At 67.9% G+C, this 44,305-nt stretch carries 33 protein-coding genes and 1 tRNA gene (1 of these 34 cut by a window edge); 12 read left to right on the forward strand and 22 right to left on the reverse strand.

All coding sequences use genetic code 11. The features are described 5' to 3' along the window. The 5 genes from tal to pgl form a co-directional block, all read left to right on the forward strand. Positions 1-726: the 3' portion of a transaldolase gene (gene tal / locus C5C17_RS08395; RefSeq protein WP_104252903.1), read on the forward strand. Its footprint begins 393 nt before the window's first position; the window shows 726 of its 1,119 coding nt (coding positions 394-1,119); its start codon lies off the left edge, out of view; the stop codon is at positions 724-726. Positions 727-736: 10 nt separating this feature from the next. Continuing rightward, entirely contained in the window at positions 737-2,323 is a 1,587-nt protein-coding gene (locus C5C17_RS08400) for a glucose-6-phosphate isomerase (RefSeq protein ID WP_104252904.1), read from the forward strand. 108 nt (positions 2,324-2,431) lie between these two features. Then, positions 2,432-3,973, forward strand: coding sequence for a glucose-6-phosphate dehydrogenase (gene zwf / locus C5C17_RS08405; protein WP_104311910.1), 1,542 nt, complete (start codon positions 2,432-2,434; stop codon positions 3,971-3,973). After that, entirely contained in the window at positions 3,970-4,938 is a 969-nt protein-coding gene (locus tag C5C17_RS08410; protein WP_104252906.1) for a glucose-6-phosphate dehydrogenase assembly protein OpcA, read from the forward strand. Before zwf ends, C5C17_RS08410 begins: the two co-directional genes overlap by 4 nt. Continuing rightward, entirely contained in the window at positions 4,935-5,690 is a 756-nt protein-coding gene (gene pgl / locus C5C17_RS08415) for a 6-phosphogluconolactonase (protein ID WP_104252907.1), read from the forward strand. Before C5C17_RS08410 ends, pgl begins: the two co-directional genes overlap by 4 nt. Positions 5,691-5,796: 106 nt before the next feature. Here the strand turns inward: pgl and C5C17_RS08420 are convergent, their stop codons facing one another. The 11 genes from C5C17_RS08420 to C5C17_RS08470 form a co-directional block, all read right to left on the reverse strand. Then, positions 5,797-6,165, reverse strand: coding sequence for an RNA polymerase-binding protein RbpA (locus tag C5C17_RS08420; protein ID WP_104252908.1), 369 nt, complete (start codon positions 6,163-6,165; stop codon positions 5,797-5,799). Further along, positions 6,166-6,423 (reverse strand): preprotein translocase subunit SecG, encoded by a 258-nt coding sequence (gene secG, locus C5C17_RS08425; RefSeq protein ID WP_104241218.1) that lies wholly within the window; start codon positions 6,421-6,423, stop codon positions 6,166-6,168. An 81-nt stretch (positions 6,424-6,504) separates the two neighbouring features. Then, on the reverse strand, positions 6,505-7,293 hold the full coding sequence (gene tpiA / locus C5C17_RS08430; RefSeq protein WP_104252909.1) for a triose-phosphate isomerase: 789 nt from the start codon (positions 7,291-7,293) through the stop codon (positions 6,505-6,507). After that, complete coding sequence (locus C5C17_RS08435; protein WP_104252910.1) at positions 7,287-8,498, reverse strand: phosphoglycerate kinase; 1,212 nt, start codon at positions 8,496-8,498, stop codon at positions 7,287-7,289. The genes tpiA and C5C17_RS08435 overlap by 7 nt, the downstream gene beginning before the upstream one ends. 31 nt (positions 8,499-8,529) lie before the next feature. Continuing rightward, the gene (gene gap / locus C5C17_RS08440) at positions 8,530-9,531 is read right to left on the reverse strand and encodes a type I glyceraldehyde-3-phosphate dehydrogenase (protein WP_244296085.1); all 1,002 of its coding nucleotides are present in this window, start codon (positions 9,529-9,531) and stop codon (positions 8,530-8,532) included. Positions 9,532-9,715: 184 nt separating this feature from the next. Beyond that, positions 9,716-10,693, reverse strand: a complete 978-nt coding sequence (gene whiA / locus C5C17_RS08445) for a DNA-binding protein WhiA (protein WP_068481866.1) — start codon at positions 10,691-10,693, stop codon at positions 9,716-9,718. 71 nt (positions 10,694-10,764) lie between these two features. After that, on the reverse strand, positions 10,765-11,652 hold the full coding sequence (gene rapZ, locus C5C17_RS08450) for an RNase adapter RapZ (RefSeq protein ID WP_068481863.1): 888 nt from the start codon (positions 11,650-11,652) through the stop codon (positions 10,765-10,767). Between the two features lie 58 nt (positions 11,653-11,710). After that, positions 11,711-13,633: an excinuclease ABC subunit UvrC gene (gene uvrC, locus C5C17_RS08455; RefSeq protein WP_104252912.1), complete on the reverse strand. Its 1,923-nt coding sequence runs from the start codon at positions 13,631-13,633 to the stop codon at positions 11,711-11,713. Then, positions 13,633-16,506, reverse strand: a complete 2,874-nt coding sequence (gene uvrA, locus C5C17_RS08460) for an excinuclease ABC subunit UvrA (RefSeq protein ID WP_104252913.1) — start codon at positions 16,504-16,506, stop codon at positions 13,633-13,635. Before uvrA ends, uvrC begins: the two co-directional genes overlap by 1 nt. A gap of 62 nt (positions 16,507-16,568) precedes the next feature. Then, a complete protein-coding gene (uvrB, locus tag C5C17_RS08465) occupies positions 16,569-18,647 on the reverse strand; it encodes an excinuclease ABC subunit UvrB (RefSeq protein WP_104252914.1) in 2,079 nt (692 codons plus the stop codon). A gap of 91 nt (positions 18,648-18,738) precedes the next feature. After that, complete coding sequence (locus tag C5C17_RS08470; protein ID WP_104252915.1) at positions 18,739-19,275, reverse strand: Dps family protein; 537 nt, start codon at positions 19,273-19,275, stop codon at positions 18,739-18,741. A 145-nt stretch (positions 19,276-19,420) separates the two neighbouring features. Between C5C17_RS08470 and C5C17_RS08475 the strand changes: the two genes are divergently transcribed. Further along, the gene (locus C5C17_RS08475) at positions 19,421-20,173 is read left to right on the forward strand and encodes a YigZ family protein (protein ID WP_104252916.1); all 753 of its coding nucleotides are present in this window, start codon (positions 19,421-19,423) and stop codon (positions 20,171-20,173) included. 488 nt (positions 20,174-20,661) lie between these two features. Here the strand turns inward: C5C17_RS08475 and coaE are convergent, their stop codons facing one another. Continuing rightward, positions 20,662-21,297 carry a dephospho-CoA kinase gene (gene coaE, locus C5C17_RS08480; RefSeq protein WP_104252917.1) on the reverse strand — a complete coding sequence of 212 codons (636 nt, stop codon included), beginning with the start codon at positions 21,295-21,297 and terminating at the stop codon, positions 20,662-20,664. 157 nt (positions 21,298-21,454) lie between these two features. On the opposite strand from coaE, the gene C5C17_RS08485 reads away from it, so the two are divergent. Further along, positions 21,455-22,099: a DUF4126 domain-containing protein gene (locus C5C17_RS08485; protein ID WP_104252918.1), complete on the forward strand. Its 645-nt coding sequence runs from the start codon at positions 21,455-21,457 to the stop codon at positions 22,097-22,099. 274 nt (positions 22,100-22,373) lie between these two features. Here the strand turns inward: C5C17_RS08485 and rpsA are convergent, their stop codons facing one another. The 6 genes from rpsA to polA all read right to left on the reverse strand — a co-directional run bounded on the left by rpsA (position 22,374) and on the right by polA (position 32,121). Next, positions 22,374-23,831 carry a 30S ribosomal protein S1 gene (gene rpsA, locus C5C17_RS08490; protein ID WP_104252919.1) on the reverse strand — a complete coding sequence of 486 codons (1,458 nt, stop codon included), beginning with the start codon at positions 23,829-23,831 and terminating at the stop codon, positions 22,374-22,376. A gap of 220 nt (positions 23,832-24,051) precedes the next feature. Next, positions 24,052-24,513: a DUF779 domain-containing protein gene (locus C5C17_RS08495; protein ID WP_104252920.1), complete on the reverse strand. Its 462-nt coding sequence runs from the start codon at positions 24,511-24,513 to the stop codon at positions 24,052-24,054. A gap of 138 nt (positions 24,514-24,651) precedes the next feature. Then, positions 24,652-26,175 (reverse strand): aldehyde dehydrogenase family protein, encoded by a 1,524-nt coding sequence (locus tag C5C17_RS08500; protein WP_104252921.1) that lies wholly within the window; start codon positions 26,173-26,175, stop codon positions 24,652-24,654. A 97-nt stretch (positions 26,176-26,272) separates the two neighbouring features. Beyond that, complete coding sequence (locus tag C5C17_RS08505) at positions 26,273-27,592, reverse strand: GAF domain-containing protein (protein ID WP_104252922.1); 1,320 nt, start codon at positions 27,590-27,592, stop codon at positions 26,273-26,275. A gap of 131 nt (positions 27,593-27,723) precedes the next feature. Further along, a complete protein-coding gene (locus C5C17_RS08510; protein ID WP_104252923.1) occupies positions 27,724-29,421 on the reverse strand; it encodes a DUF885 domain-containing protein in 1,698 nt (565 codons plus the stop codon). Between the two features lie 69 nt (positions 29,422-29,490). Next, positions 29,491-32,121 (reverse strand): DNA polymerase I, encoded by a 2,631-nt coding sequence (polA, locus tag C5C17_RS08515; protein WP_104252924.1) that lies wholly within the window; start codon positions 32,119-32,121, stop codon positions 29,491-29,493. A gap of 149 nt (positions 32,122-32,270) precedes the next feature. On the opposite strand from polA, the gene C5C17_RS08520 reads away from it, so the two are divergent. Further along, positions 32,271-32,675 (forward strand): PaaI family thioesterase, encoded by a 405-nt coding sequence (locus C5C17_RS08520; RefSeq protein WP_258066090.1) that lies wholly within the window; start codon positions 32,271-32,273, stop codon positions 32,673-32,675. A gap of 68 nt (positions 32,676-32,743) precedes the next feature. On the opposite strand, the gene C5C17_RS08525 is transcribed toward C5C17_RS08520, so the two are convergent. Further along, entirely contained in the window at positions 32,744-33,346 is a 603-nt protein-coding gene (locus tag C5C17_RS08525; protein WP_104241240.1) for an ANTAR domain-containing response regulator, read from the reverse strand. Between the two features lie 35 nt (positions 33,347-33,381). Here C5C17_RS08525 and C5C17_RS08530 point away from each other — a divergent pair. Beyond that, positions 33,382-33,467: transfer RNA gene (locus tag C5C17_RS08530), tRNA-Leu, on the forward strand. Between the two features lie 77 nt (positions 33,468-33,544). Here the strand turns inward: C5C17_RS08530 and C5C17_RS08535 are convergent. Together C5C17_RS08535 and C5C17_RS08540 are read right to left on the reverse strand one after the other, a co-directional pair. Further along, entirely contained in the window at positions 33,545-33,805 is a 261-nt protein-coding gene (locus C5C17_RS08535) for a hypothetical protein (RefSeq protein ID WP_104252925.1), read from the reverse strand. 30 nt (positions 33,806-33,835) lie between these two features. Further along, on the reverse strand, positions 33,836-34,642 hold the full coding sequence (locus tag C5C17_RS08540; protein WP_104252926.1) for an SDR family oxidoreductase: 807 nt from the start codon (positions 34,640-34,642) through the stop codon (positions 33,836-33,838). Positions 34,643-34,900: 258 nt separating this feature from the next. Between C5C17_RS08540 and C5C17_RS08545 the strand changes: the two genes are divergently transcribed. The 3 genes from C5C17_RS08545 to C5C17_RS18355 all read left to right on the forward strand — a co-directional run bounded on the left by C5C17_RS08545 (position 34,901) and on the right by C5C17_RS18355 (position 43,358). Continuing rightward, on the forward strand, positions 34,901-40,507 hold the full coding sequence (locus C5C17_RS08545; RefSeq protein WP_219820488.1) for a glutamate synthase-related protein: 5,607 nt from the start codon (positions 34,901-34,903) through the stop codon (positions 40,505-40,507). Continuing rightward, the gene (locus C5C17_RS08550) at positions 40,504-42,240 is read left to right on the forward strand and encodes a sulfite reductase flavoprotein subunit alpha (protein ID WP_104252927.1); all 1,737 of its coding nucleotides are present in this window, start codon (positions 40,504-40,506) and stop codon (positions 42,238-42,240) included. The genes C5C17_RS08545 and C5C17_RS08550 overlap by 4 nt, the downstream gene beginning before the upstream one ends. Positions 42,241-42,395: 155 nt before the next feature. Further along, the gene (locus tag C5C17_RS18355) at positions 42,396-43,358 is read left to right on the forward strand and encodes a hypothetical protein (RefSeq protein WP_146079114.1); all 963 of its coding nucleotides are present in this window, start codon (positions 42,396-42,398) and stop codon (positions 43,356-43,358) included. 31 nt (positions 43,359-43,389) lie between these two features. Here the strand turns inward: C5C17_RS18355 and C5C17_RS08565 are convergent. Beyond that, a partial coding sequence (locus C5C17_RS08565) for an HNH endonuclease signature motif containing protein (protein ID WP_219820489.1) occupies positions 43,390-44,305 on the reverse strand: 916 nt, incomplete at its 5' end.

Consider the following 44,305-nt stretch of genomic DNA (forward strand, 5'->3'; position numbering starts at 1 on the left):
ACCGTCGACCGCAAGAACGCCATGATCAAGATCCCGGCGACCGTCGAAGGCCTACCCGCCATCACGGAGGCCATCGCTTCCGGCATCAGCGTCAACGTCACGCTGATCTTCAGCCTCAGCCGCTACCGCGAGGTCGTGAACGCGTACCTGTCCGGCCTCGAGCAGGCCAGGGAACGTGGGCACGACCTGTCGACGATCCGTTCCGTCGCTTCCTTCTTCGTCTCGCGCGTCGACGCCGAGATCGACAAGCGACTCGTGGCCGCGGGCAGCGACGAGGCGACCGCGCTCAAGAGCCGTGCAGCTCTCGCGAACGCCCGCCTCGCCTACGCAGCCTTCGAAGAGGAGTTCTCGAGCGAGCGCGCGAAGCTGCTGCTCGCCGAGGGCGCGCACGTGCAGCGCCCGCTCTGGGCCTCGACAGGCGTCAAGGACCCAGCACTGCCCGACACGCTCTACGTGACCGAGCTCGTCGCGCCCAACACGGTCAACACGATGCCGGAGAAGACGCTCGAAGCCGTCGCCGACCACGGGGTCATCACCGGCAACACCATCGCGGGAACCGCCCACGCCGCCAACACGACGCTGGACGAACTCGAGGCGCTCGGCGTGAGCTACGTCGAGGTCACAGAGCAGCTCGAGACCGAAGGCGTCGACAAGTTCATCGTGTCCTGGCAGGAGCTCAAGGAAACCGTCGACTCGCAGCTCAAGGCTGCCGCGGCGAAGGCCTAGGGGAATCGCCATGAGCATCAAGGTCAGCGCCGCAGGTGCCGCGAACGCGGCGGCAGCCGCGAAGGTCGGCGAGCTCGTCGCCGAGCGATTCGCCTCGCGCCTCTTCGCGCAGGACGCCACGCTCTGGGGTCCGGAGGCCGAAGCCGAGTCGGCAATCCGACTCGGCTGGACGCGCGCGCACGAGATCTCACGTGAACTCGTCGACGGCATCGTCGCGCTCCGGGACGAGTTCGCATCGGCCGGCATCACTCGATTCGTGCTCTGCGGGATGGGCGGATCATCCCTGGCCCCCGAGGTCATCACGCGCACCGCGGGCGTCGAGCTCGTCGTGCTCGACTCCACCGACCCCGCACAGGTTCGCGCGGCAGTCGAAGAGGACCTCGAGCACACGGCGATCGTCGTGTCGTCCAAGTCCGGTTCCACGGTCGAGACCGACTCGCAGCGCCGAGCATTCGTGAGCGCGTTCGAAGCGGCCGGCATCGACCCGGCCAGTCGAGTCGTCATCGTCACCGATCCCGGCTCCCCCATGGAGGAAGCCTCGCGGGCGGCCGGCTACCGCGTGTTCCTGGCCGACCCGCACGTCGGAGGGCGCTTCTCTGCGCTGACCGCGTTCGGGCTCGTGCCATCCGGACTGGCCGGCGTCGACATCGCCGACCTCCTCGATGACGCCGGCGTAGCCGCGACGGCCGTGGCCATCGACGACGAGAGCAACCCTGCCCTCGTCCTCGGCGCCGCGATCGCCGCGAAGCGATTCCTCGGCATCGTCGACGACGGCACATCCATCGTCGGCTTCGGCGACTGGGTCGAGCAGCTCATCGCCGAGTCGACCGGAAAAGACGACCTCGGGATCCTGCCCGTCGTCCTCACCCCTGGTGCTCCGGAGATCGACGCGCGCCCGGCTGACCTGCAGCTCGTTCGCGTGGCAGCCGACGCCGAGGCGACCCCGGCAGGGGGCGACGACATCACCGTCTCCGGTTCGCTCGGGGGCCAGTTCGTGCTCTGGGAGACCGCCGTCGCTGTCGCGGGAGCCGTCATCGGCATCAACCCATACGACCAGCCCGACGTCGAGTCGGCAAAGGTCGCCGCACGCGGACTCCTGGAGGCGACGCCGGAGCCAACGCCGGCCGCCTTCGTCTCGGAGGGCGTCGAGGTGCGCGGCAGCGAGACCGTCGTCGCCGGCCAGAGCACGCTCGCAGGCGCCATCGACGCCCTCGTGGCGCTCATCCCAGCGGACGGCTACCTCTCGGTGCAGGCATACGTCGACCGGAACCGCTTCAGTGCCCTCGAAGCTCTTCGTGACGAGCTCGCGAAGCGGTCAGGACGACCCGTCACCTTCGGGTGGGGGCCTCGCTTCCTGCACTCCACCGGGCAGTTCCACAAGGGCGGACCGAAGGTCGGCGCGTTCCTGCAGATCACATCCGCTGAGAAGAACGACCTCGAGATCCCCGAGCGTCCCTTCACCTTCGGCACGCTCATCTCGGCGCAGGCTGCCGGTGATGCCTCCGTGCTCGAGTCGCACGGGCAGCCAGTGCTGCGCATCGACCTCGGCGAATCCGGCAGCGGACTCGACGCACTCCTCGGCGCCATCTCGCGCTGACCGATCAGCGAGGCGGGGATGCGAGCACCATCGCATCCCCGCGCTCGTGTCTGCAGGACACACACGGGAGCACGCAACCCCGTGCCTAGAAAACAAGGAGGCGACGCTGTGACGCCAGTCGACATCAGCGCGGACAACAACCCCCTCAGGTCCATCGACGATGGGCGCCTGCGCCGCATCGCGGGACCGTCAAGCCTCGTCATCTTCGGAGTCACGGGAGACCTCTCCAGGAAGAAGCTGCTCCCCGCGGTCTACGACCTCGCCAACCGCGGTCTGCTCTCCCCGTCGTTCGGTCTCGTCGGGTTCGCTCGACGTCCGTGGTCCGACGACGAGTTCCGGGCGTTCGTGAAGGAGAACGTCGAACAGCACGCGAGGACGCCCTTCAACGAGGACGTCTGGACGCAGCTCGCCAAGGGCATCCGCTTCGTCTCCGGCGAGTTCGACAACGACGCCTCGTTCGACTCCCTCAAGGTCGTCCTCGACGAGCTCGACAACGAACAGGGCACGCGGGGCAATCACGCCTTCTACCTCTCGATCCCGCCGCGTTCCTTCCCCGAGGTGACAACACAGCTGCGCCGATCCGGGCTCGCCGAGGAACGTCAGGATTCGTGGCGGCGCGTCATCATCGAGAAGCCGTTCGGCCATGACCTGGCCTCGGCGCGAGAGCTGAACAGCATCGTCGAGTCCGTCTTCGCGAGCGACGCGATCTTCCGCATCGACCACTACCTCGGCAAGGAGACGGTGCAGAACATCCTCGCGCTGCGCTTCGCGAACTCCATGTTCGAGCCGCTGTGGAACGCCAACACGGTCGACCACGTCCAGATCACGATGGCCGAGGACATCGGCGTATCCGGCCGCGCCGGCTACTACGACGGCGTCGGCGCCGCACGCGACGTCATCCAGAACCACCTCCTGCAGCTGCTCGCCCTCACCGCCATGGAGGAACCCCTCTCGTTCAACGCGAAGGACCTCCGCCAGGAGAAGGAGAAGGCCCTCGCGGCCGTTCGCCTCCCCCACGACCTGTCGCTCGCGTCGGCTCGCGGCCAGTACGGCTCCGGCTGGCAGGGCGGCGAGTTCGTGCGTGGCTTCCTCGAAGAGGACGGCATGAACCCCAAGTCGACCACCGAGACCTACGCGGCGCTCCGAGTCGAGCTCGACTCCCGTCGCTGGGCCGGCGTGCCGTTCTACCTGCGCACAGGCAAGCGGCTCGGTCGTCGCGTGACCGAGATCGCCGTCACGTTCAAGCAGGGCCCCCTGTACCTCTTCGACGAAGCCCAGCGCACCTCGCTCGGTCCGAACGCGCTGGTCATCCGGGTCCAACCGGACGAGGGCGTCACGATCCGCTTCGGCTCGAAGATCCCCGGCTCCGGCATGCACGTGCGGGACGTGACCATGGACTTCGGCTACGGGCACGCATTCACCGAGTCGAGCCCAGAGGCCTACGAGCGCCTCATCCTCGACGTGCTGCTCGGCGACCCTCCCCTGTTCCCCCGCCACGAGGAGGTCGAGCTCTCCTGGAAGATCCTCGATCCCGTCGAGGAGTACTGGGCCACGCAGGGACAACCCGAACTCTACAAACCCGGCAGCTGGGGCCCGGCCTCGGCCACGGCCCTGCTCGCCCGCGATGGCCGCACCTGGAGGCGCCCGTGATCATCGAACTCGGCAATACGACGACCTCGGCCGTCTCGAAGCGACTCGTCTCCATGCGAGAGGAAGGCGGAGCAGTCGCGCTCGGGCGCGTGCTCACGCTCGTCATCTCGACGGGTGAGCGGCGAGGCGAGGCGGCGATCGCAGCCGCGAACTCGGCATCCGGCGAGCACCCGATGCGCGTCATCGTCATCCACGTCGTCGACCGTGACGCGAAGGTCTCGAACATGGACGCGGAGATCAGGGTCGGCGGTGACGCCGGAGCGAGCGAGGTCATCGTCCTCCACGTCTCCGGGCCCGCCTCTGACGACCCTGAGACCCTCGTCCAGGCCCTCCTCCTGCCCGATGCTCCCGTGGTGGCCTGGTGGCCCGACTCAGCTCTCGGCGCACCGAGCGCGTCGTCGCTCGGCCGCATTGCACAGCTCCGCATCGTCGACTCGGGGAGCTCACCGAACGGTGAGGAAACCGTGGCGAAGCTCGCGGCGGGGTTCTGTGACGGAGACAGCGACCTCGCATGGACGAGACTGACCAGCTGGCGCGCGCAGATCGCGGCCGTCCTGGATCAGCCGCCGTACGAGCCCATCCAGGAGGTGGAGGTCATCGGCCGCCCCTCGCAGACCTCGACGCTCCTCATGGCTGCGTGGTTGCAGCTCGCACTGCAGGTTCCCGTTCACGTCGCGCAGGCGACGGACCGGGAACTCGGACGCGCGCAGCTGCGCGCGATCAAGCTCACCCGTCCGAGCGGCGTCGTCACGTTCGAGCGTGTGAGCGACTCGGCGGTCGTGCTGACACAGCCAGGCCAGCCGGAGCAGAAGATCCCGATGCCGGTTCGAGACCTCCCCGACGTGCTTGCCGAAGAGCTGCGCTCCCTTGGACCCGACCGGGTGTTCGGAGAGGTGCTTGCTGCGGCCGCCGCAGCGGAAGCACGTGCTCACGTGGCTGAGGAGACCGGCGAGGAAAGCCAATGACGCAGGCGACACGGGTCCGCCACGTCGAGCCGTCCGTCGCAGCGGTTGCAGACGACGCTGCACGCCGGTTCGTCGAGCTCGTCGCCTCGACCACGGCAGAATTGCATGTCGCGGTGAGCGGTGGATCCGTCGCGACGAAAGTGCTCCCCGCCTTCGTCGTCGAGATGGCGCGCGCCGGGCTAGACTGGACACGCGTGCATGTGTGGTTCGCCGATGAGCGCTTCGTCCCGACGGGTCACGACGACCGAAATGTCGTCGCCGTCGCGGATGCGCTGAAAGGCGCGGCCGGCTTCGAGCAGGCACGGCTGCACGCGACGCTCGCGAGCGACAGCGGTGAGACGCTCGATGATGCTGCCGTCGCATACGAGGCTGAGCTGCGAGCGCTCGTTCCTCCAGCCGATGGAGTACCAGGAGGCATCCCGTCCCTGGACCTCGTGCTTCTCGGCGCGGGAGGCGACGGTCACACCGCCTCCCTGTTCCCCGGCACGGCCGGGCTCGAAACCGCGGCTGCGCTCGTCGAGAGCATCCGCGACTCGCCGAAGCCCCCACCTGAGCGGGTGACGCTCACACTGCCCGCCATTCGTGAGGCGGCTCGCGTCTGGGCGGTCGTCACGGGTGCCGAGAAGGCGGCGGCGGTGCGATTGGCCTCCACGGAAGGGGTCACGGCTGAGGAATCGCCCCTCGGCGCTGCGACCGGCCGCCTCGAAACGCTCCTGCTGCTCGATGCAGGCGCTGCAGAAGCCCTCGGCTGACGCCACCTCGGATGAGACGACGATGGCTCCGGCCGAGAGGAACACTCTCGGCCGGAGCCATGTTTCACCGTGCTTGCCACACCGGCCTCTCGGGACCGCGGGCGCGTCAGCTCTTGGTGGTCGTCTTCCCGCGACGCTCGCGCAGCTTCGAGAGCGCCTCGTCGAGGAGTCGTTCTGCTTCCTCGTTCGTCCGTCGTTCCTTGACGTACGCGAGGTGCGTCTTGTACGGCGCGACCTTCGTCGCCGCGGGCGGGTTGTCCCTGTCGCGGCCAGCCGGAAGGCCGGAGATCGGGCAGTCGATGAGCTCGGGGATGTCGTCCTCTGCGATTTCCGCAGAGTAGTGCCTCACGGTCTCATTGCCGAGCGCATCCCAGTAGGAGATGGACACGCGCGCAGCGTGCACTCCGTGGTCCATCTCCCCCATGGGTCCGGCACCAACACGCGACCCTCGAATTGCTGAGCCCCCCTGTGCCACCTAGCTCACCACGACCGTCTGGATACGGGTGATGATCCCCATGGCGACGATGGCGAGCAGCCAGATGACCGCGAGGGTGACCGTGATGCGGTTCAGGTTCTTCTCGGCGACACCGGAGGCGCCGAGGTTCGACCCCATGCCCCCGCCGAACATGTCGGAGAGTCCGCCGCCTCGTCCGCGGTGCAACAGGATGAACAGGATCAGCAGGACGCTGGTGATGGCCAACACGACCTGCAGGATGACGAGGAGAATATCCACGGAATCCCTCTCAGATGAACGGACTCGGACGTGACCTGAGTGAACAGGCCACGTCCGAGTATAGATGGTTGCGGTTTGCGACTAGGAACCGACGTGCTGACGGAACCGCGCGATGGCGCTGAACTCGTCGACCTTCAGGCTCGCGCCGCCGATGAGTGCACCGTCGACATCGGGCTCGCGCATGAAGCCCGCGATGTTGTCCGACTTCACGGAACCGCCGTAGAGGATGCGCGTCGCCGCGGCCACCGATTCGCCCAGAAGCTCCTCGAGTGCATCGCGGAGCGCCTTGGCGACGGTCTGCGCCTGCTCGGGGGTCGCGGCCTGTCCTGAGCCGATAGCCCAGACCGGCTCGTAGGCGACAACGAGGTTCGGGGTGCCTTCGACGCCCTCGAGCGCAGCCTTCAGCTGAGCGACGGGGACGGCGCTTGCGCCGAACTTCTCGAGGTCTTCCGAGGTCTCGCCGACGCAGATGACTGGCACAAGGCCGTGCTTGAGCGCGGCCTTGACCTTGCTTCCCACGACCTCGTCGGTCTCGGCGTGCAACGTGCGCCGCTCGGAGTGGCCGAGGATGACGTACGTGCAGGCCAGCGCGCTCAGGAACGCGCCCGAGATCTCACCCGTGTACGCGCCCGAGTCGTGTGCAGAGACGTCCTGGGCGCCGTAGCTCAGCGAGAGCTTGTCGGCGTCCACGAGCGTCTGCACGCTCCGCAGGTCGGTGTAGGGAGGGAACACCGCCACCTCGACGTCGTCGAAGTCGTGCTTCGCGTCCTTGAGTGCCCACGCGAGCTTCTGCGTGAACGCGATGGCCTGGAGGTGATCCAGGTTCATCTTCCAGTTGCCCGCCATGAGCGGGGTGCGAGTCGTTACCATCCGAGAACCTGCAATCCGGGCAGCTGCTTGCCTTCGAGGAACTCGAGGCTGGCACCGCCACCAGTAGAGATGTGGCCAAATCTGTCATCCGCGAAGCCGAGCGTGCGCACGGCTGCTGCGGAGTCGCCGCCACCGACAACCGAGAGGCCGTCGACGTCGGTCAGCGCGTCTGCGACGGAACGGGTCCCCTCAGCGAACGCGGCGAACTCGAACACGCCCATGGGCCCGTTCCAGAAAACGGTCTTCGAGTCGCGGATGACCGAGGCGAACGCCTTGGCCGTCTCGGGCCCGATGTCGAGTCCGATCCCGGACGCTCCGAACCTGCTGTCCTCGATGCCGTCAGCGGGAACGACCTCGTGCTCGGCGTCAGCCGAGAACGACGCGGCGACGACGACATCGCTCGGCAGCACGATGGAGACTCCACGCTGCTCTGCGTCCGCCAGGTACCCGCGGACGGTGTCCAGCTGGTCCGACTCCAAGAGCGAGGAGCCGACCTTGTACCCCTGGGCCGCTAGGAACGTGAACAGCATTCCCCCGCCGATGAGGATCGAATCGACCCTCGGCAGGAGATGCTCGATGACTCCGAGCTTGTCGGACACCTTCGAACCACCGAGCACCACCGAATACGGCCGTTCGACGGCCGACGTCAGACGCTCGAGCACCTCGAGCTCGTTCGCCACGAGGAGTCCTGCAGCGCTCGGCACGAGCTGGGGCAGGTCGTACACCGAGGCCTGCTTGCGGTGCACGACTCCGAAGCCGTCCGAGACGAATGCGTCCGCGAAGCTCGCGAGCTGCTCGGCGAAGGCTCGACGCTCGGCGTCGTCCTTGCTCGTCTCACCCGGGTTGAAGCGAAGGTTCTCAAGGACGACCAGCTGGCCGTCTTCGAGACCGCCGACGAGGCGCTGTGCGTCCTCACCCACCGTGTCAGCCGCAAGAGGGGCATCGATGTCGAGGAGCTCGCCCAGCCGGGAGGCGGCCGGAGCAAGCGAGTACTGCGGTTCAGGTGCCCCCTTGGGCCGACCAAGGTGCGAGATCACGATGACCTGCGCACCCTGGTCGAGGAGGAGGCGGAGCGTGCCGAGGGAGGCGCGAATCCGACCATCGTCGGTGATCACGCCCTCCTTCAGCGGCACGTTCAGGTCGCAGCGGACGATGACCTTCTTTCCCGTGAGGGAGCCAAGGCTCTCGATTGTGCGAAGCGCCATGTTGGCGATCCTTCCTCTGTTGCCGAAGTGGTTAGAGCTTGCTCGCGACGTACTCGGTGAGGTCGACGAGGCGAACCGTGTAGCCCCACTCGTTGTCGTACCAGGACGACAGCTTCACCTGGTTGCCGATGACCTTGGTCAGCGGCGCGTCGAAGATCGAGGAGTGGTTCTCTCCGACGATGTCGCGCGAGACGATGTCTTCCTCGTTGTACATGAGAAGGCCCTTGAACTCGCCTTCGGCGGCTTCCTTGTACGCGGCGTTGACTTCCTCGACGGTCACAGGCGTCTTGGAGACGACGGTGAGGTCGGTGATCGAGCCGGTCTCGGTGGGCACGCGGAGTGCGAAGCCGTCGAGCTTGCCGGCGAGCTCAGGGATGACCAGGCCGATGGCCTTCGCAGCACCTGTGGACGTCGGGATGATGCTCAGTGCGGCCGCGCGTGCACGACGGAGGTCCTTGTGGGGGCCGTCCTGCAGGTTCTGGTCGGACGTGTAGGCGTGGACCGTGGTCATGAGACCCGACTCGATGCCGAACTTGTCGTTGAAGACCTTCACGAGCGGCGCGAGGCAGTTCGTCGTGCACGACGCGTTCGAGATGACGTCGTCATTCTCGGGGTCGTACTCGGTGTGGTTCACGCCGAAGACGAACGTCGGGGCCGGTCCGGAAGCGGGGGCCGAGAGGATGACCTTCTTGGCGCCAGCAGCGATGTGCGCGCGAGCCTTGTCGGGGTCGGTGAAGTGCCCCGTGCTCTCGATGACGATCTCGACGCCGAGCTCTGCCCAGGGCAGGTTGGCGGGGTCGCGCTCGGCCGTGGCCGTGATCTTCTTGCCGTCGACGTAGATGGCGTCGTCGTCGAACGAGATGTCGTTCTTGAGCTTGCCACCCGTGGAGTCGTACTTGAGGAGGTGTGCAAGGGTCTTGTTGTCGGTGAGGTCGTTGATTGCAACGAGCTCGAGGGTGTTGTCATCCTGCAGCAGTGCGCGTGCGTAGCTGCGTCCGATGCGTCCGAAACCGTTGATGGCGATTTTCGTCACGTGATGCTCCTTTTTCCTGTTGTTTCTCCGATTTGACAGGACTGTGTGGCCACAAGCGGCCGGGTGCACCATCGCACCGAAATCGTGGGAACGGTCTGCTGGACAGGCCCGTTCAACATCGTCAGCCTAGTCCCATGGGCGGGCGCGGAGGTGACCAAACGGGCAGAGCGGTTCGGCGCGGTGATCAGAGCTCGTCGAGCACGGGCAGGTTGGACTCCGTGCCGGGGATGCCCCGGTCCGATGCCTGCTTGTCCGCCAGCGCGAGGAGGCGACGGATGCGGCCGGCGACGGCGTCCTTCGTCATGGGCGGATCCGCGTAGCGCCCCAGCTCGTCCAGGGACGCCTCGCGATGCGCGAGGCGCAGCTGCCCCGCGTACTTGAGGTGGTCCGGAGCTCCCTCGCCGAGGATCTCGAGCGCCCGCTCGACGCGCGTGCAGGCCGTCACCGCAGCCTGGGCGGAGCGCCGCAGGTTCGCATCGTCGAAGTTCACGAGCCGGTTGGCGGTCGCCCGGGTCTCGCGGCGCTGCCGGAGGCTCTCCCAGCTCTCGACGGTCGCGTGGGCTCCGATGACGGTCAGCATCGCGCTGATCGCATCTCCGTCGCGGATGACGACGCGGTGCACGCCACGGACCTCGCGGGCCTTGGACGAGACGCCGAGCCGTCCGGCGGCGCCGACGAGCGCCATCGCGGTCTCGGAGTTCGGGGTGATGATGTCGAGGGACGCAGACCTGCCCGGATCGGTCAGGGATCCGGCCGCGAGGAACGCGCCGCGCCAGACGGCAGTCAGGTCGTCCTGGCTGCCGGTGGTGAGCCGGTTCGGGAGCCCGCGCACGGTGCGTCGTCGCGCATCCATGAGCCCCGTCTGCCTGGCGAGCGTCTCACCGTTCTCGAGGACTCGAAGCAGGTAGCTTTCCCCCGGCCTGGCACCGGAGCCGGCGACGATGGAGATCTTCGCTCGCACGCCGTACAGCTCGAGGAGCTCTCGGCCGAGTCGTCGGGCGAGCATCTCGGAGTCGAGCTGCGCTTCGACAGCGATTCGCCCCGAGATGAGCTGCAGGCCACCCGCGAACCTCAGGAGCGACGCGACCTCGGCAGCACGAGCTTGGGTTGTGGCTGCGCGCGTGCGCAGAAGCTCGTGCTTGACATCGGCGGTGAGCGTCACCGGGGTACCTCCATGGATCAGAGTGAGTGGGCGCGACGAAGCGTCGTCGCGAATGCGAGATGGAACGAGAGTCACTCGCGACCGAGGTCGCGGTGCCGCACGCTGATGATCGTGTCATCACGTTCGCGCAGCAGGCTCGCGATGCGCTCGGTCATGGCGACCGAGCGGTGCTTGCCACCGGTGCATCCGACGGCGAGCGTCACGTGCCGCTTGTTCTCACGTTCGTAACCCCGCAGCACGGGGTCAAGCATCTCAATGTAGTGGGTCAGGAACTCGTCTGCACCTTCTTGGTCGAAGACGTAGTCGGAGACACGCTTGTCCCGGCCGTTGAAGGCGCGGAGTTCCGGCTCCCAGAAGGGGTTCGGCAGGAAGCGCATGTCGACGACGAGATCGGCGTCCGTGGGGATGCCGTACTTGAACCCGAAGCTCTGCACCGTCACGGCGACCTTGTTCTGGTCGGCTTCGCCGAAGCGCTTGACGATGCGGGTCACCAGCTGGTGACCGTTCAGCTCCGAGGTGTCGATGACGATGTCGCTCGCCTCGCGGATCTCCTGAAGGCGGCTGCGTTCGCGTGCGATGCCGTCGAGAATCGTTCCGTTGCCCTGCAGGGGATGCGGGCGCCGGACCGCCTCGAACCGGCGCACGAGCGTTCCGTCGGTCGCATCGAGGAAGAGCACGTCGACCTCGTGCGTCTCCCTGAGCCCTCCGACGAGCGCGGTGAACTCCTCGAGGAGGTGGCCGCCACGTACGTCGACAGAGACGGCGAGCTTCGGGAGCGAGTCTCGCGCCTTGCCTGCGACCTCGATGAGGGGCCTGATCATCTGCGGGGGCAGATTGTCGACCACGAACCAGTCGAGGTCCTCGAACGCCTTGCACGCCGTTGACCGCCCTGCACCGGACATGCCGGTGACGATCATGATGTGCTGGCGTCCTTCGCCGTCGATCTCCGCCGAACTCATGCGCAGGTCACCTCCCGTGGACTAAAACACCAGCCTACATAGCCGGAGCGGACGTCTCTCACGCTTCCGCTGATTGCTCTCGCGCGAATCGTTCGGTAATCGCGGTCGCGGTGGCCTCTCCGACTCCCTGCACGCTCGTGAGCTCGTCGACGGTGGCCGCCCGGAGTCTCTTGACCGAGCCGAACTTCTTGAGGAGTGCGGCGACGCGCGTCGGCCCGAGACCCGGGATGTCCGCGAGGACCGTACCGATGTCGGCCTTGCGCTTCGTGCGCTGATGGCGGATCGCGAAGCGGTGCGCCTCGTCCCGGAGACGCTGCACCAGGAAGAGCGCTTCGGACCCTCGAGGGAGGATGACCGGGAAGTCGTCGTCGGGCAGCCAGAGCTCCTCGAGCCGCTTGGCGATGCCGACGACGGCGATGCCGCGCACCCCGGATTCCTCGAGCGCACGTTGCGCCGCGTTGACCTGCGGCACTCCGCCGTCGATGAGCAGCAGCTGCGGTCGGTAGGCGAACTTGGCCCGCGTGGACTCCTGCGTCGACGCCTTGATGGGATCCGCGGAGAGCGCCGCGTCTTCGACGATGTCAGCCGGCGTCGCGTCGTCGCGCAGGTAGGCGAGGCGCCGGGCGAGCACCTGCCGGATGGAGTCCGTGTCGTCCGTCGACGAGGCGATGTTGAAGCGCCGGTAGTGCGACTTCCTCGCCAGGCCGTCCTCGAAGACGACCATGGATCCGACGATGCCGGTGCCCTGCAGATGCGAGATGTCGTAGCACTCGATGCGCAGCGGCGCCTCGGCCAAGCCCAGCGCGTTCTGCAGCTCGGTGAGCGCATCCGATCGTGCGACGTAGTCGCTGCTGCGTTTGAGCTTGTACTGCGCGAGCGACCCCATCGCGTTGATCGTGGCGGTCTTGAGGAGCTCCGATTTCGGGCCCCGTTGGGCCGTTCGCAGGTTCACCTTGGCCTGCCTGGTCGCCTCGAGCCATTCGGTCAGCGCCTCGGAGTCGTCGGGGAGCGCCGGCACGATGATCTCGCCTGGCGGGAAGAGCCCGTCCTTGCCGTAGACGCGCTGCAGGGTCTGGTCGATGATCGTTCCGAGGTCGGTGTCGAGCTCCTTGTCGAGCACCCAGTTGCGAACACCGCGTATGCGCCCGCCGCGAACCGTGAACTGCTGCACGGACGCGCTCAGCTCGTCCTCCGCGATGCCGAACAGGTCGAGGTCGACGTTGTCCGGCAGGACGACCGCGCTTTTCTCCAGGACGTTCTCGAGCGCCCCGATTCGGTCGCGCAGCCTGGCTGCGTCCTCGAAGCGCATCTCACTGGCGGCGAGCTTCATCTCCTCCTGCAGCGTCGTCAGCAGGCTCCGGTCGTAGCTCTCCATGAACCGCACGAACTCGTTCACGATCAGGCGGTGCTCCGCGATCGTCACGCGCCCGCTGCAGGGCCCTCCGCACCGGCCGATCTGGCCGGGGAAGCAGGGGCGACCGCTTTGCATGGCGCGCTTGTAGTTCGAGTCGTTGCAGGTTCGGATCGGGAAGGCCTTGACCATGAGGTCGATGGTCTCGTTGACGGCCCATACCTTGGGGTACGGACCGAAGTACCTGGCACCGCGGAGCTTCGGGTTGCGGGTGACGAGGACGCGCGGTGCCTCGTCGCCGAGCGTGACCGCCATGAACGGGTAGCTCTTGTCGTCCTTGAACTTGACGTTGAAGGGTGGCGAGAACTCCTGGATCCAGGTGTACTCGAGCTGCAGGGCCTCCGTCTCCGTGCGTACGACGGTCCACTCGACTCGAGTGGCTGTCGTCACCATGTGCCGCGTGCGTTCGTGCAGCCGCTCGAGTGGCGCGAAGTAGTTGCTCAGGCGCGCGCGGAGGTTCTTGGCCTTCCCGACGTAGAGCACGCGGTCGTTGTCCCCGAGGAACCTGTAGACCCCGGGGGCTGTGGGGATATCGCCCGTCGCGGGACGGTATGGCAGGACGTTCGCCATCAGCGGCCAGCTGCCTCCCGGTCGAAGATCTCCTTGAGGTACTGGCCCGTGTGGCTCTCCGCGATGCCAGCGACCTTCTCGGGAGTGCCGACGCCGACGACGGTGCCGCCACCGGAGCCGCCTTCCGGCCCCATGTCGATGAGCCAGTCCGCGGACTTGATGACGTCGAGGTTGTGCTCGATCACGATGACGGTATTGCCCTTGTCGACGAGTCCGCCCAGCACCTTCAGGAGCTTGCGGACGTCCTCGAAGTGGAGGCCGGTCGTGGGCTCGTCGAGCACGTAGACGCTCCGACCGTTGGAGCGGCGCTGGAGCTCGGTTGCGAGCTTGACGCGCTGTGCCTCACCGCCGGAGAGCGTCGTGGCCGACTGCCCGAGGCGCACGTAGCCCAGACCGACCTCGACGAGCGTGGAGAGGTACCGGTGGATGGCCGTGATGGGCTCGAAGAAGTCCGCGGCCTCGGCGATCGGCATCTGCAGGACCTCGGCGATGTTTTTGCCCTTGTAGTGCACGCTCAGGGTCTCGCGGTTGTACCGCGATCCTCCGCACACCTCGCACAGGACGTAGACGTCCGGGAGGAAGTTCATCTCGATCTTCAGCGTGCCGTCTCCCGAGCACGCCTCGCAGCGGCCGCCCTTGACGTTGAAGCTGAAGCGCCCAGGCAGGTAGCCGCGCGCCTTCGCTTCGCTCGTCTCCGCGAAGAGCGTGCGGATGCGGTCGAAGACGCCCGTGTATGTGGCCGGGTTCGAGCGGGGAGTCCGGCCGATGGGGTTCTGGTCGACGTGGATGACCTTGTCGAGCTGGTCGACACCGGTGATGCGCGTGTGCTTGCCGGCGACGGCGCGCGCTCCGTTGAGCTTGCTCGCGAGCACGCGGTAGAGGATGTCGTTCACAAGCGACGACTTCCCGGACCCGCTGACACCCGTGACCGCGGTGAGGATGCCGAGGGGGAAGCTCACCTGCACGTTCTTCAGGTTGTTGGCCCTGGCGCCGACGACGGTGAGCTCTCGCTTCTTGTCGTACTTCCGACGCTTCTTGGGCGTCTCGATGCCCATGCGCCCCGAGAGGTAGTCGCCCGTGATCGACCTGGTGTTCTTCTCGAGGTCGGCGACGGAGCCGCTGTGCACGACCTCTCCCCCGTGCTCGCCGGCTCCCGGCCCGATATCCACGATCCAGTCAGAGGTGCGGATGGTGTCCTCGTCGTGCTCGACGACGATGAGCGTGTTCCCGAGGTCGCGCAGCTTGATGAGGGTCTCGATGAGCCGTCGGTTGTCGCGCTGGTGAAGCCCGATGGACGGCTCGTCGAGGACGTAGAGCACGCCGGTCAGGCCGGACCCGATCTGTGTCGCGAGGCGGATGCGCTGCGCCTCACCGCCGGAGAGGGTGCCCGCGGCACGAGCGAGGTCGAGGTAGCTGAGTCCGACCTCGATGAGGAAGTCGAGGCGGGCGCGGATCTCTCGGAGGACCTGGGCGGCGATCTTCGCCTCGCGGTCGGTGAGCTCGACCGTGTTCATGAAGTCGAGGCAGTCGGCGAGGCTCAACGTCGTCGCGTCGGCGATCGAACGGCCGTGGACCTTGACGGCGAGCACCTCGGGGCGCAGGCGCGCCCCGTTGCAGGCCGAGCAGGGGATCTCGCGCAGGTACTGGGCCCAGCGCGCGCGCGTCGCGTCGGTCTCCGCTTCGGCGTACTGGCGCTCGATGTACGGCATGACGCCCTCGAAGCCGGAGCTGTAGGTCATCTGCCGGCCGAACCGGTTGCGGTACTTGACCTTGACCTCGTACTCGCGCCCCTCGAGGATCGCCTCGCGGACCTCCTCCGGGAGCTTCTTCCACGGAGTGGTGAGCTTGAACTGGATCTGCTCGGAGAGCCCGAGGAGGAGTCGCTCGTAGTACTGGTAGAGGCTCTTGCCCTGGGAGCTCCACGGCAGGATGACGCCGTCCGCGATCGAGTCGAGCGGGTCGCCGACGAGCAGCTCGCGGTCGACGGACATGCGCGTGCCGAGGCCGTCGCAGGTCTGGCATGCGCCGAACGGAGCGTTGAAGGAGAAGGTCCTCGGCTCGATCTCGGTGAGGGCGATGGGGTGGTTGTTGGGGCAGGAGAGCTGCTCGGAGAACGTGGTCCACGCGTCGTCACCCTCCGCGTCCACGAAGTTGATCTGCACGAGGCCGTCCGCAAGGCGGAGCGCCGTCTCGAGCGAGTCGGTCAGGCGGCCGAGCACGTCGTCGGCGGCGACCAGGCGGTCGACGATGACCGAGATGTCGTGCTTGAACGACTTCTTCAGCTTGGGCGGGTCGGTGAGCTGCACTCGCTCGCCGTCCACCATCGCCCTCGCGTAGCCCTGACCGGAGAGCGACTGGAAGAGGTCGACGAACTCGCCCTTCTTCTGCTGCACGACGGGCGCGAGCACCTGGTACCTGGTGCCCTCCTCGAGCTCCATGAGGTGGTCGGCGATCTGCTGCACGGTCTGCCGCTGGATGACCTCCCCGCAGACGGGGCAGTGCGGCACGCCGATGCGCGCCCACAGCAGGCGGAGGTAGTCGTAGATCTCCGTGATCGTGCCGACCGTCGATCGCGGGTTCCGGTTCGTCGACTTCTGGTCGATGGAGACCGCAGGGCTCAGGCCCTCGATGAAGTCGACGTCGGGTCGGTCGACCTGGCCGAGGAACTGCCGCGCGTAGGCGGAGAGCGACTCGACGTAGCGTCGCTGGCCCTCCGCGAAGATGGTGTCGAAGGCGAGCGACGACTTCCCCGACCCTGAGAGGCCCGTGAAGACGACCAGACTGTCGCGTGGGATCTCGAGGTCGACGTTCTTGAGGTTGTGGACGCGGGCGCCTTGGACGCGCAGCTGCGAGGAGGGAGGAAGGACGGCCATAGCTCTTTCAGGTTCTCTATTCGTGTGGATGCTGTGCGCCCGTCAGAGGCGCGCGGCCGCGGTCACCCCTTGGTGACGTGCCCGGCTCGTTCCATGGTCCGGAGGTCTTGCTTCAGCGCCGAGAGCTCGTCGCGGAGGCGGGCGGCGAGCTCGAACTTGAGTTCGCTGGCTGCGTCGAGCATCTGCGCGTTGAGGTCCGAGATCATGTTCTCGAGCTCGCGTGCGCCGGATGCGGCGAGACCCTCGCGCTTGAGTTTAGGTGTCGTCTGCCGTTTGTTGTCGCCCTTGCCGCGAGATGCGAGGAGGTTCTCGGTGTCCTGCCCCTCGCGCATGAGCGACTCCGTGATGTCTGCGATCTTCTTGCGCAGCGGGGTCGGGTCGATGCCGTGCTCTTTGTTGTAGGCGAGCTGGCGGTCGCGTCGCCGATCGGTTTCCTCGATGGCCTGCGCCATGCTGTCGGTGATGCGGTCGGCATACATGTGCACCTCGCCCGTCACGTTTCGAGCGGCGCGCCCGATCGTCTGGATGAGGGACGTGCTGGAGCGCAGGAACCCCTCCTTGTCAGCGTCGAGGATCGCGACGAGCGACACCTCTGGCAGGTCGAGGCCCTCGCGGAGGAGGTTGATGCCGACGAGCACATCGTAGAGTCCGGCACGCAGCTCTGAGAGGAGCTCCACCCGGCGCAGGGTGTCGACGTCGGCGTGCAGGTAGCGGACGCGGACGCCGTTCTCGCCGAGGAAGTCGGTGAGCTCCTCTGCCATCTTCTTGGTGAGGGTCGTGACGAGGACTCGCTCGTCGCGGTCGGCGCGGACCCGGATCTCCTCGAGCAGGTCGTCGATCTGGCCCTTTGACGGCTTCACGACGATCTGCGGGTCGACGAGGCCCGTCGGGCGGATGATCTGCTCGACGAAGCCGTCTGCCTGTGCGAGCTCGTACTTGCCCGGGGTCGCCGAGAGGTACACGGTCTGGCCGACGCGGTCGCTGAATTCGTCCCAGCGAAGCGGTCGATTGTCGAGGGCACTCGGCAGGCGGAATCCATGGTCGACGAGCGTGCGCTTCCGCGAGGCGTCGCCCTCGTACATCGCGCCGATCTGCGGCACGGTCACGTGCGATTCGTCGATGACGGTGATGAAGTCGTCCGGGAAGTAGTCGATGAGGCAGTGCGGTGCTTCGCCCGGCGCGCGGCCGTCCATGTGCCTCGAGTAGTTCTCGATGCCGGAGCAGAAGCCGATCTGCTCCATCATCTCCAGGTCGAAGGAGGTTCGCATGCGGAGCCGCTGGGCCTCGAGCAGCTTCTGCTCGCGCTCGAAGACGCCGAGGCGGTCGTCGAGTTCGTCGCGGATCTGTCCCATGGCCCGCTGCATCGCATCCGCCCCCGCGACGTAGTGCGAGCCCGGGAACACGCTCACGGAGTCCATGGAGCGTACGACGTCGCCCGTCAGCGGGTTGAGGGCGGTGAGCGCCTCGATCTCGTCGCCGAACATCTCGATACGGATCGCGAGCTCCTCGTAGACGGGGATGATCTCGATCGTGTCTCCCCGGACTCGGAAGGTGCCACGCTGGAAGGCGACATCGTTGCGCTGGTATTGCATCGTCACGAAGCGGCGAAGCAGCTCCTGGCGCGGGATGCGGTCTCCGACATGGAGCGCGAGCATCGAGTTGAAGTACTCCTCCGGCTTCCCGAGGCCGTAGATGCAGGAGACCGTGGAGACGACGATGACGTCGCGGCGACTCAGGAGCGAGTTCGTCGTGGAGTGCCGCAGTCGCTCGACCTCTTCGTTGACCGAGCTGTCCTTCTCGATGAAGGTGTCGGTCTGCGGGACGTACGCCTCTGGCTGGTAGTAGTCGTAGTAGGAGACGAAGTACTCGACGGCGTTGTTCGGCATGAGTTCGCGGAACTCCGTCGCGAGCTGCGCCGCCAGGGTCTTGTTGTGCGCAAGCACCAGGGCCGGACGCTGCAGCTTCTCGATGAGCCACGCGGTCGTGGCCGATTTTCCGGTTCCCGTGGCGCCGAGCAGGACGACATCCGGTTCGCCGGCGTTGATGCGACTCGCAAGCTCGTCGATGGCCTTCGGCTGGTCGCCACTCGGCGTGTACTCGCTGACGACTTCGAAAGGACGGACGCTGCGTGTTGCTTGCATAGAACAAGTGTACGTGGCGGCTGCGACATTTCGGGGCCCCCGTGATGCGCTCTGCGCGATCATGGGGGCCCCGAAGTGCAACCGGCGCGGACTAGTCCTCGCTCGAGAGCACGCCCTGCGTGTTCTCGAGGTGCGCGCGGATGAACCACTGGAACTTCTCGAGCTCGGACACCTGGCCGATGACCAGGTCCTGCGTCACGAGGTCGAGGTCGTCGAGGCGCTTGATGGCCTCGCGGTGGTCGGTGATGACGCCCACGTAGACGTGATCGAGGGCCTCGAGATGCTGGCGTGTGCCTGCACGGAACACCTCGTAGTCACCCCAGGTGCGAGCTTCGACGAGCGCTCCCGGCAGTCCGTTCGGCGGGACGCCGAGGGTCGCCATGCGCTCCGCGACCTCGTCGGCGTACCCGCGGACGAGCTCGATCTGGGGGTCGAGCATCTCGTGAACGCTGATGAAGTCGCGCCCGATGACGTTCCAGTGCGCGTGCTTCAGCGTGAGGTGAAGGTCGTTGAGGGCGTGGAGGCGAAGCTGGAGGAGTTCGCCGATCTCGTGGCCCTTGTCGAGCGAGAGTCCGGGGACGGTGTACTCGCCGTTCTCGGTGTGCTGGCTTGAGGCTGTTGTGGTCATCTCAGTCCTCTCTTGGGAGCGCACGTCGCTGCTCCCGGTCGATGAGTCCCGTTCGGTGCGGGGGAAGACCAACCTTGTCAGTCAGGTCTGAACGTTTGGTCTGAGGACCGCTGGGTAGACGAAGGGGCCACCGTAGACTGCCTGGATGCGCGCCGGACAGTCAGGGGGCAAACCATCGAACGGGCATGCCGACTCGGCGCCGAGCTACGGCGTTCTCGCTGACCTGGGCCCACTCGACAACGAGATCGAGATCCGCCGCTCCCGGTTCATCTGCCGTCTCCAGCGTGTCGAGAGCGAAGCGGAGGCGAGGGCGGTCATCTCCGATCGGCGGGCGGCACATCGGCTGGCGCGCCATCACTGCAGCGCGTTTGTGCTCGGTGCCGGACGAGCTGTCCAGCGCTCGAACGACGACGGTGAACCTGGTGGGACAGCTGGGACCCCCATGCTCGAGGCACTCGTGCTGCACGAGCGCGAGCGGGGCATCCCGTCCTCGGCCGACCTCAGTGACGTCGTCGCCGTGGTCACCCGTTACTTCGGCGGCGTCCTGCTCGGCGCAGGCGGCCTCGTGCGCGCCTACTCGGAGTCCGTCTCGGCGACCCTGCGACTCGCGCGACTCGCGACTCGCGAGGCACGGGCGGTCTTCGGACTCGAAGCGCCGCACGCCACCGCGGGCCAGTGGGAGAACGAGCTCCGCGCCCGCGGCACGCTCGTGACCGGAACCGACTATGCGGGAGCCACAGCGATGTTGAGCCTGGCCATTCCCGACTCCCCTGGCGCGCGCGGGCTGCTGGCTGCCGAGGTGGCGGCTGTCACCGCCGGCCGGGGCGCGCTCGTCCCTCTCGGCACTGAGTGGGTCGATCTTGCCGCAGGGCGTTCGGGGCGCTCGTCGCCGCGATGACCTGGCGCCGTCCGTCGATCGCCAGTGCACGCGTCACCTCCGAGAAGCCGTGACCGTTGGGTGCTCCCAGCCCATCTGACCGTGCAGCAGGGAGGCTCGGCGAGTGCCGACCGGTCTTCGTCCGGTGCGGCCATTCGCGCTGCATCGTCGCCCGGGGATCGGAACACCGCGATCGTCGGACCGCAGTTGGTCGTGAAGAAGTCGGGGGCGTCAGTTCCGAAGCGATCGCCTCGCTGGCGCACCCCGTGCCGCTGCGTGCAGGGATCCCGAGCTCTCGAGGGGGAGGCGACGAGGTGACGTCCTCTCCGGACTCGAGGGGCGGCGGCGATGTCTGGCGAGAGGAAGGTGGTGGTCTCGCGACGCAGGGCCGGCCAGGCTTGTGCGTCTCACCTCCCGATGCGGTGGTCGCCTTCCGGGGCGACGAGCCGCATGCCCCACCGTCAACCCACTGCCACTCGCGCGCACGGGACCAGATGGACGCGTGTCGGTCAGACCCCGTAGGTCTGCGTCTCCGGTGCACGCAGGCCCGCGGCCGCGAGCCGGCGCCATTCGGCGTCGACCTGATCGAGCGTCTCGTCGAGAGGAGCGCTCGTGTCGATGAGAACGTCGGCGATCCGACGCCGCTCGTCATCGCTCGCCTGCGATGCGATTCGTGCCTGCGCGTCCTCCCTCGTCATCCCGCGACCCTCGACGAGGCGCTCCTCTCGGGTACGGGCCGGCGCATCCGCAACCCAGATCTCCTCGTAGTCGTAGTTGCTCGTCGATTCGACGAGCAACGGGATGACGTGCACGACGAGGGCCGCCGGGTCGTCGGCGAGCACTTCCTCGAGCCTCTCCCCCGTGAGGCGACGCACCTCCGGGTGCACGATGTCGTTGAGCGCTCGGCGCGCCTCTTCGTCGCCGAAGACCAGCGCGCCGAGTGCGGGACGGTCCAGCGTGCCGTCCGCCAGGAGCACCTGCTGTCCGAAGCGCGCGGCGATCTGTCGAAGCGCTGGAGAGCCGACCGCGACGGCCTCGCGCGCGAACATGTCGGCATCGAGGATCACGCCGCCGAGCTCGGCGAGTCGATTGGCGATGGTCGTCTTGCCGGATCCGATCCCCCCGGTCAGCGCGATGGTGACCATGATGTGCCGTCCTCTCGTCTGCGCATGCCCCTCCGACGGGCAGCGTCGTGTGGCCAACGCTACTGCGCCCCGGCCGAGAGCGGCCCCGGGGCATCCCGGGACGACCCGCCTCCGGGCTGATCGCGTGCCAGACTGGGACGCAGGAGGCACGAGACACATGCTTGAAATTCTGACCGGCCTGGGGCTCGCGACGGCGAGTGGCCTCAACGCGTTCATCCCACTGCTCGGGATCGGGCTCCTCGCCCGCTTCACCGACCTCATCGCGCTGCCGGCAGGCTGGGCCTGGCTCAGCAACGACTGGGTGCTCGTAATCGTCGGCGCGCTGCTCGTGCTCGAGCTCGTCGCCGACAAGGTCCCCGCGCTCGACCACGTGAACGACTGGATCCAGACGGTCATCCGCCCGACCTCAGGCGGCATCGTCTTCGGGGCTGGCACCGCCAGCTCGACCGCAGCCATCCAGGACCCGGCCAGCTTCTTCACGAGCAACGCGTGGGTGCCAGTGGTCATCGGGATCGGCATCGCTCTGCTGACCCACCTCACCAAGAGCAGCACCCGTGCCGCCGCGAACGTCGTGACGGCTGGCGCAGCCGCCCCGATCCTGAGCGTCGGCGAAGACGCCATCAGCGTCGGACTGCTCTTCTCCGCGATTCTCGTGCCGCTGTTCGTGCTGGTCATGCTCGCAATGCTCGGTGTGCTTGCCTGGCTGCTGTTCCGCAGCTTCAAGCGCGTGCGCGACGCCCGCGCCGCCAGGTCGGGGTCGGCCGCTCCCCCGGTCCCGCCCGCCCCGGGCTTCAGCGCCTGACCGGAACGAGCCCCGCTGGGACGCAACAACGCCCGGCCGCTTCTCAGCGGCCGGGCGTTGCGTCTGCGCCGACATCCGCGCGGGAAGCGCAGTGGAGCCGGGTCCCGACGTCGGCGCTCGCGTCTGCCATGTGGATGCGACGCGCGGCGCGACCGGCTGACACGCGCCCGCACGCCCGCGCGGCTCCTCCCCGCAACGGCCCAAGCCGCAACGGCCGAAGGCCGGCCCCAGAGCTGGGACCGGCCTTCGGATGCAATGCTGCTGCTGCTGGGAACTAGTTCCCTGCGAGCTTCTCGCGGAGGGCGGCAAGCGACTCGTCGTCGGCAAGCGTTCCTGCGCCAGCTGCTTCGCTCGCGAACGAGTTCGAGGAGCTCGACGGCGCGACAGCGCTGACGTTCTGCTCGATCTCGGCTGCGGATGCGACCTGCTTCTTGTGCGCTTCCCAGCGAGTCTGGGCGAGAGCGTACTCCTGCTCCCAAGCCTCGCGCTGTGCGTCGAAGCCTTCCTTCCACTCGTTGGTCTCTGGGTCGAAGCCCTCGGGGTACGTGTAGTTGCCCTCGGCGTCGTACTCGGAGACCATGCCGTAGAGCGCCGCGTCGAACTCGGTGCCCTCGGGGTCGACGCCATCGTTCGCCTGCTTGAGCGAGAGCGAGATGCGGCGACGGTCGAGGTCGATGTCGATGATCTTGACGAACAGCTCCTGGCCGACCGACACGACCTGCTCGGCGAGCTCGACGTGGCCGCTGGACAGCTCCGAGATGTGCACGAGGCCCTCGATGCCGTCTGCGACGCGAACGAACGCACCGAACGGAACGAGCTTCGTGACCTTGCCCGGTGCGATCTGACCGATGGCGTGCGTGCGTGCCAGCACCTGCCACGGGTCTTCCTGCGTTGCCTTCAGCGAGAGCGAGACACGCTCGCGGTCGAGGTCGACCTCGAGGATCTCGACGGTGACCTCCTGGCCAACCTCGACGACCTCGGAGGCGTGCTCGATGTGCTTCCAGCTGAGCTCGGAGACGTGCACGAGGCCGTCAACGCCACCCAGGTCGACGAACGCACCGAAGTTGACGATCGAGGAGACCACACCCTTGCGGACCTGGCCCTTCTGGAGGTTGTTGAGGAAGTTCGAGCGGGTCTCGGACTGCGTCTGCTCGAGGAGCGCGCGGCGCGACAGCACGACGTTGTTGCGGTTCTTGTCGAGCTCGAGCACCTTGGCCTCGAGTTCCTGACCGAGGTACGGCGTGAGGTCGCGCACACGGCGGAGCTCGATGAGCGAGGCCGGGAGGAAGCCGCGGAGGCCGATGTCGACGATGAGACCGCCCTTGACGACCTCGATGACGGTGCCGGTGACGACGCCGTCTTCTTCCTTGATCTTCTCCACGTCGCCCCAGGCGCGCTCGTACTGTGCGCGCTTCTTGGACAGGATCAGACGGCCTTCCTTGTCCTCCTTCTGGAGGACGAGGGCCTCAACGGTGTCGCCGACCTGAACGACCTCGGTGGGGTCGACGTCGTGCTTGATCGAAAGCTCGCGCGAGGGGATGACGCCCTCGGTCTTGTAACCGACGTCGAGGAGGACCTCGTCGCGGTCGATGCGAACGACGGTGCCCTCGATGAGGTCCCCGTCGTTGAAGAACTTCAGCGTCTCTTCGACCGCGGCAAGAAAGTCCTCAGCAGATCCGATGTCGTTGATGGCGACCTGCTTGGTTGCCTTTTCGGTCGTGGTGGTGGTCATGTAGGTAATGCTCCAGGTGGGCTATAAGTCGGCCCGGATGTGCTGCTCTCGGCAAGATGTCGAGGACGATGGTGCTCATCCGGGAATGCGGATACGTGCACACAGAAAAGTGCTCTGTCAGCCTAGTCGGGGAAGTCAAGCGAGGGCAAGTGTCGCGCACGGCGAGTTCCCCGGCGTTTGCGGCGAGTCGGTCCCGGGAGGCGGGGCGTCCGCGCACGGATCAGGACACGGCGAGCGAATCCGCGTCCGTGCCGTCAGGGTTCATGAGCTGCGACCGGATCAGGAACCGCTTGCCTTCCGGAGCCTCGAGCGAGAAGCCGGATCCCCGCCCCGTGACGATGTCCACGGTGAGGCGGGTGTGGCGCCAGTACGCGAACTGCTCGCGCGACATCCAGAATTCCACTCGCCCCGCGTCGGGGATGTCGGTCGTGCCGAGGAGGACGTCGGCGTCGCCGGTGAGGAAGTCGCCGGCCGGATAGCACATGGGTGAGGAACCGTCGCAGCAGCCTCCGGACTGATGGAACATGAGCGGGCCGTGGCGCCGTCCGAGCGCTGAGATCATCTGCACGGCTGCCGGCGTGAAGGAGACCCGAGAGAAGGTCTCGCCCTCGATGGTCGGGGTCGAGGCCAGCGCGCCGCCCCCGGACAGTGCGTCGACGTCGCCTCGAACTTCACTCTGCATGTCCTCACCCGCTCGTTCTGTCGATGTGTCCGGCCGTGATGTGCGGTCGCACGCGCGGCCGGGTGTCGCGTGTGCGGTGAGCGTACGCCCGGCGCCCGAGGACTCGATCAGTGCTCGGACGCCGGGCGGGAACGTGAATCAGAAGAAGCCCAGCTTGTCCTCGCTGTAGCTCACGAGGAGGTTCTTCGTCTGCTGGTAGTGGTCGAGCATCATGAGGTGGTTCTCGCGACCGATGCCGGAGGACTTGTAGCCACCGAACGCGGAGTGCGCCGGATACGCGTGGTACTGGTTGACCCAGACTCGGCCGGCCTGGATGTCGCGGCCGGCGCGGTACGCGGTGTTGCCCATGCGCGACCAGACGCCGGCGCCGAGACCGTAGAGGGTGTCGTTGGCGATCGAGATCGCATCGTCGTAGTCGGAGAACTTCGTGACCGCGACGACCGGACCGAAGATTTCCTCCTGGAAGATTCGCATGCTGTTCTGGCCCTCGAAGATGGTGGGCTGCACGTAGTAGCCGCCCGCGAGGTCGCCATCGAGTTCCGCGCGTGCGCCGCCGATGCGGACCTTCGCTCCCTCCTGGCGTCCGATCTCGAGGTAACTGAGGATCTTCTCGAGCTGGTCGTTCGAGGCCTGCGCACCGACCTGCGTGTCGGTGTTGAGCGGGTTGCCCTGCACGATCTTGCGGGTGCGCTCCGTCACATCCTCCAGGAAGCGGTCGTAGATCGAGTCCTGGATGAGGGCGCGGGACGGGCAGGTGCAGACCTCGCCTTGGTTGAGGGCGAAGAGCGTGAAGCCTTCTTGCGCCTTGTCGTAGTAGGCGTCGTCGCGCAACGCGATGTCCTCGAAGAAGATGTTCGGGCTCTTGCCGCCGAGCTCGAGCGTCACGGGGATGATGTTCTGCGAGGCGTACTGCATGATGAGGCGCCCGGTGGTCGTCTCGCCCGTGAACGCGATCTTGCGGATGCGGGAGTTCGAGGCGAGCGGCTTCCCGGCCTCTGCGCCGAAGCCGTTCACGATGTTCACGACGCCGGGCGGGAGCAGGTCGCCGATGAGCTCGAAGAGCACGAGGATCGACGTGGGCGTCTGCTCGGCGGGCTTCAGGACGATCGCGTTGCCTGCTGCGAGTGCTGGCGCGAGCTTCCACACGGCCATGAGGATCGGGAAGTTCCACGGGATGATCTGGCCGACGACGCCGAGCGGTTCGTGGAAGTGGTATGACGTCGTGTTGTCGTCGAGCTGGCTGAGCGTTCCCTCCTGCGCTCTGATGGCGCCGGCGAAGTAGCGGAAGTGGTCGATCGCGAGCGGGATGTCGGCGGCGAGGCACTCGCGGATGGGCTTGCCGTTGTCCCAGGTCTCGGTGACGGCGATGTATTCGAGGTTCTCCTCGATGCGGTCGGCGATCTTGTTCAGGATGACGGCCCGCTCGGCAGGGCTCGTCTTTCCCCACGCGGGGGCGGCCGCGTGCGCCGCGTCCAGGGCGGCCTCGATGTCCTCGGCCGTTCCGCGGGCGACCTCGGTGAAGGGCTGGCCGGTCACCGGGGTGATGTTCTCGAAGTACTCGCCCTTCACGGGCGGCACCCACTGGCCGCCGATGTAGTGCTCGTAGCGCGGTTTGAACGTGACGAGGGACCCGTCGGTTCCTGGCTTGGCGTAGACGGTCATGGGGACTCCTTTGTCCGGGGAACTCTTCCTCGGAAGACTAGGAGGGGGAACGTTGCAATCGGGTTGCAGGGCCCAGGCGACGCGCGCCGGGGACGCGTCAGGACTCGAGCGATTCGATTCGAGCGACGTACCGGGACCGGGCTGGCGAGCGAGGCGGGAGCACGCCGAGGGCGGTGCGGAAGGCGTCGGAGTCGTGGGCGACCTCGGGCAGCTCGAGGTAGGCGAGCAGCGTCGGCGTGTCCGCCGTGCTGAGGACCTGGTCCCGGAGCGTTGCCGAGATCTCGGCGCGCAGTTCGCGGATGCCTGGCGCATCGGAGGCGGGCAGGAGCTCCCCGGGGTACATCCGAACCGCTGCCCTGACGTCGCCCGCTGCGAGGAGGCGCAGGACCTCGGCGGCATCGCTCATGAGCCCCTCTGCGACTCGGTACGGGCGCGGCACGAGATCGAGGCTGCGTTCGGCGAGGAGCGGCCTGAGCCTCGCGAGCTCTGCCCTGAGCGTGACCTCCTTCGCCGTCTCGCCATAGAGCCGAAGCGCAAGCTCCCCCGCGCTGAGCCCGGACGGGCGCGCGGCGAGGAGCGTCAGGATCTCTCCGTGCCGGCCGCTGAGCTCGAGCGGCGGGATGCCCGGTGCCGTGAGTCGAGCGCGATGGGCGCCGAGCGCGCTGACCCTAGCAGCAGCGGCGCCGTTCGTCGGCGCTGTCGGGAGGGATGGGCCGCCTGTGCGAGCCGCGGCGCCGGCCAGCAGGGCGGCGACCCGCATCTCTGCTTCGGCTGCGGCCACGGCCGCGCGCATGAGCGCGAGGGAATGCGGCCCGACCGCCCTTTCATCGCCCGTCAGGTCGACGGCTCCGACGGCGAGGCCGGTAAGGGGATCGCGAATGGGGACCGCGGTGCAGCTGAGGAGCTGCACAGCGGGGGCGAAATGCTCGGCGCCCACGATCTGCACTCCGCGGCCGGACGCGAGGGCCGTGCCGGGGGCGCTCGTGCCGACGGCTCCCTCGGACCAGTCGGCGCCCGCCACGAAGTCCATGTGCTCCGCGCGGCGTAGCGTGTCGCTGTCCCCGCGCACCCACAGGAGACGTCCCTGTTCGTTGGTGATGGCGACGATGAGCCCGGTGTCTCTCGCAGGCTCGACGAGCAGGCGGTCGAGGACGGGAAGCACGTGCTGGAGGGGGCTGCGTTCGCGCGCGGCCGCGAGCGGCTCGAACGCATCCAGGTCTCGGGCCCTCGCATTCGCGGGACTTCCGAGCAGCTGCAGCGAACGGATCCAGGATTCGCGGACGACGCTGCGGAGGCCGGCGACCGCCGAGCGGAGATCGACGCCTCCGCTGCGTCCGCCGTCGGCGTCGATCAGGGAATGGGCGGATGCGGCGGCTGCCTGATCGGGGCGGACGCTCTCGCCACTCTGGGGGTGCACCTCGCAGCCTCCTCGGATTCGCGGCAGCGAATGCGTCGATGCATTCGCTGCCGCGAGCCTAGGCGAAGCCGCCTGGGTGACGCCCAGCTCGAGCGCTGGCCGTCAGGGACGGACGAGCGGTGGCGGCCAGGTCAGTCCGTGCTGAGCACCTCGCGGAGGGTGTCGAGGCCGAGGCCACCCAGGTCGAGTGCCCGCGAGTGCCAGGCCTTGAGATCGAAATCGTCCCCGCCGCGCTGCTCGGCTTCCGCGCGCAGCTCCTCCCAGATGCGCTGACCGATCTTGTAGGCGGGCGCCTGGCCTGGCCAGCCGAAGTAGCGGTTCACCTCGAACTTCACGAAGCCGTCCGGCATGTTCACGTGCTGACGCATGAAGTCGAGCGCGTACTCGTAGTCCCACACCTTGTCGCCCTCTGGGACCGTCTTGCCGAGGTGGACACCGATGTCGAGGACGACGCGTGCGGCGCGCATCCGCTGCCCGTCGAGCATGCCGAGCCGGTCGGCTGGCTCGTCGAGGTAGCCGAGCTGCTCCATGAGGCGTTCCGCGTAGAGCGCCCATCCCTCGCCGTGCCCCGAGGTCCAGTTGTTGCGTCGCCAGGTGTTGAGCTGGTCTCGGTTCAGGGTCGCGCGCGCGATCTGCAGATGGTGACCGGGGACGCCTTCGTGGTAGACGGTCGTGAGCTCGCGCCAGGTGTCGAATTCGGTGACGCCCGGTGTGACGGACCACCACATGCGCCCGGGACGTGAGAAGTCCTCCGATGGGCCCGTGTAGTAGATCCCACCCTCTTCTGTTGGCGCGATCATGCACTCGAGTCGGCGCATCGGCTCCGGGATGTCGAAGTGGCTCTCGGCGAGCTCGGCGACGGCGCGGTCGCTGGTCTCCTGCATCCAGGCCTTGAGTGCTGGCTTGCCGTGCAGCTTGCGGGTGGGATCGAGCTCGAGGTGCGCGATGGCTTCTGCGACGGATGCGCCCGGGAGGATCTCGTTCGCGATCGCCTCCTGCTCGGCCTTCATCCGCGCGAGCTCAGCGAGGCCCCACTCGTAGGTCTCGTCCAGGTCGACGGCGGCACCGAGGAAGCCGCGGGAGGCGAGTGCGTAGTGCTCGCGCCCGACGGCGTCGGTCTCGCTCGCCGCGGGCAGCAGCTCGTCGTCGAGGAACGTCGTGAACGCTGCGTAGGCGGCCGACGCGAGTTCAGCGCCTCGCTGCAGCTGCTGACGGAGACCCTGCGAGAGCTCACCGGAAGCGGGCGACGACTCGGCGAGCTGCTCGAAGAAGTTCCCTGGGGCCGCGTACTCGCCGGTCTGCACGGCGACTTCGCGCACCTGCCGCTTCGCGGGCACGACACCGGCCATGATGCCGGCGCCGAGGCGCTCCGTGTAGCCCTCGACCGCCGCTGGGAGGTTCTCGAGGCGCCGCGCGATGTCCTCGAAGTCACTCGGCGTCTCTCGCGGCATGAGGTCGAACACCATGCGGATGTCCTGCGCCGGAGAGGCGATGTTCGACAGCTCCCGCAGGTGGAGCTTGGCGTCGATCATCTCCACTTCGAGCCCGAGACTGCGTCGCAGCTCGAGCGCCGTCACACGGTCGACCTCGTCGGTCTCCGTGAGCGTGTCCAGCTTCGCGAGCACCTCGACGATCGCGGCGCGCTTGCGGGGTGCAGCGGCAGACGAGTGGTCGCCGTACTCGGACTTGTCGCCCTCGGCGCCGAGCTCCACGCGCAGCTCGGGCGAGAGGTTGATCTCGGTAGCGACCCAGGCCTCCGCGAGCCGGTCGATGTCCGTCTGCGGTCGTGGCTGACTGGTGTTCTGGGTGGGAAGAGCGGAAGTCGTCATCCCGCAAGCCTATGCTCGCCCCTCTGGATCCCCGCTCAACAGCTGGGTCGGGGCGGACAGCGGCGCAGGCTAGTGCGCGGCCTCGTCCCAGTTGGGGCCGCGACCGATCTGCACTTCGAGTGGCACGGTGAGGTCCGCAGCTGCGGCCATCTCGTCGCGGACGAGCGCCTCCATTGCTTCCCCCTCGCCGGCGGCGACCTCGAACACGAGCTCGTCGTGCACCTGCAGGAGCATGCGCGAGGAGAGGTTCTCCGCGCGGATGCGGTCCTCGATGGAGTTCATGGCGCGCTTGATGATGTCGGCCGCCGACCCCTGGATGGGTGAGTTGAGCGCCTGGCGCTCGGCGTTCTCCCGAGCGATGCGGTTCGTCGAGTGGAGGTCGGGGAACGGGCGCCTGCGCCCGAAGATGGTCTCCGTGTACCCGTCCTCCTTGGCTTGCAGGACGACGTTGCGAAGGTAGTCGCGGACCTTCCCGAAGCGCTCGAAGTAGTCGATCATGAGCTTCTTCGCTTCGGCGACGTCGATCTGCAGCTGCTTCGAGAGCCCGAACGCGGACAGGCCGTAGGCGAGGCCGTAGGACATCGCCTTGACCTTCGAGCGCATTGCCGGCGTCACGTCGGCCGGGTCGACGCCGAACACGCGCGAGCCGACGAAGCGGTGGAGGTCCTCCCCCGCGTTGAACGCCTCGATGAGTGCGGCGTCGCCCGAGAGGTGCGCCATGATGCGCATCTCGATCTGCGAGTAGTCGGCGGTGAGGAGCGACTCGAACTCGGGTCCGTGCACAAACGCGCGGCGGATGCGGCGACCCTCGTCGGACCGAATCGGGATGTTCTGCAGGTTCGGGTCGTTCGACGACAGGCGGCCTGTGGCCGAGCCGATCTGGTGGTAGCTCGTGTGGATGCGCGAGCTCTCGTCGATGGCCTTGAGCAGCGACTCCATGATCTGTCGCAGCTTCACGGAGTCGCGGTGCTTGCGAAGCGCACCGAGGAAGGGATGCGGGCTGTTGCGCTCGAGGTCGGCGAGCGACTCCGCATCCGTCGAGAAGCCCGTCTTCGTCTTCCGGGTCTTCGGCATCTCGAGCGTCTCGAAGAGCACGACCTGCAGCTGCTTCGGTGACCCGAGGTTGATCTCGGCGCCGCCGATGGCGTCGAACGCCTCCTGCTCGTAGGTGCGGATGCGCTCGGTCAGGTCGTCGGCGAGGCCCTGCAGGAAGTCGCGGTCGATGGCGACGCCCTGCAGCTCCATGCTCGAGAGCGTGGCGAGCAGCGGCGTCTCGATGGACGTGAAGACGTCGAGCGTGCCTGGCTCGAGCATGCCGAGGGCGGCAGTCGTCGCGCGCTGCGTGTACCAGGCGTCGCTGGCGACGAGCGACGACTCGTCGCCGATCTGCAGCTGGTTCGGGTCGCCTTCGGGGAGCTGCTCGTCGAGTCGCATCTGCACGAGCTCCGCGAGGCGCTTGGGGGCGTTCTGGGGGCGGTACAGCCACGCGGCGAGCTGCCCGTCCTTGACCTGGCCACCGACCGCGAGGCCGGCGACGGTGAGCGCCTTCAGCTGGGGCTTCGCGTCGAACATGAGCTTCGGGGCATCGCTCGCGAGCCACGCCTCGAGGGGCGCGTAGTCGACGCGCTCCGGGATCCACCGGAGCTCGGTCGCCTCGGCGGCAGTCGACACGCCGATGGCGATGATGCCACCCTCGGCGTTGTGCGAGACCGCGAGGCCGAGGCCCTCTGGCGTCGCGGCGACGGCCTTCTCGAGCCACTGCTCGAGCTCCTCGTCGAGCAGCTCCGGTCGAACGGGCGCGGCGACGGCCTCGGCGGGCGCGATGTCGTCACCGGCTTCGTCGGCGAGCTTCAGGACCCGGTCCTGCAGGGTGCGGAACTGCAGCTTCGTGAAGATCTCGCGGACGGCATCCGCGTCGATCGACCCGCGCGTGAGCTGGTCCGGTGCGACCGGCAGCTCGACGTCATCGACGAGGCGGTTGAGCTTACGGTTGCGGACCGCGTTCTCGCGGTGCTCGCGGAAGGACTCGCCGACCTTGCCGCCGATCTCGTCGGCATGGTCGAGGATGCCCTGGAGGGAGCCGTACTGGGCGAGCCACTTGGCCGCGGTCTTCTCGCCGACCTTGGGCACGCCGGGGAGGTTGTCGCTCTTCTCCCCCACGAGGGCCGCCACGTCCGGGTACTGCTCCGGGCGCACGCTGTAGCGCTCCTCGACTTTCGCCGGGTCGTAGCGGGTCAGCTTCGTCACACCCTGCGTCGACGGGTAGAGCAGCGTGACATCGTCGGTGACGAGCTGGATGGAGTCACGGTCGCCCGAGACGACAAGCACCTTGAACCCCTGCTCGCGCCCCTGGCGTGCGAGGGTCGCGAGGATGTCATCCGCCTCGAAGTCCTCCTTCACGACGGTCTTGATGCCCATCGCGTGGAGGGCGTCGCGAAGCAGCGGGATCTGCCCCTTGAATTCGACGGGGGTCGCATCGCGGCCCGCCTTGTACTCGGGGTACTCGCGGGTGCGGAAGGAGCTGCGCGAGATGTCGAAGGCCACGGCGATGTGGCTCGGATTCTCGTTCTGCAGCAGGTTGAGGAGCATCGAGACGAAGCCGTGGATGGCGTTCGTGTGCTGCCCCTCCGAGTTCACGAAGCTGTCGACCGGCAGGGCGAAGAACGCCCTGAAGGCAAGCGAGTGGCCGTCGATGACCATGAGGGTAGGCTGATTTTGCGCTGACACACGGTCAGCCTACTTGCCGCCCCAGACACTGCGCCGATGCGCGCGTGTTGTGGGGCGTTCTTCGAGGAGGAAGCGTGAAGAGTCACCTGGAAACGCCCCCGACGACGGTCAACGGGCTCGCCATCCCCGACCAGCACGACGTGACCTACGGCCGGGGCTTCGGCGCTCTCGCCGAGCGCATGGGCATCCTGTGCGTCGAGCTGAGCCCCGAGCGCTCCGTGGCCGTCATGCCGGTCGAGGGGAACACGCAGCCCATCGGCCTGCTGCACGGGGGCGCCTACTGCGTGCTCGGCGAATCCCTCGGCTCCATGGCCGCCAACGTGCACGCCGGCCCCGGCCGCTTCGCGGTCGGCATCGACATCAACGCCACCCACACCGGATCCGCGGTGAGCGGCTGGGTCACGGGCGTGTGCACGGCCATCCACCTCGGCGGTTCCATGACGGTGCACGAGATCGTCGTCACAGACGAGGCGGGCAAGCGCTGCTCCACGATCCGGATCACCAACCTCATCCGAACCGCGAAGTAGTCCCACGCAGAGCCGAAGAAGCCCTCGCCGCGGCAGCGCCGTGAGGGCTTCTGCTGATCGGGGCTCGGCTACTTCTTGGCCGAGAGCTGCTGGATGACCGCCTGCGCGACCTCCTGCATCGTGAGACGGCGGTCCATGGACGCCTTCTGGATCCAGCGGAACGCCTCAGGCTCGCTGAGACCCATCTTCTGCGTGAGGAGGCCCTTCGCGCGGTCCACCTGCTTGCGGGTCTCGAACCGCTCGTTCAGGTCGGAGATCTCGGCCTCGAGGGCGATGAGCTGCGCGTGGCGCGCGAGCGCGATCTCGATCGCGGGGAGCAGATCGTTCTGCGTGAACGGCTTCACGACGTACGCGAGGGCGCCCGCCTCAGTCGCGCGCTCGACCAGTTCCTTCTGGCTGAACGCGGTGAGGAGCACGACCGGCGCGATGCTGTCCTTCGACAGCTGCTCGGCGGCGGAGATGCCATCGAGCTGCGGCATCTTCACGTCCATGATGACGAGGTCGGGGCGAAGCTCCTTCGCGAGGGCGACCGCGGTCTCCCCGTCGCCGGCCTCTCCGACAACGTCGAAGCCGTTGTCGCGAAGGATCTCCACGATGTCGAGCCGGATGAGCGACTCGTCTTCGGCGACGACAACACGTCGCGGGGCTTGAGAGGTTTCCTGTTCAGTCACGTAGTGAGCTTACGATACTGTGTCCGTGGTGTTGCGCCGGCTTGGCGGAATGGCAGACGCGGTGCACTCAAAATGCTCTGTCCGAGAGGGCGTGTGGGTTCGAATCCCACAGCCGGCACCAGACGGGAAGCCCCGGTCGTGCCAGTTGATCACTGGCCGAACCGGGGCTTGTCTCGTTCTCGATCTCCGTGCTCGGCGCTACTCGAGCGTCGTGACCGTCTCCTCAGCTTCCGAGGAGCTCACACCGGTTCCCGACCAGGTCGCGGTCGCGTCCCAGAGGTTCAGAGTGTCGTCGACCAGCACGTCGACCTCGACCTCGCTCTGAGGGATCGTGATGCCGTCGGAGGCCCCCGCCTCGACGAGGCGCTGCACCAGCTTGTCGACGACCTCCGTGAGGGCCTCTTCGCCAGCATCAGCCTCGGCGGAGGCAGTGCGCATGTATGTCTTGACTTCGCTCATGCGTCCATCATCTCAGCCGACACGACCGCTTCAGCCGAAGAAGCGCTTCGTGGATGCCGAGACGAAGCCTGCCTGCCCGAGCTGCTCACGCATGCCCAGGTACTCCTGCGCGTCCTGGCCGACGACGTAGCTGATCTGCTCGGTCCCGTCCGTCACCGCGTCGAATGCGGCCTGGGCGACCTGCTCGGCGGACGAGCGCGTCGAGTCGCGCGACGGGTCCCGGAACCGCGACGTCGCCTGGATGAGCGCTTCCAAGTAGTCGGGGTGAGCGGTCTGGTGGAGGCTGCGGCCGCCGAAGTCGGTGCGGATGCCGCCAGGCGCAAGGGTCTTGACCCGGATGCCGAACGGAGCCAGCTCGTAGGAGAGCCCCTCGCTCCAGCCCTCGGCGCCGAACTTCGCGGCGTGGGAGACGGAGGTGAAGGGCATCGTGACCTTGCCGCCGATGGACGTCGTCGTGAGGATCACGCCTGCGCCGCGCTCACGGAAGTGCGGGATGAGCTCCTTCGTGACGCGCATGACGCCAAGGAGGTTCGTGGCGATGTTCTGGACGATCTGCTCGTCCGTTGCGGCCTCGAACGGGCCCGCGAGCCCGTAGCCAGCGTTGTTGAAGAGGACGTCGACGGGCTCCTCGGCGAGCGTCTCGGCCACGACGCGGACGATGGCGTCCGGGTCCGTCACGTCGAGCCCCTTGAGCGTCACTCCCGGGAGCTCGCCGAGCTCCATCTCCTTCTCCGGTGCCCGCATGGTGGCGATCACTCGCCAGCCCCTGGCGGAGAAGAGCTCGACGGCCGCACGGCCGAGTCCGGTGGAAGTCCCGGTGATGAAGATGGTGCTCATCGTGCCTGTTCCTGTCGGTGCTGACGCGGGTGCGTGCTCCGGATCGTACCCATCGCCCCACCAGGTGGTGGGTCAGCGATCACGCGCGCGCACGGCGCGTGGCCTTGCATCAGGCTTAGGCACCCCTTACCGTACGTATACCGCTTTGCCGCTGGGAAGCTCGCACCGCACCAAGTGCCGACTCCCGCAGACGAAACCTCCAACGTTGCAGTGTTCGCGTCGCCTTTCCCCTCGCTGCTGTCCCCTGGAGGCATCTTCGTGTCGCAAAAAATCACCGGTCTGTACCGTCCCGAGCTCGAGAAGAGCGACTGTGGCGTCGGCTTCATCACGCGGAAGGACGGCGTCCAGCACCACGACGTCATCCGCCTCGGCAACGAGGCGCTCTGCGCGATCCCGCACCGCGGGGGGATGTCGGCTGAAGGTGTCGGGGACGGCGCGGGCGTCAACGTCGACCTGTCGGTGGAGTTCTTCAGCGCGCTCGTGGGACGGCAGCTCACGGCCGGGCTCTTCGGGGTCGGCAACTTCTTCATGCCGAGCGACGAGGCACAGCTCGAGGCCGCGCACGAGCTCATCTCGAGCACGTTGCGGGCGAACGGCATCGAGCCCGTGCTCGTGCGCGACGTTCCCGTCGACCCATCCGTCGCACGCCCGGCCGCGGCCCACTACCAGCTGCCCATCGTGCAGTGGGTGTTCGAGGCCGCGGAGGGATGGAGCCGAGCTGAGATGGACGCAGCAGCCAACACCGCGCTCCTCGACATCGAGGGCATCGCATACGCGGACCCCTCGCTCCAGGGCCTGTACCCCCTCTCGCTGAGCGCGCGCACGCAGACCCTCAAGGGGCGCCTCAACTCGAACGAGGTCATCCCCTACTTCACCGACCTGCTCGACGAACGCCAGTCGGTGCGCACGCTGTTCTTCCACACGCGCTTCTCGACCAACACGGAACCGCACCCGAGCATGGCGCAGCCGTTCCGCATGCTCGCCCACAACGGCGAGCTCAACACCGACCGCAAGAACCGCCTCTCCGAGAACGCCCTCGCGACGGCCCGCGGACGCGTCATCGTGCATCCGCCCGGCCAGTCGGACAGCAGCCGGTTCGACCAGACCCTCCAGAGCCGCGTCTTCGACGACGGCCTCGAGCTCGTGGAGGCGGTCGTCTCGACCATGCCGCCCGCGTGGGAGAACGACCGCACGCTGACCCCCGAGGTGCGCGACATGCTCGAGTTCTTCTCCCTGTACGAGGAGAAGAACGACGGTCCGGCCGCCCTCGTCTTCAGCAACGGCGACATCATCGGCACCCGACTCGACCGGCTCGGCCTGCGGCCGCTGCGCACCGTCGAGACGGACGACTACCTCGTCGTGAGCTCCGAGGCGGGACAGATCCAGTTCGCCCCGGGCACGATCATCCGCCGCGGCCGCATCGAAGCTGGCGGGATGCTGTACTTCGACCACCGTCAGCGACGCAGCTTCCGCACGAGAGAGGCACTCGAGCAGCTCGCCGCGCGCCGCGACTACAGCGCGGAGCTCGAAGCGGCCAGAGTCAACATCGAGGACATCGAGCTCCCCGAGATCACCCGAGGCAGCACCACGCTCGGCTACGACGGCGACCTCTCCCCTGCCGGCCGGTACGTCGCGTACTCGCTCAACCAGGAGAGCTTCAAGTTCATGATGGACCCGATGCTCGCGAACGGCACCGAGCGCATCTCGGCCATGGGCTACGGCAACGCGATCAACGCGCTCTCCGACCAGGAGGGAGGCCTCGCGAAGTACTTCTCGCAGCGATTCGCGCAGGTGACCAACCCGCCGCTCGACAGCATCCGCGAAGCCGACGGGATGACGCTTCGCGTGGCCCTCGGAGCGAAGCCGGACGGCGGCAACCGCACGAGGCAGATCGTCGTGCCCTCGCCCATCCTCAGCCACCTCAACATGGTCGCGCTCCGAGAGCAGCGCCTCGCACCGCTCGAGCGCTTCGAGATCCTCTACACGCCAGCGCAGGGCGACGCCGCGGCGAACGCCGCATCGCTGCGCGACGCAGTCGAAGGCGTTTGCGACGCCGTGACCGAGTTCGCGCGGACACAGGGCGGCATCGCCGTCCTCACGGATCGCAACGTGTCCAGGGATGCGGCGGCCATCCCGCTCATCCTGGTCATCGCGGCTGTCAACCAGCGGCTGATCCGAGAGGGACTCAGGCTCCGGGTCTCGATCATCGCCGAGTCCGGGCAGCTGCCCTCCTCGCACCACATCGCGTCGGCCCTGGGCTTCGGCGCGGCCGCCGTCTACCCGCTCTGCGTGCGCCTGCGCGCGGAGGAGCGCTACCCGAGCGGTGCCGCATCCGTCGACACGATCACGGAGACGGACCTCGCGGTCGCGCGCTTCGCGAAGGCGGCGGAGAAGTCGCTCATGAAGACGATGGGTCGCGTCGGCCTGTGCACGGTCGAGAGCTACATCGGCGGCGAGTTCTTCGAGCCCAACTACCTCGACACGAAGGACCCCGTGCTCGCCGACTACTTCCCGCACCTCGCGGCACCCGTCGGCGGGGTGCGCTTCGAGCGCATCGCCCTCGCGGTCGCCGAGTGGCACGAGCGCGCCGTCGCCGTCGCGGACGAGAAGCAGATCCCGCTCCTCGGCCTCTTCAAGGAGCGCCAGGAAGGTGCAGGCCATTCCTTCGGGACCACGGCGGTGCGCGGATTCATCGACATGACTGAGGAGCCTCGTGCCCTCGAGTCGCCAGGCGCGGCCGCGACGAAGGAACCGAGCGAGGCCGCCGCCGAGCCGCATCCCGGCCACGACTCCCTGCGCCTCCTCACGCTCGGCCAGCTCGGCGACGCCTTCGGGCTCGACGACAAGGCCTACACGTACAGCGGGTACGGGGCGCTCACGCCCGAGCAGATCGACGCGTTCGAGATCACCCCCGGCTACCGCGACTTCGTCACCAACACGATCCAGGAGCGCACGCGCCGGCCTTCCGCGCTGCGCGACGTGCTCTCGCTGCCCGCCGACGTCCGCCTCGCGTCGACGCCCTCAGAGTTCGCGCGCGAGCTGAGCCGGTTCTCGCTCGACGGCAACAGCGACGTTCGAGTGCGCGGACTCGAGATCGAACGCGTCGAGAACGAGCTGTACCGGCTCACGTTGACGGGTCCCCTCGACGGCGAAGCCGAACGCTACGACGCACTCGCTCAGGTGCTCACCGCACTGGATGGCGGGACCATCATCGAGACCACGGCGACGGATGCGGGGCTCGAGGTCCGGGTGGCGCCCGGAACCTCCAGCGTCCTGAGCCTGCTGAGGACGGCCCCGGACAGCATCTCGCTCGACGACGTGCAGCCGGCGCACGAGATCGCGCGCACGCTCGCCTCCGGCGCCATGAGCCACGGGGCGCTCGTCGCGACGGCCCACGAGTCGGTCGCGCACGGCACGAACATGGTCGGCGGCATGTCGAACTGCGGCGAAGGCGGCGAGCACATCACCCGCTACAACACGATCCGCGGCTCCCGCATCAAGCAGTTCGCCTCCGGTCGCTTCGGAATCTGGGCCGGCTACCTCGCCGACCCGATGCTGCAAGAGCTCGAGATCAAGATCGGCCAGGGCGCGAAGCCAGGCGAGGGCGGGCAGCTGCCCGCCCCCAAGGTCACGGTCGACATCGCCGCGGCCCGAGGCGGAACCCCTGGCGTCGAGCTCGTCTCCCCGCCCCCGCACCACGACACGTACTCGATCGAGGACCTCGCCCAGCTCATCCACGACTGCAAGGCGGCGAGAGTTCGCGTCGTCGTCAAACTCGTCTCGTCGGAGGGCATCGGCACGATCGCCGTGGGCGTCGCGAAGGCGGGTGCCGACGTCATCAACGTCGCAGGCAACACTGGCGGCACGGGGGCTGCGGCCGTCACGAGCCTCAAGTACGCGGGCCGCTCGGCCGAGATCGGCGTCGCCGAGGTGCACCAGGCGCTCCTCGCGAACGGACTCCGGCAGAAGGTCGTGCTGCGCTGCTCGGGCGCCCACCAGATGGCGAGCGACGTCGTGACCTCAGCGCTCCTCGGCGGGGACAGCTTCGAGTTCGGCACGACGGCGCTCATGATGCTCGGCTGCGTCATGGCCAAGAACTGCAACATCAAGTGCCCGGCCGGGCTTACGACGAACCCGGAGGTGTTCGACGGCGACCCGCGCGCGCTCGCGCAGTATCTGCTCAACATCTCCCACGAGGTGCGGGAGATCCTCGCCTCCCTCGGCCTCCGCTCGCTCGGCGAGGCGCGGGGCCGCGGCGACCTGCTGCAGCTCCTCGCGCACCCCGCGAGCGTCGGCGACCTCGACGTGCGCGACATGCTCGCGAAGGTGCCGGAGAAGATCGTCGCCGACCCCATCTACCTCGAGAAGGACTTCAGCATCGACGACTCGCTCGTCGAACAGATCCGGGCCGCGCTCGTCGAGCGGGCTGAGCCCGAGGTCCGGATCGAGGGCGTCGAGATGGGCAACCGCTTCAAGTCCGTCGGTGGGCAGCTGTCCATCGACATCGAGCGGATGCTCAACTACGAGCTCGACGCCGAGACCGTTGCAGGTCTTCCCTCGGTCGTCGAGGACGAGCGCGGCAGGCGCTCCCTCGTCGACGGCAGCGTGACCGTCACGACCCAGGGGTCGGCTGGCCAGTCGTACGGCGCGTTCAGCAACGATGGCATGCGCCTCGTGCACACCGGAACCGCGAACGATGGCGTCGGCAAGAGCCAGGGCGGCGGCACCATCGTCATCCTCTCCCCCGGTGGAGGGGGCTCGCAGCCCGGCGAGAACGTGCTCATCGGCAACTTCGCCCTCTTCGGTGCGACCGGCGGACGCACGTTCGTGCAGGGCGAGGCCGGTGACCGCTTCGCGGTGCGCAACTCGGGGGCCACGGCGGTCGTCGAGGGCATCGGCGACTTCGGGTGCGAGTACATGACCAACGGAGCGGTGCTCAACCTCGGGAGCGCAGGCAAGGGCCTCGGCAACGGGATGAGCGGCGGCTTCGTCTACCAGTACGACGCGGACGGGTCGACGCGCGACAACGTGAGTGCCGATTCGCTGCTGGTGTTCCCCATCACCGACACGAGCCACGGGGACTTCCACGAGGCAGCCATCAAGCTCCTGCTGCAGTGGCACGTCGACGCGACCGGGTCTCCGCTCGCCGAGCGGATCCTCGGCGACTGGGAGGCGGAGCGCAGCAGGTTCTTCTGCGGCATGCCGCGCGCGCTGCTCCTCTACCAGGACGCAGACGAGATCCTCGCGGCCAAGGGGCGCAAGGAGCTCCTCGACGAGCTCTCGACGTCGATCGCGACCCAGCGCATCCGCCTCTTCAAGGAGGCCTACCGAGGCGCTCACCCGGTCATCGGCGGGCGCACGCCGAGTGGTTCCGAAGCGGACCGCGACGACCGGTTCGCTCTGCTCGCCTCCTACGCCGTGTTGAACATCTCGCAGGGCATCGCGCTCACGCGCGTTCCGGATGCGAGCGGACCCGACGACCCTCGGGTGGTGGATGCGGCGCGGAAGCTGATCCTCACCGAGGACTTCTTCGTCATGCAGCGTGTCAACAAGTACCTGCGCGGGGAGCTCGAGCGCTTCGAGGACACTGCGCTGGCAGCCCTCATCGCCGCCAAGCGCCTCGAGGACTACAAGGACGCGCTCCGACTGCGCAACGTGCGCAGCATCGACGCGCCAGGAACGACGGGATGGATCATGCATCAGAACGTGAAGAACCGCCGCCTCCTCGAGTCGGTGGGCACCGACGAGATCCTGGCGTCCGCAGCGCTGGTGGACATCGCCCGTGACCTCGTCGTCACGGAGAAGCGCCAGCAGCCTTCGGCCGCATTGGCAGGCCTCGCGACGACTGCCGGAGGTCTGGCATGAGCGCGCCGTTCATCCCGGTCGACGCCCCGTTCACCAAGGAGCAGCAGGCCTGGCTCTCCGGATTCATGGCGGGTCTGGCCGCGATCCCGACCGCCGACAAGGAGGTGCAGTCGGCGACGCTCACCCTCGAGATCCTGATCGGCACGCAGACCGGCAACTGCGAGTTCGTGGCCGAGGACCTCGCGGCCGCCGCCCGAGGCGCGGGTCTCGCCGCGACGCTCGCCCCGCTCGATTCGGTGTCGCCCGAGGCGCTCGGTGGCGAACGCAACATCGTCGTCGTCACGTCCACGTACGGCGAGGGCGAGATGCCGGACAACGCGGAGCTGTTCTGGGAGGAGCTCTCCGCCGACGGTGCGCCGCGCCTCGAGTCTGCGAAGTTCGCGGTGCTGGCGCTCGGCGACAGCAGCTACGACGACTACTGCCAGGCAGGCAAGCTCATCGACACCCGCCTCGAGCAGCTCGGCGCCACGCGGGTGGTGCAGCGCGTCGACTGCGACGTCGACTACGAGGACACCGCCGCCGCGTGGATCGCCGAGGTCGTCGAGCACTTCGCTGCGCTGCAGCCGAACACTGCAGCCCCGGCTCCCGCCGCCGCGGCCGCCCCCGCTCGGGTGCGCTCCCCCTGGAACAAGAAGACGCCGTACCCGTCGCGTCTCGCGGTGAACCGCGTGCTCTCCGGGCCTCGCAGCTCGAAGGAGATCCGCCACTACGAGTTCGATCTCGGCGACAGCGGCATCACGTATGCGGCGGGCGACGCCCTCGCTGTCGTCCCGGTCAACGAGCCGGCGCTCGTCGACGAGCTGCTCGGACACCTCGGGTTCTCGGGAGACGAGGGGCTCGAGAACGGGTCCAGCCTGCGCACGGCGTTCGAACGCGAGCTCGACATCACGGCACCGTCGAAGGACCTGCTCGCGGAGCTCTCCGCGCGCGAGCCGAGCGGCGCCGTCGCCGAGCTCGTGCAGCGCGGCGACAAGGCGCAGCTCGACAGTTGGCTGTGGGGGAAGGACACGCTCGACGTCCTCAAGGCCGCGCAGGGGGTCGCATTCGATGCGCACGAGTTCGCGGCGCTGCTGCGCCCGATGCAGCACCGGGCGTACTCGATCTCGTCGAGCCCCCTCGCGAGCCCCGACCGCGTCCACCTCACGGTGGCGTCGGTCCGCTACGAAAACGAGGCCCGCCGGTACGGCGGTGTCTGCTCCACGTTCCTCGCCGATCGTGTCGGCGACGCCGACCCGGTGCACCTGTTCCTGCAGCCGAACGCCGCCTTCCGGGTTCCCGCGGACGACGACGCGCCGATGATCATGGTCGGGCCGGGAACCGGTATCGCGCCGTTCCGCGGGTTCCTGCATGAGCGCGAGGCTCGAGGCGCGGCTGGCCGCAACTGGCTCTTCTTCGGCGACCAGCATCGCGAGAGCGACTTCATCTACGAAGACGAGCTCACCGGGCTCAGCGAGCGGGGTGTCCTCGACCGCCTCGACCTCGCGTTCTCGCGCGACCAGGCGGAGAAGGTGTACGTGCAGACGAGGATGCTCGAGCACAGCGCGGAACTGTACGCCTGGCTCGAGGAGGGCGGCCACTTCTACGTGTGCGGTGACGCTTCGCGCATGGCCCGGGATGTCGACGATGCCCTGCATGCTGTCGTGGCTCGTGAGCGGGGTGTGACGGCAGAGGGGGCGGCCGAGTACGTCGGCACCCTGAAGCGCCAGAAGCGCTACGTGAGGGACGTGTACTGACCGATGCTGCCGCGGAGGACGCCGCGGGCCAGGGTGACGCCTGCGGGGCGGGTGGGAACTGCTCGTGTGCGCGTCGCCGGCGGCGTGGACCCGGTGGCGTCGCCAGGGGGCGGGCTGCGGGCGGGCGCGCTGAGCGGGTTGGCGAGCGCGGAGCTGTGACCCTGGACCGACTGCTCGCGTCCCCGCACACGATGCTCCGGAAGGTGGCGCTGACGCCGGAGGTGCTGGCCTGCGGGCTCGTCGCCCTTGGCACGGCCACGGCGACGACGCGCAACGAGGCGTGCACGATGCATCAGATCGGCAGCTACGACCTGCCGAATGCCTGCGGGGGTGCCCTGATGCAGCCGTCGGCCTGGATCACGCTGCGGCTTCGTCCGTCGCTCCTGGGGGCGGCCGTCGTCGCGCAGGATGAGGTGCCGACCGGGTCGCGTCCGGGTGCGGGCGTGAGGGCGGGTGCGCTGCCGAGCCTCTCTGTCTTCTCCCGTGACGGTGACCTCGTGCACCGTGTGATCGTGCATTCCGATGAAGACGCGGAGCTTCTCTTCGGTGTCGGTCGTTCGCGCGGGCCGAGTGACGTGCAGCTTGCGAACGTCCGGCTGTCGTCGTTGGGGGATGCCGGCTGGCGCGAAGGAGACCAGCTGGCTCAGCTTGATGCGGTGTTCGGTGAGGGCGTCCGTGATCGTCATGCGGCGTTGACCGGTCGTGGTGCGGGCGCGGCTCGTGAAGTTCGGGGCGCTGGCCGCGTTGGGAGCAGTCGACGTGTGGATGCGACGTTGGTCGCGGCGGTGTTCGAGCACTTGGGTTCTGTGGGGCTGCCGGTGTGCGTCGGTGTGCCGTCGAGGGCGGTGCTGCAGTTGAGCGCCGGTCGGGTGCACCTTGTGGAGCGTATTCGGACGCTGCTGGTCGTCTCGCTCGGCCACGGGGTCGTGGAGCTCGACCTCGCAGCCGTTCGGTCGTGCTTGCTGGTGACGTCCTGGGGTCCGCATGGTCCCACGTCCACGCTGGAGGTGTACGACGCGCGATCGGAGTGCGTGGTCGTGCTGACGCAGCTCGGGATCGTCGGCCCCGGCGCCCACCGCGCCTGGGAGCAGATGTTGGAGTCGCTGCCTACCGCGTGAGGCACGGCTGCCGGGTCCCCTGCCTGTGGTTTCAGAGTCTTCGGTTGATTGCTGGGCGGGCGGCTGGGGCGCTGTTGGTGGTGTAGCCGCGGCGGCGGGCGGTTCTGCGTGGGGCGTGGTGTCCGAGCGCGGGGACGACGTGCCAGCGCCCTTTGCTGCTGTGGGTGAGGGCGAGGCGTCCGCGGTGGACTTCGTGGTGGTGGAAGGAGCAGAGCAGGATGCCGTGTTTCGCGTCGGTGGGTCCGCCTTCGCTCCAGGGCATGGCGTGGTGCACTTCGCACCAGCGCACGGGTGCGCTGCATCCGGGTGCCCGGCATTGCCGGTCTCGGACGGCGATGGCTCGGCGTTGGGCGGTGGTGAAGAGACGCTGTCTGCGGCCGAGGTCGAGGATCTCCCCGGTGCTGCTGCTGGTCGCGACGCGGATGAACCCGTCGCACATCAGCTGCGCGGCGACACTGGGTGGGATGGGTTCCCCGGTGCGCTCCAGGTGGGGGACGTCTTCGGGTCGGGTCGCGGTTCCGGCGATGCCGGCCGTGGTGGTCACGATGATGACGGTGGGGGCTTCGCCGCCGCTTCTGGGCGCGTCGGGGGATTCGGCGTAGGCGCGGACGACCATCGTGAGCGCGTCGATGCGCTGCTGCTCGAACGAGCGCGGGTCCACCAACGGAACCTCAACGTCGCCGTCAGCGTCTCCGCACCCGTTCCCCTCTTGGCCTCGGCGTCCGCCTGCGGTTCCCGCTCCAGCTCGTCCACGGCTGTCGCTGTCTCCGAGCGCGTTGATTGCGCCGCCGAAGCTGTGGCCGTCGCTGTCGGCAACTGACGGGAAGCCGTCGGCGCCTAGCGCAGGGGCGAGGGGTTCCCCGCACTCAGACGCCGCCGGGAACTCCACCCTCCGCCGGGGCGAGAGCAGCGCGTCGAACACCGACAGCAGCTGCTCGCCCTGCTCG

Source organism: Pseudoclavibacter sp. RFBA6, assembly GCF_002931575.1.
In the GTDB taxonomy this organism is placed as follows: Bacteria; Actinomycetota; Actinomycetes; order Actinomycetales; family Microbacteriaceae; genus Pseudoclavibacter; species Pseudoclavibacter terrae.

Excerpts from the sequence above, each read along its gene's own strand:
- C5C17_RS08435 (WP_104252910.1), bottom strand. The coding sequence starts at position 8,498 with ATGGCGCTTCGCACAATCGAGAGCCTTGGCTCCCTCACGGGAAAGAAG.
- uvrC (WP_104252912.1), bottom strand. The coding sequence starts at position 13,633 with ATGGCGAACGTCCTGCCATACCGTCCCGCGACGGGCGATATCCCCACA.
- rpsA (WP_104252919.1), bottom strand. The coding sequence starts at position 23,831 with ATGACCACCACCACGACCGAAAAGGCAACCAAGCAGGTCGCCATCAAC.
- pgl (WP_104252907.1), top strand. The coding sequence starts at position 4,935 with ATGACGCAGGCGACACGGGTCCGCCACGTCGAGCCGTCCGTCGCAGCG.
- C5C17_RS08495 (WP_104252920.1), bottom strand. The coding sequence starts at position 24,513 with ATGCAGAGTGAAGTTCGAGGCGACGTCGACGCACTGTCCGGGGGCGGC.
- C5C17_RS08485 (WP_104252918.1), top strand. The coding sequence starts at position 21,455 with ATGCTTGAAATTCTGACCGGCCTGGGGCTCGCGACGGCGAGTGGCCTC.
- coaE (WP_104252917.1), bottom strand. The coding sequence starts at position 21,297 with ATGGTCACCATCGCGCTGACCGGGGGGATCGGATCCGGCAAGACGACC.
- rapZ (WP_068481863.1), bottom strand. The coding sequence starts at position 11,652 with ATGAGTTCGGCGGAGATCGACGGCGAAGGACGCCAGCACATCATGATC.
- C5C17_RS08400 (WP_104252904.1), top strand. The coding sequence starts at position 737 with ATGAGCATCAAGGTCAGCGCCGCAGGTGCCGCGAACGCGGCGGCAGCC.
- polA (WP_104252924.1), bottom strand. The coding sequence starts at position 32,121 with ATGGTCATCGACGGCCACTCGCTTGCCTTCAGGGCGTTCTTCGCCCTG.
- C5C17_RS08540 (WP_104252926.1), bottom strand. The coding sequence starts at position 34,642 with ATGAGCACCATCTTCATCACCGGGACTTCCACCGGACTCGGCCGTGCG.
- C5C17_RS08535 (WP_104252925.1), bottom strand. The coding sequence starts at position 33,805 with ATGAGCGAAGTCAAGACATACATGCGCACTGCCTCCGCCGAGGCTGAT.
- tpiA (WP_104252909.1), bottom strand. The coding sequence starts at position 7,293 with ATGGTAACGACTCGCACCCCGCTCATGGCGGGCAACTGGAAGATGAAC.
- C5C17_RS08475 (WP_104252916.1), top strand. The coding sequence starts at position 19,421 with ATGCGCGCCGGACAGTCAGGGGGCAAACCATCGAACGGGCATGCCGAC.
- C5C17_RS08500 (WP_104252921.1), bottom strand. The coding sequence starts at position 26,175 with ATGACCGTCTACGCCAAGCCAGGAACCGACGGGTCCCTCGTCACGTTC.
- C5C17_RS08470 (WP_104252915.1), bottom strand. The coding sequence starts at position 19,275 with ATGACCACAACAGCCTCAAGCCAGCACACCGAGAACGGCGAGTACACC.
- uvrA (WP_104252913.1), bottom strand. The coding sequence starts at position 16,506 with ATGGCCGTCCTTCCTCCCTCCTCGCAGCTGCGCGTCCAAGGCGCCCGC.
- uvrB (WP_104252914.1), bottom strand. The coding sequence starts at position 18,647 with ATGCAAGCAACACGCAGCGTCCGTCCTTTCGAAGTCGTCAGCGAGTAC.
- C5C17_RS08550 (WP_104252927.1), top strand. The coding sequence starts at position 40,504 with ATGAGCGCGCCGTTCATCCCGGTCGACGCCCCGTTCACCAAGGAGCAG.
- C5C17_RS08510 (WP_104252923.1), bottom strand. The coding sequence starts at position 29,421 with ATGACGACTTCCGCTCTTCCCACCCAGAACACCAGTCAGCCACGACCG.